At 68.6% G+C, this 57,252-nt stretch carries 46 protein-coding genes and 2 tRNA genes (1 of these 48 only partly in view); 27 read left to right on the forward strand and 21 right to left on the reverse strand.

Translation table 11 applies throughout. The annotated features are described in order from the left end of the window. Window positions 1-104: 104 nt before the first annotated feature. The 3 genes from V6M57_RS02230 to V6M57_RS02240 all read left to right on the forward strand — a co-directional run bounded on the left by V6M57_RS02230 (window position 105) and on the right by V6M57_RS02240 (window position 4,886). Window positions 105-181: transfer RNA gene (locus V6M57_RS02230), tRNA-Arg, on the forward strand. 227 nt (window positions 182-408) lie between these two features. Next, window positions 409-2,292: a putative bifunctional diguanylate cyclase/phosphodiesterase gene (locus tag V6M57_RS02235; protein WP_332813350.1), complete on the forward strand. Its 1,884-nt coding sequence runs from the start codon at window positions 409-411 to the stop codon at window positions 2,290-2,292. 146 nt (window positions 2,293-2,438) lie between these two features. Then, window positions 2,439-4,886, forward strand: a complete 2,448-nt coding sequence (locus V6M57_RS02240; protein ID WP_332813351.1) for a bifunctional diguanylate cyclase/phosphodiesterase — start codon at window positions 2,439-2,441, stop codon at window positions 4,884-4,886. A 64-nt stretch (window positions 4,887-4,950) separates the two neighbouring features. On the opposite strand, the gene V6M57_RS02245 is transcribed toward V6M57_RS02240, so the two are convergent. Then, window positions 4,951-5,694: a hypothetical protein gene (locus V6M57_RS02245; protein ID WP_332813352.1), complete on the reverse strand. Its 744-nt coding sequence runs from the start codon at window positions 5,692-5,694 to the stop codon at window positions 4,951-4,953. Between the two features lie 180 nt (window positions 5,695-5,874). Between V6M57_RS02245 and greB the strand changes: the two genes are divergently transcribed. Then, window positions 5,875-6,447: a transcription elongation factor GreB gene (greB, locus tag V6M57_RS02250; protein ID WP_332813353.1), complete on the forward strand. Its 573-nt coding sequence runs from the start codon at window positions 5,875-5,877 to the stop codon at window positions 6,445-6,447. On the opposite strand, the gene V6M57_RS02255 is transcribed toward greB, so the two are convergent. From V6M57_RS02255 to V6M57_RS02270, 4 genes are all read right to left on the reverse strand, one after another. Beyond that, window positions 6,436-8,703: a RelA/SpoT family protein gene (locus V6M57_RS02255; RefSeq protein WP_332813354.1), complete on the reverse strand. Its 2,268-nt coding sequence runs from the start codon at window positions 8,701-8,703 to the stop codon at window positions 6,436-6,438. The two genes, greB and V6M57_RS02255, sit on opposite strands and share 12 nt — an antisense overlap. Before the next feature lie 271 nt (window positions 8,704-8,974). Further along, window positions 8,975-9,178, reverse strand: coding sequence for a DNA-directed RNA polymerase subunit omega (gene rpoZ, locus V6M57_RS02260; RefSeq protein WP_135262476.1), 204 nt, complete (start codon window positions 9,176-9,178; stop codon window positions 8,975-8,977). A gap of 14 nt (window positions 9,179-9,192) precedes the next feature. Continuing rightward, entirely contained in the window at window positions 9,193-9,813 is a 621-nt protein-coding gene (gene gmk, locus V6M57_RS02265) for a guanylate kinase (RefSeq protein WP_332813538.1), read from the reverse strand. 15 nt (window positions 9,814-9,828) lie between these two features. Beyond that, window positions 9,829-10,746, reverse strand: a complete 918-nt coding sequence (locus tag V6M57_RS02270; protein WP_332813355.1) for a YicC/YloC family endoribonuclease — start codon at window positions 10,744-10,746, stop codon at window positions 9,829-9,831. A 68-nt stretch (window positions 10,747-10,814) separates the two neighbouring features. Here V6M57_RS02270 and V6M57_RS02275 point away from each other — a divergent pair, with 68 nt between their 5' ends. The 5 genes from V6M57_RS02275 to hemW all read left to right on the forward strand — a co-directional run bounded on the left by V6M57_RS02275 (window position 10,815) and on the right by hemW (window position 15,383). Next, on the forward strand, window positions 10,815-11,819 hold the full coding sequence (locus V6M57_RS02275) for a serine/threonine protein kinase (protein WP_332813356.1): 1,005 nt from the start codon (window positions 10,815-10,817) through the stop codon (window positions 11,817-11,819). 19 nt (window positions 11,820-11,838) lie between these two features. Further along, on the forward strand, window positions 11,839-12,741 hold the full coding sequence (locus V6M57_RS02280) for a PP2C family protein-serine/threonine phosphatase (protein WP_332813357.1): 903 nt from the start codon (window positions 11,839-11,841) through the stop codon (window positions 12,739-12,741). Between the two features lie 88 nt (window positions 12,742-12,829). Then, window positions 12,830-13,567 carry a ribonuclease PH gene (gene rph / locus V6M57_RS02285; RefSeq protein WP_332813358.1) on the forward strand — a complete coding sequence of 246 codons (738 nt, stop codon included), beginning with the start codon at window positions 12,830-12,832 and terminating at the stop codon, window positions 13,565-13,567. Window positions 13,568-13,584: 17 nt separating this feature from the next. Next, window positions 13,585-14,190, forward strand: a complete 606-nt coding sequence (gene rdgB, locus V6M57_RS02290; RefSeq protein ID WP_332813359.1) for an RdgB/HAM1 family non-canonical purine NTP pyrophosphatase — start codon at window positions 13,585-13,587, stop codon at window positions 14,188-14,190. A 5-nt stretch (window positions 14,191-14,195) separates the two neighbouring features. Further along, window positions 14,196-15,383 (forward strand): radical SAM family heme chaperone HemW, encoded by a 1,188-nt coding sequence (gene hemW, locus V6M57_RS02295; protein ID WP_332813539.1) that lies wholly within the window; start codon window positions 14,196-14,198, stop codon window positions 15,381-15,383. 15 nt (window positions 15,384-15,398) lie between these two features. On the opposite strand, the gene V6M57_RS02300 is transcribed toward hemW, so the two are convergent. From V6M57_RS02300 to V6M57_RS02315, 4 genes are all read right to left on the reverse strand, one after another. Next, window positions 15,399-15,486: transfer RNA gene (locus tag V6M57_RS02300), tRNA-Ser, on the reverse strand. Between the two features lie 30 nt (window positions 15,487-15,516). Continuing rightward, window positions 15,517-16,137: a hemerythrin domain-containing protein gene (locus V6M57_RS02305; RefSeq protein ID WP_332813360.1), complete on the reverse strand. Its 621-nt coding sequence runs from the start codon at window positions 16,135-16,137 to the stop codon at window positions 15,517-15,519. A gap of 330 nt (window positions 16,138-16,467) precedes the next feature. Next, window positions 16,468-16,740, reverse strand: a complete 273-nt coding sequence (locus tag V6M57_RS02310) for a hypothetical protein (protein WP_332813361.1) — start codon at window positions 16,738-16,740, stop codon at window positions 16,468-16,470. 148 nt (window positions 16,741-16,888) lie between these two features. Next, the gene (locus V6M57_RS02315; RefSeq protein ID WP_332813362.1) at window positions 16,889-17,389 is read right to left on the reverse strand and encodes a hypothetical protein; all 501 of its coding nucleotides are present in this window, start codon (window positions 17,387-17,389) and stop codon (window positions 16,889-16,891) included. A gap of 413 nt (window positions 17,390-17,802) precedes the next feature. Between V6M57_RS02315 and V6M57_RS02320 the strand changes: the two genes are divergently transcribed. Further along, window positions 17,803-18,069 carry a GlsB/YeaQ/YmgE family stress response membrane protein gene (locus V6M57_RS02320; RefSeq protein WP_324918003.1) on the forward strand — a complete coding sequence of 89 codons (267 nt, stop codon included), beginning with the start codon at window positions 17,803-17,805 and terminating at the stop codon, window positions 18,067-18,069. Window positions 18,070-18,120: 51 nt separating this feature from the next. On the opposite strand, the gene V6M57_RS02325 is transcribed toward V6M57_RS02320, so the two are convergent. Genes V6M57_RS02325 through V6M57_RS02340 form a run of 4 tightly spaced genes read right to left on the reverse strand, consistent with a single transcriptional unit; the run spans window position 18,121 to window position 22,848 of the window. Next, window positions 18,121-19,371 carry a M20 family metallopeptidase gene (locus V6M57_RS02325; RefSeq protein WP_332813363.1) on the reverse strand — a complete coding sequence of 417 codons (1,251 nt, stop codon included), beginning with the start codon at window positions 19,369-19,371 and terminating at the stop codon, window positions 18,121-18,123. A 6-nt stretch (window positions 19,372-19,377) separates the two neighbouring features. Beyond that, window positions 19,378-21,174: a 2-oxo-4-hydroxy-4-carboxy-5-ureidoimidazoline decarboxylase gene (gene uraD / locus V6M57_RS02330; protein ID WP_332813364.1), complete on the reverse strand. Its 1,797-nt coding sequence runs from the start codon at window positions 21,172-21,174 to the stop codon at window positions 19,378-19,380. Between the two features lie 6 nt (window positions 21,175-21,180). Further along, on the reverse strand, window positions 21,181-22,158 hold the full coding sequence (gene puuE, locus V6M57_RS02335; protein WP_332813365.1) for an allantoinase PuuE: 978 nt from the start codon (window positions 22,156-22,158) through the stop codon (window positions 21,181-21,183). Between the two features lie 21 nt (window positions 22,159-22,179). Further along, window positions 22,180-22,848 carry a GntR family transcriptional regulator gene (locus V6M57_RS02340; RefSeq protein ID WP_332813366.1) on the reverse strand — a complete coding sequence of 223 codons (669 nt, stop codon included), beginning with the start codon at window positions 22,846-22,848 and terminating at the stop codon, window positions 22,180-22,182. A gap of 62 nt (window positions 22,849-22,910) precedes the next feature. Between V6M57_RS02340 and uraH the strand changes: the two genes are divergently transcribed. Further along, window positions 22,911-23,264, forward strand: a complete 354-nt coding sequence (gene uraH, locus V6M57_RS02345) for a hydroxyisourate hydrolase (protein WP_332813367.1) — start codon at window positions 22,911-22,913, stop codon at window positions 23,262-23,264. A gap of 8 nt (window positions 23,265-23,272) precedes the next feature. Here uraH and V6M57_RS02350 read toward each other — a convergent pair whose 3' ends face one another. Continuing rightward, entirely contained in the window at window positions 23,273-23,785 is a 513-nt protein-coding gene (locus V6M57_RS02350) for a hypothetical protein (RefSeq protein ID WP_332813368.1), read from the reverse strand. 152 nt (window positions 23,786-23,937) lie between these two features. On the opposite strand from V6M57_RS02350, the gene xdhC reads away from it, so the two are divergent. From xdhC to V6M57_RS02365, 3 genes are read left to right on the forward strand one after another with little or no spacing between them, the layout of a single operon-like run. Next, window positions 23,938-24,741 (forward strand): xanthine dehydrogenase accessory protein XdhC, encoded by an 804-nt coding sequence (xdhC, locus tag V6M57_RS02355; RefSeq protein WP_332813369.1) that lies wholly within the window; start codon window positions 23,938-23,940, stop codon window positions 24,739-24,741. A gap of 10 nt (window positions 24,742-24,751) precedes the next feature. Continuing rightward, a complete protein-coding gene (locus V6M57_RS02360) occupies window positions 24,752-25,957 on the forward strand; it encodes a urate hydroxylase PuuD (protein WP_332813370.1) in 1,206 nt (401 codons plus the stop codon). A 19-nt stretch (window positions 25,958-25,976) separates the two neighbouring features. After that, on the forward strand, window positions 25,977-27,305 hold the full coding sequence (locus V6M57_RS02365; RefSeq protein ID WP_332813371.1) for a glycerate kinase type-2 family protein: 1,329 nt from the start codon (window positions 25,977-25,979) through the stop codon (window positions 27,303-27,305). 12 nt (window positions 27,306-27,317) lie between these two features. On the opposite strand, the gene V6M57_RS02370 is transcribed toward V6M57_RS02365, so the two are convergent. Next, window positions 27,318-27,593, reverse strand: coding sequence for a YkvA family protein (locus tag V6M57_RS02370; RefSeq protein WP_332813372.1), 276 nt, complete (start codon window positions 27,591-27,593; stop codon window positions 27,318-27,320). Between the two features lie 156 nt (window positions 27,594-27,749). Here V6M57_RS02370 and V6M57_RS02375 point away from each other — a divergent pair, with 156 nt between their 5' ends. Next, entirely contained in the window at window positions 27,750-29,072 is a 1,323-nt protein-coding gene (locus V6M57_RS02375) for a sialidase family protein (RefSeq protein ID WP_332813373.1), read from the forward strand. Between the two features lie 3 nt (window positions 29,073-29,075). Here V6M57_RS02375 and V6M57_RS02380 read toward each other — a convergent pair whose 3' ends face one another. Genes V6M57_RS02380 through V6M57_RS02390 form a run of 3 tightly spaced genes read right to left on the reverse strand, consistent with a single transcriptional unit; the run spans window position 29,076 to window position 33,254 of the window. Continuing rightward, a complete protein-coding gene (locus tag V6M57_RS02380; protein WP_332813374.1) occupies window positions 29,076-29,489 on the reverse strand; it encodes an acyl-CoA thioesterase in 414 nt (137 codons plus the stop codon). Between the two features lie 26 nt (window positions 29,490-29,515). Further along, window positions 29,516-31,114: an indolepyruvate oxidoreductase subunit beta family protein gene (locus V6M57_RS02385; RefSeq protein ID WP_332813375.1), complete on the reverse strand. Its 1,599-nt coding sequence runs from the start codon at window positions 31,112-31,114 to the stop codon at window positions 29,516-29,518. A gap of 4 nt (window positions 31,115-31,118) precedes the next feature. Continuing rightward, window positions 31,119-33,254: an indolepyruvate ferredoxin oxidoreductase subunit alpha gene (locus V6M57_RS02390; protein WP_332813376.1), complete on the reverse strand. Its 2,136-nt coding sequence runs from the start codon at window positions 33,252-33,254 to the stop codon at window positions 31,119-31,121. 87 nt (window positions 33,255-33,341) lie between these two features. Here V6M57_RS02390 and V6M57_RS02395 point away from each other — a divergent pair, with 87 nt between their 5' ends. The 6 genes from V6M57_RS02395 to V6M57_RS02420 all read left to right on the forward strand — a co-directional run bounded on the left by V6M57_RS02395 (window position 33,342) and on the right by V6M57_RS02420 (window position 48,954). Then, a complete protein-coding gene (locus tag V6M57_RS02395) occupies window positions 33,342-34,244 on the forward strand; it encodes a LysR family transcriptional regulator (RefSeq protein WP_332813377.1) in 903 nt (300 codons plus the stop codon). 135 nt (window positions 34,245-34,379) lie between these two features. Then, window positions 34,380-36,515 carry a peptidase domain-containing ABC transporter gene (locus V6M57_RS02400; protein ID WP_332813378.1) on the forward strand — a complete coding sequence of 712 codons (2,136 nt, stop codon included), beginning with the start codon at window positions 34,380-34,382 and terminating at the stop codon, window positions 36,513-36,515. A gap of 128 nt (window positions 36,516-36,643) precedes the next feature. Continuing rightward, window positions 36,644-36,907 (forward strand): hypothetical protein, encoded by a 264-nt coding sequence (locus V6M57_RS02405; protein WP_332813379.1) that lies wholly within the window; start codon window positions 36,644-36,646, stop codon window positions 36,905-36,907. A gap of 4 nt (window positions 36,908-36,911) precedes the next feature. After that, the gene (locus tag V6M57_RS02410) at window positions 36,912-37,592 is read left to right on the forward strand and encodes a hypothetical protein (protein ID WP_332813380.1); all 681 of its coding nucleotides are present in this window, start codon (window positions 36,912-36,914) and stop codon (window positions 37,590-37,592) included. A 24-nt stretch (window positions 37,593-37,616) separates the two neighbouring features. Continuing rightward, window positions 37,617-47,609, forward strand: a complete 9,993-nt coding sequence (locus V6M57_RS02415; protein ID WP_332813381.1) for a beta strand repeat-containing protein — start codon at window positions 37,617-37,619, stop codon at window positions 47,607-47,609. 4 nt (window positions 47,610-47,613) lie between these two features. Next, a complete protein-coding gene (locus V6M57_RS02420; RefSeq protein ID WP_332813382.1) occupies window positions 47,614-48,954 on the forward strand; it encodes an HlyD family type I secretion periplasmic adaptor subunit in 1,341 nt (446 codons plus the stop codon). A 68-nt stretch (window positions 48,955-49,022) separates the two neighbouring features. Here the strand turns inward: V6M57_RS02420 and lysA are convergent, their stop codons facing one another. Together lysA and lptM are read right to left on the reverse strand one after the other, a co-directional pair. Next, on the reverse strand, window positions 49,023-50,369 hold the full coding sequence (gene lysA / locus V6M57_RS02425; protein ID WP_332813383.1) for a diaminopimelate decarboxylase: 1,347 nt from the start codon (window positions 50,367-50,369) through the stop codon (window positions 49,023-49,025). Next, window positions 50,366-50,635 (reverse strand): LPS translocon maturation chaperone LptM, encoded by a 270-nt coding sequence (lptM, locus tag V6M57_RS02430; protein ID WP_332813384.1) that lies wholly within the window; start codon window positions 50,633-50,635, stop codon window positions 50,366-50,368. The genes lysA and lptM overlap by 4 nt, the downstream gene beginning before the upstream one ends. 13 nt (window positions 50,636-50,648) lie before the next feature. Between lptM and cyaY the strand changes: the two genes are divergently transcribed. Next, complete coding sequence (gene cyaY / locus V6M57_RS02435) at window positions 50,649-50,978, forward strand: iron donor protein CyaY (protein WP_332813385.1); 330 nt, start codon at window positions 50,649-50,651, stop codon at window positions 50,976-50,978. A 12-nt stretch (window positions 50,979-50,990) separates the two neighbouring features. Here cyaY and V6M57_RS02440 read toward each other — a convergent pair whose 3' ends face one another. Further along, complete coding sequence (locus tag V6M57_RS02440; RefSeq protein ID WP_332813386.1) at window positions 50,991-53,468, reverse strand: penicillin-binding protein 1A; 2,478 nt, start codon at window positions 53,466-53,468, stop codon at window positions 50,991-50,993. Between the two features lie 268 nt (window positions 53,469-53,736). Here V6M57_RS02440 and V6M57_RS02445 point away from each other — a divergent pair, with 268 nt between their 5' ends. The 5 genes in view from V6M57_RS02445 to pilQ are tightly spaced (at most 5 nt apart) and all read left to right on the forward strand, a layout consistent with a single transcriptional unit that may run on beyond the window. Continuing rightward, complete coding sequence (locus V6M57_RS02445) at window positions 53,737-54,816, forward strand: pilus assembly protein PilM (protein WP_332813387.1); 1,080 nt, start codon at window positions 53,737-53,739, stop codon at window positions 54,814-54,816. Continuing rightward, window positions 54,813-55,442, forward strand: a complete 630-nt coding sequence (locus V6M57_RS02450; RefSeq protein ID WP_332813388.1) for a PilN domain-containing protein — start codon at window positions 54,813-54,815, stop codon at window positions 55,440-55,442. Before V6M57_RS02445 ends, V6M57_RS02450 begins: the two co-directional genes overlap by 4 nt. A gap of 5 nt (window positions 55,443-55,447) precedes the next feature. After that, window positions 55,448-56,119 carry a type 4a pilus biogenesis protein PilO gene (locus tag V6M57_RS02455; protein WP_332813389.1) on the forward strand — a complete coding sequence of 224 codons (672 nt, stop codon included), beginning with the start codon at window positions 55,448-55,450 and terminating at the stop codon, window positions 56,117-56,119. Continuing rightward, window positions 56,116-56,658, forward strand: coding sequence for a pilus assembly protein PilP (locus tag V6M57_RS02460; RefSeq protein ID WP_332813390.1), 543 nt, complete (start codon window positions 56,116-56,118; stop codon window positions 56,656-56,658). Before V6M57_RS02455 ends, V6M57_RS02460 begins: the two co-directional genes overlap by 4 nt. Continuing rightward, window positions 56,655-57,252, forward strand: the 5' end (the start) of a protein-coding gene (gene pilQ, locus V6M57_RS02465) for a type IV pilus secretin PilQ (RefSeq protein ID WP_332813391.1). 1,502 nt of this gene lie beyond the right edge of the window; only the first 598 of its 2,100 coding nucleotides appear in the window; its start codon is at window positions 56,655-56,657; its stop codon lies off the right edge, out of view. Before V6M57_RS02460 ends, pilQ begins: the two co-directional genes overlap by 4 nt.

The raw sequence follows: 57,252 nt of genomic DNA on the forward strand, positions 1-57,252 counted from the left end.
GACTCATAATCCCTTGGTCGCTGGTTCGAGCCCAGCACGCCCTACCACCAGCGGGCCGAGGCCGGGGCGGCGCGTCCGCGCCACCTGCTATACTCGCCGGCTTCGCGGCTGTAGCTCAGTTGGATAGAGTACTTGGCTACGAACCAAGGGGTCGTGGGTTCGAATCCTGCCAGCCGCGCCATCCATGAAAGGCCAGTGCACCTGCACTGGCCTTTTTCATGGCCGTCGCGTAGCCGGCGTCCTACGCCATCAGCGCCCGCCGGCTGACACAGCCGTAACGGGGCGCCTCCCTACAGTGGGGCCGCCCATGAAAACTTTCCTTACGCCATGTAAGTGCGGCAGGCCCGGCGGTGCGGCCATGGCAGCTTCGTGGCGCGGCAGCCCGCAGGAGGGCGCTGGAGGCCGGCGGTGATCGAGCTGCTGTCGCGCGCCGAAGCGGCCGTGCGGCGGGTGCGGGCCGCGCAGCCCGCGAAGCCGAGGGAAGGAGGACAGCCCCTCACCCCCGAGCAGCTGGCCATGCTGCACTCGGCGCCGCTGCTGCCGACCGACGAGCCGCTGCGGCTGGCGGAGCTGCGCGACCTGGGCATCGTGGACACCGAAGCGGACGAGGTCTGCGAAAGCCTGGTGCAGCTGGCTGCCGATGTGTGCGGCACGCCCATGGCGGCGCTGTCCTTCGTCGACGCCTCGCGCCAGTGGTACAAGGCCCGGGTCGGCATCCCGGTCGCCGACGCCGATCGGGATGCCGGCTTCTGCGCGCGTGCGATCCTCGGCAGCGAGGACGTCGTGGAAGTGCCGGACGCCGCTGCCGCTCCCTGGTTCAACCCCTTCCTGCACGGTCCCGGCTCCCGGCCAGTGCGCTTCTACGCGGGCGTGCCGCTGCGCACGCGCGAGGGCAGCGCGATCGGCACGCTGTGCGTCATGGACGAGGTTCCCAGGCGCTTGACGCCGCCGCAACGGCAGGCCCTGGAGCGACTGGGCCGGGCCGTGTGCTCCCAGCTCGGGCTGCGCCGCCAGTTGCGCCTGGCCACTCAGACCGACCGGCTGACCGGCCTGCCCAACTGGCTGCATTTCGAGTCGCAGTTCGAATCGGCCCACCCGCGCCAGGGCGTGGTCTGCTTCGTGCGGCTGAAGGCGCTCAGCCAGATCAGTGCCGCGCACGGCTTCCGGGTCGCCGATGCGCTGGTGCAGCAGACCGCCGCCCGCCTGCGCACGCTGGCGGACCAGGGTGCCTTCCTCGGGCGGATCAAGCGCGGGCTGTTCCTGCTGTTCTTCCCCGACATGGAGCCGGGCACGTTCACGCAGGCGCCGCGGGTCTCGGCCCAGCTGCAGGCGCCCTACACGGTCAACGGGCTGACACTGGTCTGCCCCGTGCACCTGGGCTTTGCCGCCTACCCGCGCGACGGCGCGACGCTGGACGAAGTCGTCAACGCCGCGGACAACGCCCTGCAGCTGGCGATCGAGCGCGACGAGCCGGCGGCCTTCTTCGATCGCTACGTCGATACGGCAGCCAGCACGCACTACCGGCTGGAGCCGCAGCTGCGCGCAGCGCTGGACCGCGACGAGTTCGTCAACCACTACCAGCCCAAGGTCGAGCTGGCCAGCGGCCGCATCGTGGGCGTGGAGGCGCTGATCCGCTGGATCCACCCGCAGCGCGGCCTGGTGCCGCCGTCCGAGTTCGTGCCGGCGCTGGAGGCGACCGGGCTGATCCGCGAGGTCGGGCGCCGCATCCTCGAGCGCGCGGCCGCCGACTGGCAGCTCTGGCACGACGCCGGCCTGCCGGCGCCGCGCATCGCGGTGAACGTGGCGGCCGCCCAGCTGCGCGACGGCGAGTTCGTCCAGCACCTGCGCGCCGCGCTGGCGCGGGTCGCAGGCCATGGCGATGCCTTGGGCGTCGAGGTCACGGAAAGCGTGCTGATCAGCAACATGGCGCGCGCGGTCGACGTGCTCAGCCAGGTGCGGGCGCTGGGGCTGCCGGTGGCGATCGACGATTTCGGTACCGGCTACTCCTCGCTGGCCTACCTCGTCACCCTGCCGGTGGACGAGGTGAAGATCGACCGGTCGTTCGTCGCCAGGATCGCCACCGATGCGGCCTACCGCGGCCTGGTGGGCACCTGCATCAGCCTGGCGCGCAACCTCAGCCTGAAGGTGGTGGCCGAGGGCGTGGAAACCGAAGCCCAGGCGCGCGAGCTGCTGGCCCTCAAGTGCGACCAGGCCCAGGGCTTTTGGTACAGCCCGCCCGTGCCGGCCGGCGAACTCGCGCGCCTGCTGGCCTGCCGTGAGCGGCCGGCCTGAGCCGCCAGCGATTCGCGCTGGGAATGCGCGGCTGCCCTGCCGGCTCGAGCGGCAGTAGGACTGGGCCTACCGGACCGCGCACCGCGGCCGTCATACCATGGCAGTTGCCCCCCGGCACCTGCACTTCCAAGTTGCGACATTGATCCATGCATTCGATTGAACCGGCACTGGACGAGAGCGCCGTGCCCATGCTGGAGCGCGCCGCATCGATCGGCGTGTGGCGGCTGGCCCTGGCGGGCGGCGGCAAGCTGTCCTGGTCGAACCAGCTTGCGGCCATCCATGGGCAGCCGCCGGGCTATGCGCCACCGGCCCAGCATGCCTGCCGCCATTACGAGCCGGGCTTCCAAGCGCGGATGGAGCAGCTCCTGCGCGCCTGCTCGGTCGACGGAACCCCGTTCGACGAGGAGGCGCAGATCGTCCTGCCGGACGGCCGCCGGGCGTGGGTGCGATCTCTGGGCGAAGCCCTGCGCGACGAGCAGGGCCACATCGTCGCCGTGCAGGGCGCCGTCCAGGAGATCGCGCCCCGCGGCCTGCGCCCGGGCACCCTGCTGCGCATGGGAGCAGCCCTGGGCAGCGGCGAGGCTTTCGTCACCGTCGACGGCAACGGCCAGTACAGCTACCTCAACGAGCAGGCCGAGCGCCTGCTGGGCGCCGGCAGCCCGCAGCTGCTGGGCCGCCGCTTCTGGAACTCGTTCCAGAAGACCGTGCGCCTGCGGCTGGAAGAGCAGTTCCGCAGCGCGTGCTCGCGTGGCGTCAGGCTGGAGTTCGAGGAACTGGACGCACACCTGGCCAGCTGGCTGGAGGTGCGGGCGTTTCCATTCGCCGGCGGCATGGCGCTGCACCTGCGCGACGTGACCAGCCGGCGCAAGGCCCAGCAGCAGCTGCGGCTGCTGGAGGGCAGCATCGCGCGCCTGAACGACATCGTCATCATCACCGAGGCCGGCCCCTTCAGCGAGCCGGGGCCGCGCATCGTGTTCGTCAACGATGCGTTCGAGCGGCGCACCGGGTACACCCGCGACGAGGTGATCGGCCGCTCGCCGCGGCTGCTGCAGGGCCCCAACACGCAACGCGCCGCCCTGGACCGCATCCGTGCGGCCATGGAGGAGTGGCGGCCCGCCCGCGTGGACCTGGTCAACTACAAGAAGAACGGCGAGCCGTTCTGGGTCGACCTGGACGTCTCGCCCGTGTGGGACAAGGAGCGCAAGCTGACCCACTGGGTGGCGGTGGGCCGCGACGTCACCGAGCGCAAGCTGGCCGAGGAGAAGATCCAGCACCTGGCCTTCTACGACCCGCTGACCCGGCTGCCCAACCGGCAGCTGCTGATGGACCGGCTGCATGCCGCGCTGAACGATCCGGCGCGCCCGCGCGAGGGCGCCCTGATGTTCATCGACCTGGACAATTTCAAGGTGCTCAACGACACGCTGGGCCACCAGAAGGGCGACATGCTGCTGCAGCTGGTGGCCGAGCGCCTGCGCTCCTGCGTGGCCAAGGGCGACACGGTGGCGCGGCTCGGGGGCGACGAGTTCGTGATCCTGCTGGAGAACCGGGGCGACAAGCCGCTCGAGCCGGCCACCGGCGCGCGCGCCGTCGCCGACCGCATCCTGGCCGCCCTGGGCGAGCCCTACGTGCTGCCCGGCTACCTGCACCACAGCACCTGCAGCGTCGGCGTGACGCTGTTCAGCCGGAGCGACCGCACCGTCAGCGAGTTGCTCAAGCAGGCCGACCTTGCCATGTACCAGGCCAAGGGCTCGGGGCGCAACACCGTGTGCTTCTTCGATCCGGAGATGCAGGCCGTGGTCAGCGCCAACGCGGCGCTGGCCGCCGACATGCGCCAGGCCTGGCGCGAGAAACAGTTCCAGGTGGAGTACCAGCCGCAGGTCGACGTGGCCGGCCGCATGATCGGCGTGGAGGCGCTCCTGCGCTGGCAGCACCCGCAGCGCGGGGTGGTCTCTCCCGAGCAGTTCATCCCGGCGGCGGAGGAGACCTCCCTGATCATCCCGATCGGCCGCTGGGTGCTGGACCAGGCCTGCGCGCAGATCGCGGCCTGGGAGCACCGGCCCGACCGTGCGCACCTGAGCATCGCGGTGAACGTCAGCGTGCGCCAGTTCCGTCACCCCGAGTTCGTCGACGAGGTGATGCAGGCGATCGAGCAGTCCGGCATCCAGCCGCACAAGCTCAAGCTGGAGCTGACCGAAAGCCTGCTGGCCGACGGCATCGACGTGACCATCGCCAAGATGGGCAGCCTCAAGGAGATGGGCGTGGCGCTGTCGCTGGACGACTTCGGGATCGGCTACTCCTCCCTTTCCTACCTCAAGCGGCTGCCGCTGGACCAGCTCAAGATCGACCGCGAGTTCGTCAAGGACATCCTGACCGACGCCAACGACGCCGCCATCGCCCGCACCGTGATCGGGCTGGCGCACAGCCTGGACCTGGACGTGATCGCCGAAGGGGTGGAGACGCCGGAGCAGCGCGACTTCCTGGCCCGCCAGGGCTGCCTGTCCTACCAGGGCTACCTGTACTCGCCGCCGCTGCCGGTGGCGGAGCTGGAGGCATTCATGGACAGGCTGGCGGCGACCGAGGCGGCACCGGCCTGATCCTGATCGGTCGGGGACAGAGCGGTGCGCGCTCTGCGCTTGCTCCGGTCTGCCCCCCAGGCAGCTACAAGGGCGCGATCTGCAGCGGCGTGGTCGCCACCATGCGGGGCACGCGCATGACGATCTGGTCCTGCGTGCGGAACAACTCCACGCCTTCGGCCAGCGCCAGCGCCTGCACGTCGGCCCACTCCAGCGCACGGTAGTTGGGCTCCGACGCAATGGCGTCCGGCAACAGGGCTTCGTCCCGCGGCCGCGGCGTGCAGCGCACGGTGAGCACGGCGAAGCCGGGCGAGATTTCGGCGGACACGGACAGCGCGGCGGGGCCGGCGGCGGCATCGGCCAGCGACAGCAGCGAGGCGGCAACGAGGTGCCGCAGCGCCACGCGCGAGGCCTCGAAGTCGGCCTCGGGCACCTCGTTGGCCAGGGTGCAGCCGCGGAAATTGAAGCCGCTGCGCAGCAGGGCCACGCATTCCTCCACGCCCTCGTGCAGCCGCACGCTTTCGTCCTCCGACGGCGCGATCCAGGCGGCCACCTTCAGGCAGGTCATGACCGCATCGCGGGCCAGCCGGTTGACCCGCGACACGCTGCTCTCGAGTTCGACCGGCGGCGGCGTGCCCTTTTCGAGCCTCGCGTTCAGCACCTCGGCCATCATCGCGACCGCCTGCAGGTTGACCACCATGTCGTGCTTCAGCGCGGGCGCCAGCCGGCGCAGCACGCCGTAGCGGGCGGCCTCCGCACTGGTGCGGGGGCGCCGGCCGGATGGTGCGGGGGCCACCGGCGACGAGGAAAGCTGGGCGGCCATGCTCATCGGGCGGGTTCTGTCGCTGCGCGTGTCGGCGCCTGGACTGCGGGGTGATTCATCGGCACCGATTGTTGGCAGCGCAGCCGCTTTCTCCCGTCAGGAGAACACCGTGGCGCCTGTAGGAGGGGGCCTGCGTTGCGCCTGCGTGGCTTGGGCGCGAGCAAGGCGCGGGCTATCCTTGCCGGCATGAGCAAGGCGTTCACTCGCGAGAGCGAGGCCGCCGAGGGCGACGAGGACGACGCACTGCCGCCTCTGCCGCCCGGCGGCCGCAACTACATCACCCCGCAAGGCTACGCGCGGCTGCGCGCGGAACTGATGCACCTGATCGACCAGGAGCGGCCCCAGGTGGTGGAGGTGGTGCACTGGGCGGCCGGCAATGGCGACCGTTCGGAGAACGGCGACTACCTTTATGGCAAGAAGCGACTGCGCGAGATCGACCGGCGCATCCGCTTCCTCACCCGCCGGCTGGAGATCGCGGAAGTGACCGATCCGTCGCGGCACCATGGCGGCACGCAGGTCTTCTTCGGCGCCACCGTGACCTACGCCGATCCCGCCGGTGCAGAGCGCACGGTCACCATCCTCGGCATCGACGAGGCCGACAGCGCCAGGGGCCAGGTGAGCTGGATCTCCCCGATCGCGCGTGCGCTGCTCAAGGCCAATGAAGGCGACGTGGTGAAGCTGGTCACCCCCGCGGGTCCGCAGGAGATCGAGGTGCTGGAAGTGCGCTATCCCGCGCCGCCGCAGGCCTCAGGCGCCTGACTGGCCGGCGCGCATGCGCTGCGCGCGCATCACCGAGGGCGTGCGCTTGAGCGTGCGCATCACGGCTTCGAGGTGGGTGCGGTCGCGCACCGCCACCAGGAAGCGGAGGTCGGTGGCGTCCTGGTCGCGCTGGTCGTCCATGTCCACGTGGGTGATGTCGGCTTCCACGCTGGCCAGCGCGGAAGCGACTCGGGCCAGCACGCCCTTGCCGTTGGCCACGGTGACCAGGATCGCGGTCTCGAAGGCCCGCACCGGCTCCTCGGACCAGTCGACGCCGATGAAGCGCTCGGCGTCCTTGTGCTGCAGGCGGCGCGCCACGGCGCAGTCGTCCAGGTGCACCACCAGGCCTTCGCCGCGCCCCAGGTAGCCCACGATGGCGTCGCCGGGCACCGGCCGGCAGCAGGCAGCGAACTGCACCGAGGCGTTCTCGCTGCCATCGAGCACCACGCTGCCCTGCGAAACGTTCTCGTGGGCGGTGTAGCGCTCGCGCGTGATCAGCAGCGCATCGGGTTTCTCGCCCAGTTCGGCCATCAGCGTCATCAGCCGCTTGGCCACGATGCCCGCGATGCGCTTGCCCAGGCCCAGGTCCGTCAGCAATTCGGCCCGGCTCTTGCTGCCGGTGAAGCGCAGCAGCTTGTCCCAGATGGGGCGGTGCTCCTCGTCGTCGGCCGGCAGCCGCTCCATGCCCTCCGCGCGCAGCGCCTGGGTGAGCAGCTTTTCGCCCAGCTCCTGCGATTCGACCTGGGCCAGCGACTTCAGGTGGTGGCGGATCTTGGAGCGGGCGCGCCCGGTGCGCACGAAACCCAGCCAGGCCGGGTTGGGCGTGGAGACCGGCGCCGTCACCACCTCCACCACGTCACCGTTGTTCAGCTCGGTGCGCAACGGGACCTGGACTCCGTTGATCTTGGCCGCCACCGTGTGGTCGCCCACGTCGCTGTGGATGGCGTAGGCGAAATCCACCACCGTGGCGCCGCGTGGCATGGCCAGGATCTGGCTCTTGGGCGTGAACACGTAGACGGCGTCGGGGAACAGGTCGATCTTGACGTGGTCCCAGAATTCGGCCGCATCGCGCGTTTCGTGCTGGATGTCCAGCAGCGACTGCAGCCACTTGGTGCCCAGCCGGTCGGAGGCATCGCCGTCCGGGTGGCTGGCCTTGTACAGCCAGTGCGCCGCGACACCCGACTCGGCCACCACGTGCATGGCCTCGGTGCGCATCTGGAACTCCACGTTCACGCCGGAGGGGCCCACCAGCGTGGTGTGCAGGGACTGGTACCCGTTGACCTTGGGGATGGCGATGTGGTCCTTGAAGCGGCCCGGCACCGGCTTGTACATCTGGTGCAGGATGCCCAGCGCGGTATAGCAGTCGGTGACCGTCGGCACGACGACGCGGAAGCCGTAGATGTCGGTGACCTGCGCGAACGACAGGTGCTTCTCGTCCATCTTGCGGTAGATGGAGTAGATGGTCTTCTCGCGCCCGGCGATGCGCACCTGCATGCCGGCCTGCTCGAAGGCCGCCTCGACCTCGCGCTGGACCTTCTGGATCAGGTCGCGCCGGCGGCTGCGCGCCTTGGCCACGGCCTTGTCCAGCACGCCATGGCGCCAGGGCATCAGATAGCGGAAGGCCAGCTCCTGCAGCTCGCGGTAGGTCAGGTTCAGGCCCAGCCGGTGCGCGATGGGGGCGTAGATGTCCAGCGTCTCGCGCGAGATGCGCCCCCACTTCTCGCGCGGCACGTCTTCCAGCGTGCGCATGTTGTGGGTGCGGTCGGCCAGCTTGATCAGGATGACGCGCACGTCGCGCGCCATGGCCAGCAGCATCTTGCGGAACGACTCGGCCTGGCCTTCCTCGCGCGTGTTGAACTGCAGCTTGTCCAGCTTGGTCAGGCCGTCCACCAGCTCCGCGACGGCGACGCCGAAGCGTTCGACCAGCTGTGGCTTGGTGACGCCGCAGTCCTCGATCGAGTCGTGCAGCAGCGCGGCCATCAGGGCCTGGGCGTCGAGCTTCCATTCGGCGCACTTGGCCGCCACCGCGATCGGGTGGGTGATGTAGGGCTCGCCGCTGGCGCGGATCTGGCCCAGGTGGGCCTCGTCGGCGAAGCGGTAGGCCTGGCGGACCTGCTCGATGTCGGCCGGCTCCAGGTAGTCGAGCCGCGCCGTGAGCGCCGCGAAGCTGGCGGCCGCTGCATTGGCGGCCGCCGGGCTGGGCAGCGCCGCCCCGGCGCGCTGGCCTTGGCCGGCGGAGGAGAGCACGGCACTCATGCCGTGGATGTTAGCGTGAGCGGGTGCTCGCTGCGCCAGGAACGAAAAAGGCACCGCTGAGGCGGTGCCTTTGTGCCGAGTCCTCGGTCATTCCCGGCTGCGGCGGGTGCGAGGCTTCGATGTGGATCCGGGCTGGATCCCTGTCTTCGCCGAGATGCCTGGATTCTCGATGGATTCGGAACTGGATCCCGGCTTTCGCCGGGATGCCTGGCTTCGCTGCGGGGATCGGATTGGATCCCGGCTTTCGCCGGGATGCCTGGCTTCGCTGCGCTCAGCCAGGCACCTTCTTCAGCATCTCCAGGCCGATCTTGCCGTCGGCGATTTCGCGCAGGGCGGTGACGCCCGGCTTGTTCTTGCTCTCGATCTTGGGCGCGTGGCCCTGGCTCAGCATGCGGGCGCGGTAGGTGGCGGCCAGCACCAGCTGGAAGCGGTTGGGGATCTTCTCCAGGCAATCTTCGACGGTGATGCGGGCCATGGTCTCTCGCGGTGTCAGGGGATGTTGAGGGCCTTGAAGGTCTCGGCCCGGGCCCGGCGCTGGGCGGAATACTTCAGCCGCTGGGCGTGAACGATGGCTTTGAGGTCGAACAGCGCTCGTTCGAAAAGCTCATTGATTATAACGAAGTCGAATTCCGGCGCCTTGGCCATCTCCTCGGCCGCATTGCGCAGGCGCAGCTCGATGACCTCGGCCGAGTCCTCGCCGCGCCGCTCCAGGCGGGAGCGCAGTTCCTCCCAGCTGGGAGGCAGCACGAACACCAGCACCGCGTTGGCGAACATGCGCTTGATCTGCAGGGCGCCCTGGTAGTCGATCTCCAGGATCACGTCGGCGCCCTGCGAGATGCGGTCCTCGATCGCCTTCTTGGAGGTGCCGTAGCGGCGCCCATGCACGAATGCCCACTCGACGAAGCCGTCGCCGAGCACCATCGCGTCGAACTCCTGGTCGGAGACGAAGAAGTACTCGCGCCCGTGCTTTTCCTGCCCCCGCGGCGCGCGCGTGGTGTGCGACACCGAGGGCTGCACCTGCGAGTCCAGCTCCAGCAGGGCCTTGACCAGGCTGGACTTGCCGGCCCCGCTGGGGGCGGCCACGACGAACAGGTTGCCGGGGTAGTCCATGGGCATCGGCCGCACCTACTCGATGTTCTGCACCTGCTCGCGCATCTGCTCGACCAGCACCTTCATGTCCACCGAGATGCGGGTCAGCTCCAGCGCCGCCGACTTGGAGCCCAGGGTGTTGGCCTCGCGGTGCAGCTCCTGGATCAGGAAGTCCAGCCGCTTGCCGATCTCGCCCCCCTTCCTGATCAGGCGCTCGATCTCGTCCAGGTGGGCGGCCAGGCGGGTGAGCTCCTCGGCCACGTCGATCCGGATGGCGAAGGCGGTGGCCTCGGTCAGGGCGCGGTCCTGGGCTGCCTCCGGGGTGGCGGCGCCGTCGGCCAGGCCCATGGCTTCGTTCCAGCGCTCCAGGAAGCGGGCGCGCTGCTGTTCCACCAGTTGCGGCACCAGCGGCGCCGCCTGTTCGGCCAGGGCGCGCAGCTGCTCGAGGTGGCCGAGCAGCATGGTCGCCAGGCGGGCGCCCTCGCGCTCGCGCGCGGCCACCAGGTCGTCGGCTGCCTGTCGGGCCAGCTGCAGCAGCGCGGGGCCGGGGTCGGCATGCGGCGCTTCTTCACCGGCACCCAGCCGCAGCACGTCGGCCACGCTCAGCGCGCGCGCGTCGGGCAACCAGCCGCGCACGGTGTCCTGCATCGCGGCCAGCCGCTGCAGCAGGCGGGCGGTCGGCTCGCGCACGGCCTCGGCCTGCGCCGATTCCAGGCCCGCACGCAGTTCGACCTTGCCCCGCTTCAGGCGGGCTTGCAGCAGCTCGCGCAGCGCGGGCTCGTGCTGGCGCAGGTCCTCGGACAGCCGCAACGACAGGTCGAGGAAGCGGCTGTTGACGGAGCGGATCTCCAGCCCGAGGCGGCCCTGGGCCGGTGCCCTGGCGTCGTGACCGGGCGCAGCGGCGGCCAGGCTTTGCTGCCCGCTGGCGTAACCGGTCATGCTGTAAACTGGCATCGACTCTCTGGGGGGTTGCGGGATAGCGAGGATAACGGGGCCGCGCCGGCGGCCCTAGACTGGAAATTATGTCAAAGGTCAAGCCGGCGCCCTTGCCACCGGATACCGTCATAGGCGGCTATCGCGTGGTGCGCAAGCTCTCCGCCGGCGGATTCGGCGTCGTCTACCTCGCCGTCGACAGCGAAGGCCAGCAGGTCGCGATCAAGGAATACCTCCCCGCTTCGCTCGCCACCCGTGCGCCCGGCGAGCTGCTGCCGCAGGTGCAGCCCGAGAAGCTGTCCCTCTATCGCCTGGGCCTCAAGAGCTTCTTCGAGGAAGGCCGCTCGCTCGCCCAGATCTCGCACGCGTCGGTCGTCAGCGTGCTCAACTTCTTCCGCGAGAACGAGACCGTCTACATGGTGATGAACTACCTGGAGGGCGCGACCCTGCAGGACTTCATCATCACGGCGCGCGAACTGAAGAAGCAGAAGGTGTTCCGCGAGTCGACCATCCGCTCGCTGTTCGACGAGATCCTGCGCGGCCTTCGCATCGTGCACCAGCACAAGATGCTGCACCTGGACATCAAGCCGGCCAACATCTTCATCACCGACGACAACAAGGCGGTGATGATCGATTTCGGCGCCGCGCGCGAGGTGCTGTCCAAGGAAGGCAACTTCATCCGGCCCATGTACACGCCCGGCTTCGCCGCGCCCGAGATGTACCGGCGCGATTCGTCCATGGGCCCGTGGACCGACATCTACGCGATCGGCGCCTGCATCTACGCCTGCATGCAGGGCTACCCGCCCAACGACGCGCCCCAGCGCCTGGAGAAGGATCGCCTCGCGCTGGCGCTCTCGCGCCTGCGCGGCGTCTACTCCGACAACCTGATCGAGGTGGTGGAATGGTGCATGTCGCTGGACCCGCTGTCCCGCCCGCAGTCGGTGTTCGCGCTGCAGAAGGAATTGAGCCGCGAAGGCGAGCGGCGCTACACCAAGCTCACGGTGGGCGAGAAGATGCGCCTGCAGTTCGACAACATGGTGTCCGACTCCCGCAAGGGCCTGCGCCGCGCCACCGGCGCCGCCCGGCTGAAGTGAACCCGCCACGGGACTCGCCATGAAATTTTCCGTCTTCCAGATCAGCCGCCGCGGCGGCCGCGAGAAGAACGAGGACCGCATGGGCTACTGCTACACGCGCGAGTCCGGCCTGTTCGTGCTGGCCGACGGCATGGGCGGGCACCCGGAGGGCGAAGTGGCCGCCCAGCTGGCCTTGCAGACCATCTCGGCGCTGTACCAGAAGGAGGCGCGCCCCACGGTGCGCGAGCCGGAGGAGTTCCTCTCCGGCGCACTGATGGCCGCGCACCACCAGATCATCCGCTACGCCAGCGAGAAGGGCATGCTCGACACGCCGCGCACCACGCTGGTGGCGGCGCTGCTGCAGGGCACCTCGGCGTACTGGGTGCATTGCGGCGATTCGCGGCTGTACGTGGTGCGCGACGGCGAGCTCCTCACGCGCACCCGCGACCACTCCTACCTGGAGCAGCACAGCTCGGGCGTGATCAAGCTCGAGCGCATCAACCGCAACATCCTGTTCACCTGCCTGGGCTCGCCCACCCGGCCGGTGTTCGACATCACGGGCCCCGTGGTGCTGCAGCAGGGCGACAAGATCCTGCTGTGCTCCGACGGGCTGTGGAGTTCCGTGCCCGACGCCGACATCGTCAGGCAGCTGAGCAGCAGGGCGGTATCGGAGGCCGCACCCGAACTGGTGGAGCTGGCGCTGCGCAATGGCGGCCCCGGCTGCGACAACACCACGGTCATCGCGCTGGAATGGGAGACCCCGGACGTCTTCGAGTCCACCCATGGCGTATCGACCGACAGCATCTCCGACGGCGTGTTCGCCTCCACCATCCAGGCCGGGGTGATGGACACGCTGATCGACGATCTCGACGATGCCGCCATCGAGCGGTCCATCGCCGAGATCAACGAGGCGATCCGGCGTTCGGCGGCGCGCAAGAGCTGAGGGAAGGAACGGGGGGCCAGGGACCGGGAATAGGAAACAGCCGACAATCGCTGGCCCCTAGCCCCTAGCCCCTAGCCCCTAGCCCCTCATGTCCTCCACCCGCCCCAACGGCCGCGCCCCCGACCAGCTCCGCCCCGTGCGCCTCACGCGCGGCTACACCATCCACGCCGAGGGATCCGTGCTGGTCGAATTCGGGCAGACCCGGGTGCTGTGCACCGCTTCCGTGGAGGAGAAGGTGCCGCTGCACAAGCGCGGCAGCGGCGAGGGCTGGGTGACGGCCGAATATGGCATGCTGCCGCGCGCCACCCACACCCGCGGCGACCGGGAGGCCGCCCGTGGCAAGCAAAGCGGCCGCACGCAGGAGATCCAGCGCCTGATCGGGCGCTCGCTGCGCGCCGTGTTCGACCTCAGGACCCTGGGGGAGCGCACGATCCAGATCGACTGCGACGTGCTGCAGGCCGACGGCGGCACCCGCACCGCCGCCATCACCGGCGCCTTCGTCGCCGCGCAGGATGCCGTGGGCAAGCTGATGCAGCAGGGCAAGCTCGCTGCGTCGCCGATCACCGGCCCGGTGGCGGCCGTATCGGTGGGCATCGTGCAGGGCGTCCCGGTGCTCGACCTCGAGTACGTGGAAGACGTGGCCTGCGACACCGACATGAACGTGGTGATGACCGGTGCCGGCCATTACGTGGAGGTGCAGGGCACCGCGGAGGGCGTGGCCTTCACCCGCGCCGAGATGGACCACCTGCTGCGCCTGGCCGAAAAGGGCATCGCCGAGCTGGTGCTGATGCAGCAGCAGGCGCTGGAAGCGCCGCTGCCGGCCTGAGTTCGGGGGCGCGACCGATGGTGAGCCGCATCGTCCTGGCCTCCAACAACCGCGGCAAGCTGGCCGAACTGCAGGCCATGCTGGCGCCGCTGGGCGTGCAGCTGGTGCGGCAGGCCGACCTCGGCATACCCGAAGCGGAGGAGCCCTTCCGCACCTTCGTCGAGAACGCGCTGGCCAAGGCGCGGCATGCCGCGCGCCACAGCGGCTTGCCGGCGCTGGCCGACGACGCCGGCCTGTGCGTGGATGCCTTCGGTGGCCGGCCCGGCGTCGACACGGCCTATTACGCGACGCAGTTTGGCTACGACAAGGGCGACGACAACAACGTGCGCGCCCTGCTGGAGCAGATGCGCGGTGTCGACAGCCGCCGCGCCGCACTGGTCAGCACGCTGGTGGCGGTGCGCTCCCCGGAAGACCCGGAGCCCCTCATTGCCGTGGGCCGCGCGGTGGGCGAGATCGCGCGCGAGCCGGCCGGCGGCAACGGCTTCGGCTTCGATCCGGTGATGTTCATCCCTTCCATCGGCAAGACCTTCGCCCAGTTGTCCCCGGAGGTGAAGAACGACCACAGCCACCGCGGCCAGGCAGCGCGCCAGATGGTGGCCCTGATGCGGGAGCGCTGGCTGTGACCACGATCCTGGACGCCGCCCACTACCTGCGCCCCGGCCCGCTGCAGCTGCGGGCACTGCCGCCGCTGTCCGTCTACGTGCACCTGCCCTGGTGCCTGCGCAAGTGCCCCTATTGCGACTTCAATTCGCACGAGGCCCAGGGCGGCGCCGTGCCCGAGCAGCGCTACGTCGACGCGCTGATGGCCGACCTGGAAGCGGCGCTGCCGCTGGTCTGGGGCCGCCCCGTGCACAGCGTGTTCATCGGCGGCGGCACGCCCAGCCTGTTCTCGCCGCAGGCCATCGAGGCGCTCATTGGCGGCGTGCGCGCGCGCCTGAACCTGGATCCCGGCTGCGAGATCACGCTGGAGGCCAACCCCGGCACCTTCGAGAAGGACCGCTTCCGCGCATTCCGCGACGCCGGCGTCACGCGCCTGTCGATCGGCGTGCAGAGCTTCAACGACCAGCACCTGCGTGCCCTGGGCCGCGTGCACGATCGCCGCCAGGCGATCGCGGCGGCGGAAGAGGCAGCGCTGGCCTTCGAGACCTTCAACCTGGACCTGATGTACGCCCTGCCGGGCCAGGACCTGGCGATGCTGGAGCAGGACCTCGCGCAGGCACTGGCGCTGGTGCCGCCGCACCTGTCCGTCTACCACCTCACGATCGAGCCGAACACCTTCTTCGCCAAGCACCCGCCGGCGCTGCCGGAGGACGATGTCGCCTGGTCGATGCTGGACCGCATCACGGAGATGACTTCGGCAGCGGGCCTGGACCGCTACGAGGTATCCGCCTATGCCAAGCCGGGCCACGCGTGCAAGCACAACCTGAACTACTGGCAGTTCGGCGACTACCTCGGACTCGGGGCCGGCGCCCACGGCAAGCTGAGTTTCCCCAGCCGCATCGTGCGGCAGGTCCGCTTTCGCGAACCGCGGCTGTACATGGACAAGGCGCTGGCCGGCAACGCGGTCACGCAGGAGCAGGAAGTCCCGCGCGGACAGTTGCCGTTCGAGTTCATGCTCAACGCGCTGCGGCTGCGCGGCGGCTTCACGCTGAAGACCTTCTTCGAGCGGACCGGGCTGCCGCTGTCCGCCATCGAACCGCAACTCGCGCAGGCGCGCGCGCAGGGCTTGCTGGAGGTGAAGGCCGCCCGCGTGCGCCCCACGGACCGCGGATTCGATTTCCTCAGCGACCTGCAGGCGTTGTTCCTGGCAGAGTGAGATCGCACGCCCTCGTGGCGGAAGCGATGAGATTCGAACTCATGAAGGGTTGCCCCTTGCCGGTTTTCAAGACCGGTGCAATCGACCGCTCTGCCACGCTTCCGGGTGGGGCATTCTAGGGCCGGTGGGGCACTCAGTGGCCGGCGCGCGGCTTGTGCATCCAGCCTTCGCGCGATGAAGCGTCGGTCCTGCGCGCCAGCAGCAGCCCGCCGGCCGCGGCCAGCGCACCGGCGGCCGCCAGCAAGGTGCCGCTGCTCATGGAACGCGCCATGCTGCCGGCCAGCTCGCCGCTGCGCGGGCCCAGCAACTGCAGGCGGCGGCGCGTCATGCGTGAGCCCATCTCCGACAACTGCCCGGAGAGCAGGCGCTCGGCCTTGGGCAGGAGTTGCGTTTCCTCCTCGGCCACGTGGTGCAGCACGGCGCGCATCAGGTCGAACACGGTCTGGTCGAAGCCGGCGTCCTGCGGTTGCAGTGCGCGCAGCCGCGCGATCAGGCTGCGCATCTCGTCGTGAGCGGGCTTGGACTGTTCCAGCACGTCGTCGGGCGCCACCTCGCGCATGGCCGGGTAGAAGATTTCCTCTTCGAGCTGCGCGTGCACCTCGAGGGCCAGGCAGATGTTGTCCGCCAGGCCCTTCTTCACGCGCGCCGGCGTGTCCAGCTGGTACTGGTGGAAAGCCGAGACCAGGTGCGTGTGGTCCATCCGGATCATGTTGGTGATGGTGGGGGACATCCGGCTCAGGAGGGAGGCGGTCATTTGCAGGCTCCTTTTCTCATGCGGCGGTCTCCGGCACGGACCTCGCCGCGCGCGCCGGGGCATGATGCCGGGCGCCGCAGCCGCCCCCTGTAGGAGCAAGCCCCTTTGCCGGCCGCCGTGGGCCGTCGCCTTCCGACGACACCGCGCCGGGCCTGCCGCCTACCTCGTGTGTAGCCCGTGCCCCGCAACGCGCGGACGCACCGCCGGCTACCTTGGCGCCGAACACACATCCCCAGGGAGATGCGAATGCCGGTGATCCTTTGGCTGCTGGGCGTGCCGCTCGTGGTGATCGTCGTCCTGATGCTGCTGGGCGTCCTCTGAGCCACCTCTTCAGGGTGGCGTTCCCTTGGCCTGGTCGAGCTGCTCCAGCGTCCGGCCGGAGCGCTCGCGCCGGTTGCCGCCGGCGTACTCCTCGCCGCGGCTGGGCGTCTCCACCGGCCCCTGGTTGCCGTAGGGCTGCCGCCCGCTGAGGCGGGCCGGGCTCCCGCTGGGCATGTCGCCCCGCACCGAGCCGCCTTCCCAGTTCAGTTCGTTCCGGTACCCGTGTCGCGCTCGCGCCGGCTCGGACTGCTGCCGCGCACCCGGGGATTTCTGCTCTGCCATGGAGTTGCGTCCTCGTCCTCGCGCCCACCGCCGGGCGCTGCATGAACGCAACAAGGCTAGCCGCAGGCCTGGCTTGCGGTGTAGGACGCAGCCTCTGCTGCGGGTTGTTACCACTCGCTGCGGCCGGCCGACCTGCAGCGCAGCCGCATCACTGCCGGGTGGCGGGCACCGGCACCAGCAACACCGGATCGGAAGTCCGGGGCTCGATGGTGACCGAGTCCTGGCCGGGCGGCAGCACCACCGTCTCGACTTCGCGCAGCAGGCCGCCGCCGGCCACGCTGCCGGTGACGGTGCCGTAGCCCATCACCCGCGCCTCGCACGCCGCCTTGTTCTCCGCGTCCTTGAACACGTCGCAACGCGCCTTGGCATTCGCTTCGTACTGCGCCTCGCTCGCACCCTTGTAGAGGGTGCCGCGCTGCCTGGCCGCATTGGCGTTGCGCGCTTCCTCCATGCAGGTCGCGCGGTCCTGCTGGGTGTCGCCCGACTTGCACGCCTGCACCTCCAGCCGGTAATTGCCGCTGGTGTCGGCGGGCGTGCTGCCGGATGCGGCCGGGGCCACCTGGGCCATCGCGCTGCCCATGGCCAGCAGCGACACGGCGGCAAACGAAGCGAGGGGCATGCAAGGGTGCAGCCGGGAGGGATTTCTCATGGATGGGACTCCTGGTCTCGAATGGCCCCCAATCTAGGAGCCGATCCGCACGCCGCATGCCGGAGCACGCTGGCGGGGTGGGGCGGCAAGCTGCCGCTGCCGCCGTAGGACCATGCCGTCAGGAAGGGGCTGCGGGCGAGGCCTGCGCGGCCGTCGCCCGGTGCGACCACCGCCCTTTTAGCGCCTCTGAAACCGGCCTCTCGCAGCCATTCCGAATGGCCGGGCTGAGGTAGGGGTTGTCTGACGTTTCCACGCGAACCCCGCGCACGGTCAGCCTGTGCGCCCGACTACGCCTGCGCTAGGGGCACGCAACCATATTGCCATCACCGGCTGCCCTGAGAGGCGGCAGGGGGTCGAGGCCAGGGGTCCGGCCGCTATCAACAAATCGCCGTGCGCGGCATAAGGAGTGCATCATGGGCTTTCTCATCTGGTTGATCGTGGGTGGCATCGTGGGCTGGCTGGCCAGCCTGATCATGCGCACCGACGGGCAGCAGGGCATCCTGCTGAACGTGATCGTGGGCATCATCGGGGCCTTCCTCGGCGGCTGGATCATCTCGCCGATGGTGGGCGTGGGCACCATCAACGAGGGCATCAGCATCGGCTCCGTCCTGGTGTCGCTGGTCGGCGCCATCATCCTGCTGGCGATCGTCAACCTGTTCCGCCGCGGCCGGGTGAGGTAAGCCGCCTCCTGGCTCGGCAAGGACTCGAAGGGCCGCCGGAGCGGCCCTTTTTCATGGCTGGGCCAGCAGGTCCCGCAAAGTGCGGGCGATCACCTTGGTGGCGCGGCGCAGGTCCTCCAGGTCCAGGCGCTCGTCGGCGCGCTTGGCGTTCGACTCGCGCACCGTGCGCGGACCGGCGCCGTAGGTCACGCCTGGGATGCCGGCCTCGGTGTACAGGCGCACGTCGGTGTACAGCGGCGTGCCGACGGCCGGAATCGCTTCGCCGAACACCGCCAGCGCGTTGCGCTGCAGCGCCTCGACCAGCGGCCGATTGCCGGGCAGCGGCACCATCGCCCGCGCCAGCAGGATGCGCCGGATCTCGACCCGGATGCCCTTGCCCCCGCGCGGCGGATCGAAGGTGCCGGCGGCGGCTTCGATGGTGGCGCGGATCGCCTGCTCGACCTGTTCCGGATCCTCTTCGGGGACCATGCGCCGGTCCAGCTTGAACGCCACCTTGCCCGGCACGACGTTGGTGTTGGTGCCGCCGGCGATCCAACCGACGTTCAGGTAGGGATGGGTGATACCCGGGACGCTGGAGTTCACCTCCAGGTACTGCCGGTTCAGCCGGTACAGCGCCTGCAGGATGTGGGCGGCGCCCTGCAGCGCATCCGTGCCACTGTCGGGAATGGCGGCATGGCTCATGTCGCCATGCACGGTCACCTCCAGCTGCAGGCAGCCGTTGTGCGCCACCACCACCTCGTAGCTGAAGCCGGCGGCGACCAGCAGGTCCGGGCGCGTGATGCCGTTCCTGAGCAGCCAGCCGGGCCCCATCTCGCCACCGAACTCCTCGTCGTAGGTGAAGTGCAGTTCGATGCCGCCAGCCAGCGGTGCCTGCAGCGATTCGAGCGCGCGCACCGCGAAGCTGAAGCTGGCGAAGTCGCCCTTGCTCACCGCCGCGGCGCGGCCGTAGAGGAAGCCGTCCTCGATCTGCGCACCGTAGGGATCGTGCCGCCAGCCCTCGCCCGGGGGGACCACGTCGCCGTGGGCATTGAGCGCGATCGTGCGGCCACCCTCGCCGTAGCGGCGCCGCACCACCAGGTTGGTGATCGACTGCAGTCCGTGCGCCTGCACCTCGGCGGCGGGCACCGGGTGCTTCTCGGCCTCGAAGCCGAAGGCGCGCAGCAGCTCGGCCGTGCGGTCGGCGTGCGGGGCGTTGTGGCCGGGCGGCGTGTCGGTGGGCACGCGCACCAGCTCCTGCAGGAAGCGCACCTGCTCGTCGAAGTGGGCGTCGATCCAGGCGTCGAGCTTGTCGTGGTCGGTCATGGGTCCTCAGGGCTCGTTGGCCAGTTGTTCGAGCAGGTGGCGCATCGCGTGCACGGCCAGCCCGATGTCGTCGGCGGTGGTGCTCTCCAGCGGGTTGTGGCTGATGCCGGCGTTCTGGCCGCGCACGAACAGCATGGCCTGCGGCATCACCTCGTGCAGCTTCATCGCGTCGTGGCCGGCGCCGCTGGGCATGTGGTGCACCGGCAGGCCGAGCGACTGGATCGCGCGTTCCCAGCGCGACTGCCACTGCGCCGCGCAGGGCGCCGCGGCGGCGCGCATGGTCTGCTCGCAACTGAACTGCAGGCCGCGGCGCTCGCAGATCGCCTCCAATCGGGCCAGCACGTCGGCCACCAGCGCGTCGCGCTGCGGGTCGTTGGGCGCGCGCAGGTCCAGCGTGAACTGGCAGCGGCCGGGGATCACGTTGGTCGAGCCGCCCGGAACGTTGAGGATGCCGATGGTTCCGACCGAGTCGCCGTCGCGCGCGGCGCGTTCCTCGACGTAGAGCGCCAGTTCGGCCACCCCCACGGCGGCATCGCGCCGGCGGTCCATCGGCGTGGTCCCGGCGTGGCTGGCCATGCCGGCGACCTCGCACAGGTAGCGCACGCCGCCGTTGATGGAGGTGACCACGCCCAGCGGAAGATTCATCTCGTTGAGCACCGGGCCCTGCTCGATGTGCACTTCGACAAAACCCAGGTACAGGGCCGGATCGCGCCGCAGGGCCGCGATCGCCTCCAGCGTGGCCGGCAGGCCCGCGTTCCGCATGGCCTCGCGCATGGTGATGCCGTCGGCATCGGCCTGGTCCAGCCAGGCCGGATCGAAGGCCCCGATCAGCGCCCCCGACCCCAGGAAGGTCGCCTTGTAGCGCTGACCCTCTTCTTCCGCGAAGGCGACGACCTCGATGGCGCAGGGCAGCCGGCGCTGCTCACGCGCCAGCTGGCGCACGCAGGCGATCGGCACGTAGATGCCCAGCCGCCCGTCGTACTTGCCGCCGTTGCGGACCGTGTCGTAGTGCGAGCCCGTGAGCAGCCGTTGGGCTCCCGTTCGCGCGCCGGGACCGGGGCTCCCGGCCCGATAGACCCCCACCACGTTCCCGACCGCATCGATCGACACCTCGTCGAACCCGGCCTCCTTCATGTCCTGCACGATCCGGGCCGCTGCCGAGCGGTGCGCGTCGGTGAGGTAAGTGACCGTGAGCTGCCCCTGTTCCTTGAACCCGGGATCGCTGAACTGGGCGAGCTGCTCCAGCTGGTCCCAGACCTGCTCGCCTTGCACGGGTGCGGCGCCGAACTTGTCGTTCAGCCGGATCTCGGCAATGCGGTGCACGTTGCGCAGGGCCTCGGCCCGCTCCACGTCCACCGGGTTGCCCAGGCGGCGCTCGAAGGTCCCGATGATCTCGGCCCGCGTCAGCCCGGCGCCGCGTGGCCCGCGCACGGCCAGGATGAAGGGGAAGCCGAACTTCGCGTTGTAGTCGGCGTTGAGCCGCTGGATCGTTGCGAACTCGCCGGGCGTGCAGTCGGCCAGGCCCGCCCGGCCCTGCTCATGGCTGGATTCGGCCGTGAGAGTCTTGCTGACCATGGCCTTGCCGGCCAGTTCCGGGTGCGCGCGCAGCAGTGCCAGCTGCGGCTCGGGCCCGGCGCCCTCCACGGCCTGCGCCATCGCGTGCTTGAGGTGGGCGAGCGAGCGGAACGGCCGCACCGCCAGCGCCGCCTGTGCGATCCAGGGCGAGTGCTCGTACACGCCTTCGAGCAGGCGAGCGGCCTCCTCGGCGGGCGCGGCATTGAGATGTTCGAGAGTGGGGGCCATGGCGTTTCAACCGGCAAAGGGATGGGTCCGCTTCCAGTGGCGGGCGAGATCGATGCGCCGGCACACCCACACGTGCTCGTGCTTCTCGACGTGGTCCAGGAACTTCTGCAGCGCGACGATCCGCCCTGGCCTGCCGAGCAGGCGGCAGTGCATGCCGACGCTCATCATCTTGGGGCGGTCCAGGCCATCGGGGTCGCCTTCGGCATAGAGCGCGTCGAAGCTGTCGCGCAGGTAGGTGAAGAAGTCCCCGGCCTGCGAGAAGCCCTGCGGCAGCGAGAAGCGCATGTCGTTCGTGTCCAGCGTGTAGGGCACCACCAAGTGGGGCACCACCTGCCCGTCGGAGCGGCACACCTTCATCCAGAACGGCAGGTCGTCGCCGTAGTAGTCGCTGTCGTATTCGAAGCCGCCCTCGTCCACCACCAGCTGGCGGGTGTTCGGGCTGTCGCGGCCGGTGTACCAGCCGGCGCCGTGGATCGCGCCCGGCGTGCCGTGGCGCACGCCAGTGAGCTGCTCGATGGCACGGATCGCCAGCTGCATGTGCTCGCGTTCGACATCGCGGTCCACGTCCTGGTAGTGGATCCAGCGCCAGCCGTGGCTGGCGATCTCGTGGCCGAGCTCGGCGAAGGCGGCCGCCGCCTCCGGATGGCGTTGCAGGGCCATGCCGACGCCGAACACGGTCAGCGGCAGCCTGCGCCGCTCGAACTCGCGCAGGATGCGCCACACGCCGGCGCGCGAACCGTACTCGTAGATGCCCTCCATGCTCAGGTGCCGGGCCGGGTAGGCGGCCGGATTGAACATCTCGGAGAGGAACTGCTCGGAGCCGGCATCGCCGTGCAGCACCGCGTTCTCGCCGCCTTCCTCGTAGTTCAGCACGAACTGCAGGGCGATGCGGGCCTTGCCGGGCCAGCGGGCGTGCGGCGGGTTGCGGCCGTAGCCGGCCAGGTCGCGCGGATAGTCGGCGGTGCAGTCGTAGGTGGCGCTCACGGGGTGTTCCTTGCAGTCCGTTCAGGCGGCCAGCGCCTGGGCGATGTCGTGGGTGGGGGGCGGGCGGTCGAAGGCCAGGCTGGCCTCGACGTTGTCCAGGTGCTGCTGCATCAGGGCCACGGCCCTCGCGGGGTCGCGGGCGGCCAGCGCGCGCACGATCTGCACGTGCTCCTGCTGCGAGTGCTGCGCGGCGCCGGCACGCTGGTACATGAGGGTGATCAGCGAACTGCGCGAGATCAGGTCGCGCAGCATCTGGGCCAGCACCTCGTTGCCGATCAGCTCGGCGATGCGCACGTGGAAGTCGCCCAGCAGGCCGATGCCGGCGGCCGTGTCGTCGCCGTCCAGCGCCGCCTTCTCGCTGGCGATGTGCTCGCGCAGCGCGCGGATCTGCGCGGGCGTGGCCTCGCGCGCGAACGCGCGGGTCATCTCCAGTTCCAGCATGCGGCGCACGGCGAAGACCTGGCGCGCTTCCTCGACGGTGGGCGCCGCCACGAAGGCGCCGCGCGCCGGCTCCAGGCGCACCAGGCGCCGTTGCGCCAGCTGGTGCAGCGCCTGCCGCACCAGGGTGCGCGAGACCCCGAAGTGGTCGGCCAGCTTCTGCTCGGCCAGCTTGGTGCCGGGCTGCAGCCGGTGCCCGGCGATGGCCCGGGTCAGCTCGCGCGCGATGAGGCTGGTGGTGGAAGTCTGCACGGCGGGATGATAGCGGCGACCGTGAAAGTGTATACACTTCTGTCCACCATCAGGAGCTGAACATGGGCCTGAGCACCCACGTGCTGGACACGATGCATGGAACGCCGGCTGCCGGCATGGCGGCGGCCCTCTACACCACGCGGGGCGGCCAGGCCACCCTGGTGCGCCGCTTCACGCTGAACGCGGACGGGCGCAACCCGGACGGGCCGCTGTACCGCAACGACGAACTGAAGGCCGGCACCTACCGGCTGGTGTTCGACGTGGCCGGCTACTTCCGCTCGCGCGGCGTCACGCTGCCGGACCCGCCCTTCCTCGACCAGGTGGCGCTCGACTTCGGCATCGCGAGGAGCCAGGAGCACTACCACGTGCCCCTGCTGGTCAGCCCCTGGAGCTACTCGACCTACCGGGGCTCATGAGAGGCCGCTCAGTCCTGCCCCTCGGTGAGCGTGTCCAGCTGGAACTGGCCGCTCATGTGCCACAACCAGGTGTCGGTGTAGACCACCTTGCCCATGCGGGCCGGCACCGGATAGGGCGCCGCGGCACGCACCATGCGCTCGATCTCGGCGATCACCTCGGGAGCATGGCGGGGTGCGCGCATCCAGTCGACGTTGCGGACGTGGCCTTCCCGGTCCACCTCGACCTGGAGCACGCCGATCGCGTACAGCAGGGGCGGCATGCGGCCCTTCCAGATGCGGTCGCGGTGCAATGCGTACAGATGGCCGGCGGCATCGCGGCGGTAGGCGCGCGGCGTGCTGGCGGAAGAGACGGCGGTCTTGGACGCTTCCTCGACGACCGGCGGCGGCTCGGCCGGCGGCGGGACCACCACCACGGGTGGCGGCTCGGGCGGCTGCGGCGTGGACGTGCAGGCGGCCAGCAAGGCGGCGGTGCCGCCGGCCACCAGCCAGCCGGCGCCGCGCAGCGACAACTTCTTCTTCATCTCATCTCTCCTCGGGCTCGGCAAGCGCGGTGCTGCCGGGCGCGATCATCCCGGCCGCGCAGAGCAACCGCCAGCAGGAAATTCCTGATGCCCCCGTTTACTGCTGAGATCGCCTGTTGCCGGTGGACACAGACAAGCGGGGCCTTCCTGTGATGGACGCTTTCGCCGGACTCGCTGCGCAGGGGCGGGGGGTGCTGGTCACCGTGGCCGCCGTCGAGGGCTCGGGGCCGCGCGAGCCCGGCGCCTGGATGCTGGTGCTGCCGCAGGGCGTGGCCGGCACCATCGGCGGAGGCCGCCTCGAATTCGATGCCATCGCGCTGGCGCGCGAAGTCCTGGGCGGCAGCCGGCCGGCGCCGCTGCGGCACCGCTATGCGCTGGGTCCCAGTCTGGGCCAGTGCTGCGGCGGCGTGGTGCACCTGGACTTCGAACCGGTGGGCGCCGCCGACGTGCCCGCGCTGCGGCGGCGGCTGGAGCGCCCCCTCGCGCCGGTGGCGCTGTTCGGCGGCGGCCACGTGGGCAGCGCCATCGCGCGCCTGTTCGAAGGCCTGCCGCTGCAACTGAGCTGGATCGACAGCCGCGACGGCATCTTCCCGGCGCAGCTGCCTGCCAACGTGCAGTGCGAGCACTCCGATCCCGTGCAGCGTGCGGTGCCGCTGCTCGCGCCCGGCAGCCTGGTGCTGATCATGAGCTTCAGCCACGCCGAGGACCTGGACATCCTGGCGGCCTGCCTGCAGCGCCACCGCCAGCGCGCCGACCTGCCCTTCATCGGGCTGATCGGCAGCAAGACCAAATGGGCGACCTTCCGCCACCGGCTGGAGCACCGCGGCTTCGGCGCGGCGGAGCTGGACGCCGTGCACTGCCCGATCGGCATCGCAGGCATCGCCGGCAAGCAGCCGGCGGTGATCGCGGTGGCGGCGGTGGCCCAACTCCTGCAAGCGGCGAGCGCGCCGGCCTGAACACCCGAACATGGAAAGCTACCTCCTCGACTGGTCCAACCTGCTGCTGCGCTGGCTGCACGTGATCACCGCCATCGCGTGGATCGGCTCCTCCTTCTATTTCGTCTTCCTCGACTCCAGCCTCACCCCGCCCGAGGACGAGGACCTCAAGCGCCAGGGAGTCGCGGGCGAGATGTGGGCCGTGCACGGCGGCGGCTTCTACCACCCGGTCAAGTTCGCGGTCTCGCCGCCGAAGCTGCCCGGGCACCTGCACTGGTTCTACTGGGAGGCCTACACCACCTGGCTGTCCGGCTTTGCGCTGTTCTCGGTGTCCTACCTGTGGAACGCCGGCAGCTACCTGGTCGACCGGTCGCTGGTGGACTGGTCGCCGGCGGCCGCCGGTGCCGTGGCCCTGGCCTTCCTGGCCGTGTTCTGGATCGCCTACGACCTGATCTGCCGCGTCTTCGGCGGCCGCGCCAACGGTGACCGCCTCGTCGGCGCGTTGGTGGCCGTGCTGGTGGCGCTGGCCTCGTGGCTGGCCTGCCAGTGGTTCCCCGGCCGCGCCGCCTTCCTGCTGGTGGGCGCCATGATCGCCACCGCCATGAGCGCCAACGTGCTGTTCTGGATCATTCCCGGCCAGCGCAAGATGGTGGCCTCGATCCGCGCCGGCCAGCCGGTGGACCCGATCCACGGCATTCGCGGCAAGCAGCGCAGCGTGCACAACACCTACTTCACGCTGCCGGTGCTGCTGGCCATGCTGTCCAACCACTACAGCTTCCTGTGGAGCCACCCGCGCAACTGGGTGGTGCTGGTGCTGCTGATGGCCGCCGGCGCCGCCATCCGGCAGTTCTTCGTGCTGCGGCACGGCTGGAAGCTCGGGCGCAACCGCCACCCGCTGCCCTATGCGCTGGCGGGCGTTGCCGTCATCGTCGCGACGGCGGCGTGGATGGCGCCTGCAGCCGGCGGCGCAGCGGCTGTGCCTGCGCTGCCGGACAAGGTCGGCTACGCGCAGGTGCAGGCGGTGCTGGCGCAGCGCTGCTACCTCTGCCACGGCGAGCAGGTGCAGATGAAGAGCGTGCGGCTGGACAGCCCCGCAGCGCTGAATCAGCATGCCGCCGCGGTCTACCAGCAGGCGGTGGTTGCGCGGCTGATGCCGCTGAACAACTCGACCGGCATGACCGACACCGAGCGCGCCCTGCTGGGCCGCTGGTTCGAGCAGGGCGCCCGGATCGATTGAGGCGGCACAATCGCGCGCTGTGCAGCACTCCGCCACACCCCCCGATCCGCGCCGCGAGCCGCGCGCGTTCCTCGAACACCTGTACCGCGCAGCCGTGCACCGCGCGCTCCCGCTGCACAACACGGCGCCGTTCCTGCCGCCTCCCCCCAAGGGCCGCACGCTGGTGCTGGGCGCCGGCAAGGCTGGCGGTGCGATGGCGCAGGCGGTGGAAGCCCTGTGGCCTGCCGGCGCGCCCTTGTCCGGCCTGGTGGTCACGCGCTATGGCCACGTACCGCCCAGGCCGCCCGGGCTGGCCGGGCGCATCGAGGTGGTGGAGGCGGCGCATCCGGTGCCCGACGCCGCCGGGCTGGCCGCGGCCCGACGCATCCTCTCGCTGGCACATGGCCTCACGCCCGACGACCTGGTGCTGTGCCTGATCTCCGGCGGCGGCTCGGCCCTGCTGACCTTGCCGGCCGAGGGCCTGGAACTGGCGGACAAGCAGCGCATCAACCGCGACCTGCTGGCCAGCGGCGCCAACATCGCCGAGATGAACTGCGTGCGCAAGCACCTCTCGCGCATCAAGGGCGGGCGGCTGGCCGCCGCCTGCGCCCCGGCGCGCGTGGTCACGCTGGCGATCAGCGACGTGCCGGGCGACGATCCTTCCACCATCGCCAGCGGCCCCACCGTGCCGGACGCGACCTCGTGTGCGGACGCGGTCGCGATCCTGCAGCGCTACGCCATCGACGTGCCCGGCGCGATCATGAGCCTGCTGGAGCAGGGCGCGATGGAAACGCCCAAGCCGGACGATGCCGTGTTCGCCGGGCACGCGGTCCACCTGATCGCCACGCCGCAGCAGTCGCTGGAAGCGGCCGCGGCCGCCGCCCGCGCGGCGGGGCTGGCGGCGCACGTCCTCAGCGACGAGATCGAGGGCGAGTCGCGCGAAGTGGGCAAGGTGCACGCGGCGCTGGCGCGCGCGGTGGCTCGCCATGGGCAGCCGTTCGCCCGGCCGTGCGTGATCCTCTCGGGCGGCGAAACGACGGTGACGGTGCGCCGGCCGCCGGCCGGTTCGGCACCCGGCCGGGGTGGCCGGGCCGGCGAGTTCTGCCTGGGCCTGGCGCAGGCGCTGCAGGGCCAGCCGGGCGTGTGGGCGCTGGCCGCCGACACCGACGGCATCGACGGCATGGAAGACAACGCCGGAGCGTTCGTGGGGCCCGACACGCTGGCGCGGGCAGCGGCAGCCGGCATGAAGGTCGACGCGCACCTGCAGCGCAACGACGCCTACGGTTATTTTGGTGCGCTCGGCGACCTCGTCGTCACCGGGCCGACGCACACCAACGTCAACGATTTCCGGGCGCTGCTGGTGCTCTGAACGCCAGCAGCCCTAGCGTGCCCGCCGGGCCGCGCTGGCCCGCGCCAGCTCGGGCGGCAGCCGCTTGAGCATCCAGCGGATCGCCAGCGGCACCAGCACCAGGTCGTCGACCACGCCGATGAACGGGATCGCGTCGGGCAGCAGGTCGACCGGCGACAGCAGGTAGAGCGCGACCAGCGCCGTGCCGAGCTTGAGCCAGCCCGGCGCGGCCGGGTGCCGCAGCGCGAACCAGAGCTGGCGCGCATCGCCGCGCACCAGGGTCCACAGCAAGGTGAGGCGTTTGAACATCGGGGGCTCCGGTTGCACGCGCCATGTGGCGCATGGCGCAACAGGTGGCGGCGGTTGGGCCGGGCGCAAGGGGCTGGAACGCGGGGTTACACGGCCGCCGGCCCGCAGGCTTGCTGCTGGGCCGAACGGCACGTGCCGGCACGCATCCAAGCGCGAATGCACAGGCGCGCCGCGCTCTTTCTCCTGCCGTCGATCGGATCGATCGCCCGGGCAGGCCCGTCGGCCGGCGGGCCGCCGCGGATGGAGTGGGGCGCAGCGGTCGACCTGGCGCGCGGCAAGGGCGTGCGCGGCCCCTGGCGGCAGAACGAGTCGCGCTACGACTTCGTCGACGACCCGGCCGTGGCGATGGCTCCGGACGGCACTGCGCTGGTCGCATGGGTGGACCAGGCGCGCAAGGCGGTGCGGGTGCAGCGGCGCGGCGCCGGCGGCGGCACTGCGTCCGATCCGGTGGAGTTGGCGGGCGAGCCGGACGCCTTCTCCTGGCTGCCGCGATTGGCGATCGCGCCGGACGACCCCGGATCGGTCTGCGCACTCTGGCAGGAGATCGTCTTTTCCGGCGGCTCGCACGGCGGCGAGATGATGCTGGCACGGTCCGGCGACGGTGGCCGCAGCTTCGCGGCGCCGCTCAACCTGTCCTCCTCGCGAGGCGGCGACGGCAAGGGCCGCGTCACCCCGGAGATCTGGCACAACGGCAGCTACGACCTGCTGGCGGCACCGCAGGGCCGCGTGCACGCGGCCTGGACCGAGTACGGGGGTTCCTTGTGGCTGGCGCACTCGACCGATGGCGGGCGATCGTTCGGGTCGCCGCGGCGGGTGGCGGGCGGGCCGGGCGAGCAGCCGGCCCGGGCGCCGGCACTGGCGCTTGCGGACGACGGAGCGCTGTTGCTGGCCTGGACGCACGGTGACGACCCCGGCGCCGACATCCAGGTGGCGCGCGCCGGCGACGGAGCGGCTTTCGCCGCGCCCATCCGGATCGGGCCCAGCCCCGCCTACTCCGATGCACCCCGGCTGGCGGTGGATGGACAGGGCGTGGTCCACCTCGTATGGGGGGAAAGCGAGGGCGCGCCGTTCCAGACCCAGCGCATCCTGTATGCCCGTTCGGGCGACGGCGGCCGCAGCTTCGAGGCGCCGCGCACGCTCACCGCCACGCTGCCGCCGCCTTCCGTCAGCGCCGGCTACCCGTCGCTCGGCGTGGATGCGCGCGGCAGGGTGTACGTGCTGGCCGAACTGCAGCACGACCCGCGGCAGCCTCCGCGCGGGCTGGGCCTTTGCGTGTCGGCCGATGGCGGCGGGCAGTTCCAGCCGATGGCGCTGGTGCCGCACAGCGCCGATCCGCAGGGCGGCTTCAACGGCAGCTCGCAAGGGCTGCTGGTCCCCAAGCTGGCGGTGAATGCGAAGGGCGATATCGCCGTGGTCAACAGCGCCTTGCGCCCGGGGTCGCACAGCCGGGTGTGGCTGGTGCGCGGGCGGCTGCGCTAGTGGCTACCCGCACAGGCGGCGAATGCTCTCCGGCGCCGGCAGCGCGTGGATGCTGCCGTCCTCGCGCCGGCCGGCGAAGATGCGCACTTCCTCGCACTCCATCAGAAGCTCTTCCCCGCGCAGCACCCGGTAGCACTGCACGAAGCTCTTGCGGCGCCACTCGCCGATGCGGGTGTGGATCTGCAGCGTGTCGCCGTAGGTGGCGGTCTTGATGAAGCGCGCGTGCGTGTCCACCAGCGGGGTGCCGATCACGCCCAGGCTCTGCTCGGTCTCGGCCCAGGGCGGCACGCCGCAGGCGACGAAGAAGTGGCGCGAGGCGGCATCGATCCAGCGGAAGAAGTTGGGGAACCAGACGATGCGGGCCGGGTCGCAGTCGCCGAATTCGACGTGCTGCGTGTAGACGATCTCCTTGCTCATGCCGCCATTGTCGGTCGGCGCGGCGTTCAGCCCGCGGGCCGCTTGCGCACGAAGCGGATCGGCTGCGGCTTGATCTCGCGCGGCGGCGCGCCGTGTCGCACCAGGGCCGCATCCAGCGCCTTGCCGGCATCGTCGGCCAGGGCCGCCTCGCGCGCCTCGGCGACGGCGCGGGCGGCGGCCGGTGCATCGGGCAGCACCGCCAGGTGCTCCAGAACGTGCAGCAGGGCCTGCTTGCCGCGCTCGTTGGTGGCGCCGTACCCCTTGATCAGGCGTCCGCACAGGGCCATCTCGTGACCCAGCGTCCAATCGCGCCGCGCACCCCGCAGCACGCCGTCCAGCCAGCGGCCGATCATCCCCTGCTCGAACGCGAAGCGGCTGCCGCGCCGGCGCAGGCCCTTGAGGCCGGCCAGCGTGCGCAGCGCCAGCATGCCCAGCACCGTGTGCGTGCCCACCTTGAGCGGCAGCGCCCAGGGTTCGCGGCCGGCGGCGGCGCGGCGGCGGTCCCAGGCCACCAGCCGCTGTGCCCATGCCGGCGGCAGCAGGGCGGCGAACTCCGGCACGCCCGGTTTGAAGTGGTCGTAGACCTTGAGCACGTCGCCTTCGGCGGCCTTGACCTCGCCTTGCACGCGCCGGGCGCGGCTGGCGCGGCTCTTGAGGTCGGCCACCCGCACGATGTCGTCGAAGGCCATCCAGAGTGCGAGCCAGCGCGCCATCTCGCGCGAGGTGGCGAAACCGTGCGCGCCCGGCGGATCGGCTTCGCGCTCGGCGGCGACCACCTGGCGCAATCGCTCCAGGTAGAGCCCGGCATAGCCGCGATCCTGGTACTCGAGCAGGCGCGCGAAGCCAAGCCCCGCCATTTCCCGCACCGGTTCGGGAAGCTCCTGGATCCCCGCCTCCGCGGGAGTCGCGGGAGCTGCCCGGCGGGGGTCCGATGCGTCCGCCCCCATGACTTGCGCGAGGAAGTCCGCCTGCTGCCGGCCCTGGCCGACGAGGTCGAACGCCTTGTCGAAGCCGCGCAGGCTGGCCAGCGCGGTCGCACCGGCCTTGTCCCGGGCCACGCCGCCGCACACGGCTTCCTCGTAGAAGCGCCGCTCGAACGGGAACAGCCCGCTGCCCGCGATGGCGCCCAGCAGCACCGCGCTGACGACGGTGCCGCATTCCCGGGCCACCGCGTTCATGTCGAACACCTGGTGACTGTGGCTGAAGGCCTTCACCAGCTGGAGCAGGTCGGCGGGATCGGCGCGACCGTCACCCAGTTGCATGCGCTCCTGCACGGTCAGCAGCCGCGAGGTCGAGGTGATGACCCGCGTGCGTTCCGGCGAGGCCATGCCGGCGCCGACCTGGCGCGCGGTTTCCAGCAGTTCCGAGGACACCAGCGCGTCCAGCGCTCCCGGCACCGGACTGAGGCTGAACACCGGCTCGCGGCCGCCCAGCTGCGGGAGGGGCAGCGGGAACACCTCGATGTAGTAGGTCGTCGCCCCGGTGCGCTGCGCGACGCCGGGGATGGAGGTGGCCTGGGCCGGATAGCCGGCGCGCCGCGCCGTGTCGACCAGCCATTCGGTCAGCACGCCGCCGCCTTCGCCGCCGAGCGCGCAGACGAGGAGGGTGATCGGGGAAGCGTTCATCGCATCAGGCCGGTTGCAGGGCGCGCACGACCGCGCTGCGAAGGGAGTGGACCAGCCGCTCGTGCCACTTCGGGTTCTGCACCACCTCGGCCCGGTAGAAGCTGGGGCACAGGGTGGCGGCATGGGCGTTGGCGCCGCACAGGCCGCAGCCCACGCAGCCGTCGATCACGGTGGCGACCGGGTCGACCTTGAGCGGATCGGGGTTGTCCTTGAGCGTCAGCGTCGGGCAACCCGACAGGCGGATGCAGGCGTGGTCGCCGTTGCACACGTCCTCGTCCACCCCGTACTTCACCCGCACCACCCGCTTCCCCTTCTTCAGCAGGCCGGCGATCCAGGGCTTGATGCGGCGCTGGCGCTCCAGCTGGCACTCGCCCTCGGCCACGATCACCTTCAGGCCGTCGAAGTCGGTGCCGAAGGCCTCGAGGATGGTGCGCCGCATCGCCTCGACCTCGTAGGTGTGAACCGTGCGCATCCACTTCACGCCCAGCCCCTGCAGCGTGGACTCGATGGTGCGGTTGGTGTGCACCAGGCTCTGGGCCTTGTCGCTGCTGGCGAACTTCGCGTCTTCCTGCGGCGTGGAGATGATCTCCTGCGTGCCGGTGGCGGAGGTGTAGCCGTTCTTGAAGATCAGCAGCACCGCGTCGTCGCCGTTGAACAGGGCGCTCTGCACGCCGGTGAGCAGGCCGTTGTGCCAGAAACCGCCGTCGCCCATGATGGCCAGCGTGCGTTTCTGCATCATGGGCGACACACCGGCGCGCGACGCGAGCGACATGCCATAGCCCAGGATCGAGTGGCCCGTGGAGAAGGGCTCGAAGGTGCCGAAGGCGTGGCAGCCGATGTCGGCCGCCACGTGCACCGGCCCCATCTGCTGCTGCGCCAGCTTGAGCGCGGAAAAGACCGGCCGCTCGGGGCAACCGATGCAGAAGCTCGGCGGCCGCGCGGGCAGGGGCTTGGCGAGCATCGCGGCGGCCTGGCTGCGGCGGCCCTGGTTGGCCGCCAGCCAGTCGCTGGCGGCGGGCGGCGCCCCGGTGAACGCCAGCAGGCCCTGCACCAGCACCTCCACCCCGAGCTCACCGCCCATGGGCAGCAGGTCCTTGCCGTGCAGCCGGGTCTGGATGTCGCGCCGGCGCAGGTGGGTGGCGATCTCCTGCTCGATGTATTCGGGCTGGCCTTCCTCCACCACCAGCACCGCCTGCTTGCCGGCACAGAACTCGGCGACCTGCTCCGGCACCAGTGGATAGGTGACGTTGAGCACCAGCAGCGGGATCTCGCTGTGGCCGAAGGCATCGGCCAGCCCCAGCTGCTGCAGCGAGCGCACCAGCGCGTTGTACAGGCCGCCCTGCACGACGATGCCGATGTCCTGGCGCTTGCCGGGCATCATCTCGTTCAGCCCGTTCTCGACGATGTAGCGCCGCGCCGCCGGGATGCGCTCTTCCGACTTGAGCTTCTCGTGCCGGAAGGTCACCGGCGGATGCGCCAGCCGCATGTAGTCGAAGGCAGCCGGGTTCTCCATCAGCTGCCGGGTGGACACCGGCGGCGGCCGGTTGTCGGCGGCGACGAAGCTGCCGCGCACGTGGCAGGCGCGGATGCGCAGCTCCAGGATGGCCGGCATGTTCGACGCTTCCGACAGGCGAAAGCCGTGCTCGACCATCTTGACCATCTGCGGCAGGTGCGGGCGCGGATCCAGCAGGCACATCGTGGACTTGAGCGCATAGGCGTGGGTGCGCTCCTGGATCACGGAGGCACCCTCGCCGTAGTCCTCGCCCACCACGATCAGCGCGCCGCCCGCCACGCCGGGCGAGGACAGGTTGGACAGCGCGTCCGACGCGACGTTGGTGCCGACGATGGACTTCCAGGTCACCGCGCCGCGCAGCGGGTAGTGGATGGACGCGCCCAGCATCGCCGCGGCCGAGGCCTCGTTGGAGCAGGCCTCCACGTGCACGCCCAGCTCGTCCAGGTAGGGCCGGGCCTGCACCATCACGTCGAGCAGGTGCGACACCGGCGCGCCCTGGTAGCCGCCGATGTAGGCCACGCCGGACTGCAGCAGCGCCTTGGTGATGGCGAGGATGCCTTCGCCGTGGAACACCTCGCCGCGCCCCAGGCGCAGTAGTTCGATTTCCTTGCTGAACGAAACTTCCAAGGGCTTGGGCCTCCGCGGTGAAACGCCAGTGTCGGCGCTGCAGTGACATCGATCAATACAATGAGCCGACTAAGCGACATAAGCAGGATGCATCTCAAGGACGTCGACCTGAATCTGCTGCGCCTGTTCGACGCCGTCTACCGCGCCCGCAGCGTCAGCCGCGCGGCCGAGCGGCTGGGCCTGACCCAGCCCGCAGCCAGCCAGGGCCTGACCCGCCTGCGCACACTGATCCGCGACCCGCTCTTCATGCGCGCGCCCGGGGGCGTCAAGCCCACACCCAAGTCCGACCGGCTGGCGCCCCTGGTGGCGGCCGCGCTCACGATGCTGGAAGGCGCCCTGGGCGAGTCGGTGGAATTCGACCCCGCCACCTCGCAGCGCACCTTCCGCCTGCACCTGAGCGACATCGGCGAGGGCCGCTTCCTGCCGCATCTGATGGTGGCGCTGCGCGAGCGCGCCCCCGGCGTGCGGCTGGCCAGCCAGCCGCTGCCGCCCGACGAGATCGCCGACGCGCTGGACAGCGGCCGCATCGACTTCGCCATCGGCATCCTGCCCCAGGTGCGCGACGCCCAGCGGATGGAGCTGTTCCGCGACCGCTACGTCGTGCTGCTGCGCGAGGGCCACCCCTTCACCCGCAAGCGCCGCACCGGCGCCGCGCTGCTGCAGGCCCTGCGCGAGCTGGAGTTCGTCAACGTGCGCACCCATGCCGACACCCTGCGCATCCTGCAGCGGCTGCGGGTGGAGGACCGGCTGCGGCTGACGGCCGAACATTTCATGGCGCTACCTTCCATCGTGCGCGCCACCGACCTGGCGGTGCTGATTCCGATGGACACGGCGCGCGGCTTCGCCAAGGCCGGTGGCTTCGCGATCGTGGAGCCGCCGGTGACCGGGCGCGACTTCACCGTGTCGCTGTACTGGAGCCGGAGGTTCGAGGGGGATACGGGGAATGGGTGGTTGCGCGACCTGATTCGTGAACTGTTCTCCGGCGCGTAGTTCTTCTTGGGGAGGCGGTGTCCCCAAGTGAGGCGTTCCCCGCCCATTGGCTCTTGTAAGCGACGGTGACTGCCCCGTAGAGTTTCGTCCTCGCGAGTGGATGGGACACGCACCCGGCGTGGACAGGGGAGGCACATGCAAGCGAGAGAGCTGGTCTGGGCCATGGGCTCCTGCTGCGCGCTCCATGGCAGGCCCTTCGACGCGCCGTTGCTGCTGCAGCAGCACGCCCCGCCGTACGCCGCCGGGACGCTGGTCAACGCGGCACGCAGCCTGGGTTTCCGCGCGGTCCTGGTGGATCTGCCGCCAGACCAACTGGCGAAGCTGTCCGGCACAGTCTTCCTGCTGCTGCTCGCGGCCCAGGGCGAGCCGACGCTCGGCCTGCTGGTCAAGTGCGATGGCGCGGCTATCCACTGGATTCCAGCCGGCAGCAATGAGCCAACCACGCAAGCGCTGCACGAATTCGCGAGCCGTTACGCGAACCAGGCCTTGCTTGTGCAGCTGCAGCCCGAAGCCATCGAGGACCCCGACCGGCGGCAAGCGCCCAACAGGTTCGGCTTCGGCTGGTTCGCCCCGGAGTTGCTGAAGCACCGCAAGGTCTGGCGCGACGTGCTTGGGGCCAGCCTGGTCCTGCAACTGCTCGCGTTGGGTCTGCCGCTGTTCACCCAAGTGATCATCGACAAGGTGGTCGTGCACCAGACCCAGAGCACCCTCATCGCCATCGCGATCGGCATGGCGATCTTCATGGCTGCAACGGCGATCCTGACCTGGGTGCGCCAGTACCTGGTGCTGCACACCGGCAATCGGGTCGATGCCGTGCTTGCGGCCGCTGTGTTCGAGCATCTTTTCAAGCTGCCGACCCGGTACTTCCAGCATCGCCCGACCGGCGTCGTGGCGGCGCGGCTGCAGGGCGTGGAAACCATCCGCGAGTTCGTCAGTTCCGCGGCCGTGACCCTGATCCTCGACATACCGTTCCTGGTGATCGCGGTCGGTGTGATGCTGTACTACTCGGTGCCGCTGACCTTGATCGCGCTGGCGATCCTGGCTGTGATCGGCGCGCTTTCCGCGCTGGTGGCGCCGGTGTTCCAGAGGCGCCTGAACGAGCAGTTCCTCCTGGGCGCGCGAAACCAGGCCTTCCTGACCGAGTACATCGCAGGCTTCGAGACCGTCAAGAGTCTGCAGTTCGAGCCGCAGCTGGGGGCCCGATATGCGGGGTACCTTGCCGCATTCCTGCACTCGGGCTTTCGCACCCGGCAGATTGCGAACACCTACAACGTGATCGCATCCACGCTGGAGCAGCTGATGACGCTGCTGATCCTGGTCATGGGCGCATGGATCGTGATGCACCCACCCGCAGGCGGAAATGGCGTGTTCACCATCGGCATGCTGGTCGCGTTCCAGATGTTCGCCGGCAAGCTCAGCCAGCCCATGATGCGGCTGGTAGGGCTGTGGCAGCAATTCCAGCAGGCCAGGCTGGCCGTCGAGCGCCTGGGCGACCTGATGAATGCACCGGCGGAGCCGTACAGTCTGGTTCCTTCCCGTCAGCGCAAGGGCGACGGCCGCATCGAAATCGAAGGCTTGTCATTCCGGTACGCCGACGACCGCCCTTGGCTGTTCCAGGACCTTACCCTCACCATCGAGCCGGGGCAGGTCGTTGCGCTGATGGGGCCCAGCGGCAGCGGCAAGAGCACATTGGCCAAGCTGCTGCAAGGCTTCTACTGGCCGGGTACCGGGCAGATCCGCGTCGACGGAATCGACGCGAGGCAACTGAGCGCCAACGAATTGCGCGCCAATTTCGGCGTAGTGCCGCAAGAGACGGTGCTCTTTTCAGGGACCGTCTACGACAACCTGCTGATGGCCAATGCGCACGCCAGCTTCGAGCAGATGGTACAGGCCTGCAAGCTGGCGGAGATCCACGCCGTGATCGAGTCACTGCCACAAGGCTACCAGACGGCGATCGGCGAGCGCGGCGCCGGCCTGTCTGGTGGGCAGAAGCAGAGGCTCGCCATCGCCAGGGCGCTGCTCAAGCAGCCGAAAGTGCTGATCTTCGATGAAGCCACCAGCGCGCTGGATCCTGAAACGGCGGAGCACTTCGCCAGGACCATCAACAGCCTGAAGGGGAAGGTGACGATGCTGTTCATCACGCACGCGCTGCCTCGGAACCTGCGCGTCGATCAAGCCATTTACATCAACAAGGCGGGGGGAAGGCGTTTGCACTCGATTGCTCCTGAGAGCATCGATGCCTCGAATCCAGCCGTGTATGCGTCAGCTTGACGAGACGAGCATGCCGTCCGACTGAGCCATGAGCATCCGCTGCGCCGATACAGAAGACGTTCCCGCCTCGGCCTCATCAGCTCCGGTGCTTCGACTACAGAAGAGGTGTCGCCGGGTCGCCCTCGGCTTTGGAGAAGGGTTCCGGTCGCTTCATCAGCTTCGTTGCCGAGGGCGACAGCAAACGATTGACGCCTGTTCGTGATGCGAGTTGCCGATCTGTTGACCGCAAGCTCGTGCGCCTCGTCGGACCGGAGAAGCGGATGGGCGTATGGGCGCGGTTGCTGATGGCTTTTGAGCAGTGGACGGTGCATCGCAAGATGGTGAATATTGCGTTTGAAATTAACGGCGGAAGCGCCACGGGGCAGGATCGAATTTCAAAAAGCCGGAGTTAACTTCATGAGAATAATTTACCGAGATCAATTGAAATTGGGAGGGGCGCTAAAAAACGTTTTCCAATTCAGAAATTCGGTAGGTGAACACAAGCTCGGCGGCTTGAGTTGCGTGCTTGTTCTCGCACTCTTCTCGATTGGGTGCTCAGTACAGCCAGAGCGCACAGTGATCGGGGGTCCGGTGCCGCGGATAGCGCTGCCTGAGGAATATCCCGCAAAGAATGATTCACGTGAAGAACTCATGCGAAGGCTTCTTCGCTTGGCAGAGAGCAGCCATCCGCAGTTGAAAGATGTGGAGAGGGATTTCGGAGTTCGTTTCATTGATGGCTGGGCGCAGGGGCGCCCTCCACTTGGCAGTAAAAGATCAAGGTCGTCCGGAGACAAAGAATTGCGGACCCTACTTCTGTCCTTTGAAAACGCTCAGACTCAACTTGAAATTCGGCAGCTTCGCCAGCCTTCGGTGAATATTTGCATCGATGCCAACGCGATTGCCCGCGCTTTCCTGACAAGCGACTGGCGGGTTCGGCCCCGAATCAGGGGGGGGCATAGTGATGGTGCGGAGCAGACATTTGCGAAGAAGATTGGGGGGCATTTCCGCGAGGTCACTCTCGCACCTGTGCGATCAGGGTTCGCGAGCGAAGGTGTCGGCGACTGCCTCGTCCTAGCTCACTTTTTCTTCACGCAGTAAGGGCAGGAATACCAGGAGGGAGAGATGACTACACCGAACTTTACCGCGAGGGCGCCGGTATTTGATGGAATCAACTTGTTGATACGGCGCGGGATCAATCCTTTGGATTCGGTGACTTTTAATTCGCGCTTCAAGCTTCTCTTGGATGCAATTAATTCGAGTGAGGAAATGCGTATTGAATTCGATCGATTCCAAGCCGCAGGCGGGGTTTTCACGAGCACTTCTGACTATAGTCAGGGCGTTGACACGATGGGGATCTTTTTCGATCCGAAGTCTAACGTAATCAGTGTTACTGAAGATTACTTCAATGTTTTGGGCGGGAATACGGTCGCTAGTAATCGGACGGAGCGGCAGTTGCTCGCGGAGCAAATTCGTGTGCTCGGTCATGAAGTTTCACACGCGAATAGAGCGGGGACGGTTAGGCTCGCGAACCAGCGGGCGTTCGATTTGTTTCATTCGAGCGCCCGAACCGCTGCCGACATGAACGCGTACGTTAACGAGAGACTCCGGGTCGGACTAAGCGATGAAGCAAGGGCCTACATCGACAACTGGAACCGGCTCGTCGTAGCTGGATTTACCAAAGATGAGATTGAGAGAACGATTGGATCCAGAGAATTTAGTGCGCTTTCATCATTTGGTATTTCGGGGGACGTGGCAAAAACTATCGACACCTCCGATCCAGCCGCGCTCGCAGCGGCCGTTCAGTTTACTGCTCGCTCGGTTCCTTCAACATCTGCGGGTACATACATAGCTTTCTACGCGAAGAATGATATTGAGTATCTGATTAGGACCGGCTATCTCGCACCCGATGTACCACTTTCCATTACCGGGCTAGTTCCCAGAGAGCTGGCTCAGGCTGGATTTCAAGGATCTGTCCGGTTATCCGACCCGGTGATTGCTGGTGCCTATACAGAGGTGACTGGCGGACGCGTTCAAGAATCCGTTCTGGTGGATGCGCCGAGCGACTACACGGTGACTTGGCGTAATGGTGAGGAAGTCGTCACACATCGGCGAGTGTTTGTTTCTGATGCTTTTAATCCGAGTGGATTTCGCCCGAGAGATGAACTCATTGTGCAGCGAAATGGCGTTTTGCTTTACGCTCCTGATGCGAGCGCAGTCGGATTATCAGGGGAGGAGTTGTCTGCTATTTCGCTTGGTACATCCGATGTGCTTGCGAAGATTACAGGTGCTGAGAGCGGTGTGTATGTTGCAACTCGCATCCAGGATGGTGGGCTGAGCTACAGCACGGAAACGGGAGTTCAGATTGAGGTTCCTCCGATAACTGTTGTCGCCGGTGTAGCAGGGGTGGCAGCGAAGCCGAGCATTGCTATAAGGGATTTCGGTGCGCTGAATGGGGATATGTTGGGTCAGCTAACCACTTGGGAGTTGCTCCTACCGCCCTTTCCCGCGGGATCGTGGCTGCGAGCGGATGCAGACGGAGGGATACGGCTTGTCGGCCCCGACGATCAAGTCTTGGGAATGATCGAGCGACATCCGGACAGCACTATTCTAAGGACGACAACTGCGACGTTTGAGGTGGCGGCGGATGGCTCGTCGACGACGATGCTTGATCGTGGCGACGGAAGAACGACGCTCATCCAGCGTGATGCTTCGCGCTCGATAGTTTACGCTGAGATCTCGGCGGACGGCCCGTCGGGAAGCCGCATCGTAGAACGTTACGACTCCTCGGGACTCGTAATATCTCGAGCGACAGTCGAGTTCTTTTTTGACGAGAACGGGGTCAGCCGCATGGAGACTGCCGTTCGTCGAGACGGTGTGTACCGGACTGCTTATGACTCGGAAGGGCATTCGACTGGTACGAACAAAATCTCTTCCATAGGCTTGGATGCCATTCGAGCCGCTACGGTGTTCAGTGATGTCAATGCTCTTATTTCCGCTATCAAGTCAGGTGAGCCAATCCCGATCATTGCAGGCGGCGTGCGCCTGCTCGCAACACTAAACCCGACTACCGCGTCATTAGGTGTGGCGAGCACAGTTGCTGGAGGTATTGCTAGCTTCTACAATTTGTACAACGCGTTCAACAGCGGGAACGACTTTGCGAAGGTCAACGCCTCCTTGTCAACGCTGAGTTTTGTCAATCAAGAATTCATTGGAAATGCATCGATCGGAACATTTCTGAACGGCAGCCCTGGAGGTCTATCGGCGGCAGGCGGCACTGTCGGTGTATTGCCTCTGCTGGGTCTCATCGGATCAATCAAAGCAAAAGATCCAATCGGCGCCGCGATGAGTGTTGGCGTCATTTGGGAAGGATCCGCTTTCCTTACTTCGAACCCGGTCGGCTGGGTCCTAATGGGCGCCAGCATTCTGAGGACATTCTTCGACGACGGCCCCCCCGACGCCTGGGGCGTCGCCAAGGTCACCTATGGCGAGGGCTTCACCAACTACAACCCGCAGGTTCACGCCAGCGGCGAGAACTTCGGGCCGGAGCGTGCCCGCGCGCAGTTGCAGAGCACCGTCGATACGCTCATGCAAATCACCAGTGCGAACAACGCAGCCAAAGCTGATAGCACCCAGCACCTGGGCATCATTCCGCAACGCATGCCGTCTCTAACATTCCGCGCCGCGGAGTTTGCTGACAAGGGCTACGCCGTGGTGGACATCGACCCGCTCACTGGCACCCAGCGTGCGCCGAGCCTGCGGTTTGACGACAAGGGACGGGTTCTTGGCGCCGATCCATCCATGCTGACGGCCGACGAGCGGGCGATGCTGGCGCTGCCGGGGCAAGGGGCCGTGCCGCCGCTTGTCGCCTACATGCTCAATAGCGCCTTGCAGAGGGGCGCAATCGCACCGACATGGGAAGTCCGGACCGCCAAGATGCAGGACGAGGCCGGCGATCCGAACGCCGGCCTGAGCGAAGAAGAGCGGGCCGCCAAGATCGGGTTGGCGGCGCCGCTGGATGCCCACTACGCCGCCACGCATCCGAACGATCCACAGGCGCGAACCAGGCGCCAAGGCCAGTTCATGGTCGTCGGCCTGGACATGAGTGGCGACGGCCGGATCGACAGCCGCACCGTCGCCCAGAACCAGGCGGCCGGCCACGACATTACCTTTGACTGGGATGGGCAGGGTTTCCAGAAGAAGACCGGGTGGATCAGTGCCGCAGACGGTTTTCTGGTGCTCGACCACAATTTCAACCAGAGCACCGATGGCGCCAAGGAACTGTTGTCCAACCCGCTGGTGGCCGACGCCGGCAAGGGGCTGCGCCTGTTGTCGGCGTACGACGCCAACGGGGACGGTCGGATCGATGGCAGCGATCCGGTGTTCGAGCACCTGAAGGTGTGGCAGGACCTGAACCAAGACGGCGACAACACGAACGCGATCACGATCGGCGCCGTACAGCGCCTGGTGCAGGATGAGTCCGGTGGCGTCATGGAGCTCCGGAGCCTGTCTGGGGCCGGCATCACGGCCATCGATTACGCCAACAGCCGGTTCGAACTCGGCGCCGGAAACTTCCGCCAGATTGCCACCCAGGTGCTGGAGGCCGAGCAGGAAGGCGTGCGTTACTCGCCCGTGGGTGCGGGCATCCAGATCGAGATGACCAATGGCGAACCGCAGGTCTTGATCACGCAAGTTCAGAGCGAAGCTGCGGTCTACGACGGACTGCAGATCGCGGCGGGTGGGGAAGCCATCGGCACGCCCGGTGCCGAGTTGTATGAAGACGGCTTGCCGGTGGCCTACGACCCTGTTGTCGACGGCGGGCCACGTGAAATCATCATCTCCGCGGCGCACCTGCTGGAGAACGACACCTGGGCCGGATTGACGGGGGTGAGCGCCGGCCTGGCCATCACGAGCGTGCGGGCCGGCGACCACACGGCGGTCGGCTTGCGACCCGACGGCGACGTCAGCCTTCTCCTCGAAGCGAACTACCAGGGTGCTGCCGAGTTCTTCTACACGGTCGCGCTTCCCGGACAGGAGGCGCTGATCGCGCCCCGGGAAGCCCGCGTGGTGCTGGACATCACATCGGTCAACGATGCGCCCGTGGTCCGGTACGAGTACTCACCCGAACGGCCCATCTATGGGTACCAGCCCACCGCATGGTCGGCCCAGTTGACTCCTGAAACGGATCAATCAGTGGGCACTTACGCGTCGGGTACTGAGCGCGGCCGGCCGTTTTACCAGCCTTACGTCGAATCCATCCCGCCGCAGCCGATCTACGGAACGGTGTGGAACGGCGACACGCAGGAATCGGTGATCATTGGCTACACGCCGGCGCAGGATATTCCCCACACGACTGTCATTGCCACGGACAAGCCCAATACCGGGCGGGTGCTCGCAGGCGATCCGGATGGAGGCTCGTTCTCCTTCAAGGTGCTGAGCCAGCCTCTCTACGGCAAGGCCTCTGTCGACCCAGCAGGCAACTGGAACTACGTGGGCCGCCGGCCGGGTGGCCTGACGATGCCGGACAAGACCGGTGACGGACTGACTGACTGGACGAGTTTCGATCCACCCCACACACCGCTATTCGGATGGATGGTCACCCATCCGGGGAACGTGTGTTCCAACGACTACGGCCCGGACGAACCCGGATCCAACTTTCTCGACTATTTCTGGGTTCGCGTCTTCGACGACTCCGACCCGAGCGGGCAGACGTTCCGTGACATTGAGGTTGCAGCCACGCACTACGGCCCTCAGCCGATCCCCGAGGTCAGCGACTCGGGCGGCAGTCCCATCGCCATCGACCTGGACGGCGACGGCTTCCACTTCACCGACGTCGACGACTCCAACGTCTTCTTCGACGTCAACGGTGATGGCTGGAAGCGACGCATCGCCTGGCCGTCGCCCGGTGACGGGCTGCTGGCATCCGACCGCGACGGCAACGGCAAGATCGAGCGGCTGGACGAGATCAGCTTCGTGCCCTACGCGCCGGACCAGCAAACCGACATGTCGGCGCTGCGCGAGGCTTTCGACACGAATGGGGATGGCCGCTTCGACGCCAATGACGCCAGGTGGAATGAGTTCGGCATCTGGCGGGATGCCGACTCCAACGGAGTTACCGATCCGGGCGAGTTCCGCAGCCTGGCCGACCTGGGCGTTACGGGCATCGACCTGGCCACCGACGGCCAGTTCCGCGTGATCGATGGGCAGACCGTTCACGGCATCGGGACAGCGACCAAGGCCGACGGCACCCAGCTGGCCGTGGCCGACGTGACTCTGCGCTACAGCAACGAAACGCAGGTGACGACCGCCAATCCCGACGGGACGACGGCCACGTCCACCACCACGGTCCCGGCGTTCACCAAAGGGCAGGAGTTCACCGGCACCTCCGACAAGGATCTGGTCTTCGGCACCCGAGGCAGCGACGCCTTCGTCATGGCCGGTGGCGACGACGTTGTGGTGGACGACGGCGGCGACGACTTGGTGGATGGCGGAGCTGGAGATGACCAGATCTACACCGGTAGCGGCAACGACGTCATCTACGGCGGTGCCGGCAGCGATGCGATCTTCTCGGGCGTGGGCAATGACCTGGTCTTCGGCGACGGGCTGGACGGCTGGGGCGACGACCTCCTGATGCTCGAGGACGGTAACGACGTCGCCTTTGGCGGGGAAGGCAACGACTTCATTTCCGGCGGCAGCGGCAACGACATCCTCAGCGGCAACCTTGGCAACGACAGGCTGTTCGGCGAGGCCGGCTGGGATGCCCTGTTCGGTGAGGAGGGCGACGACGAACTCTGGGGCATGGACGGCAACGACCTGCTGTACGGCGACGTCGGCAACGATCTGCTGTCCGGCGCGGCCGGTGACGACACCATGGAAGGCGGCCAGGGCGACGATACGTACGAAGTGGACGCGGTGGGTGACACCGTCCTCGAAGCTGCGGGTGAAGGCATCGACACGGTGCACGCTTCCATCGCCTACACGCTGGGTGGCCACGTGGAGAACCTCCGGCTCACGGGCACGGATTCACTGGCTGGCACGGGCAACGAACTCGACAACGTACTCGTCGGCAACGACGGCGACAACGCCCTCACAGGCCTGGCCGGCAACGACTCGCTGGACGGCGGGCTCGGCGTCGACATCCTGGCCGGTGGCGCGGGTGACGACACCTACCACGTGGACAACGCGGGCGACCTGGTTGTCGAGGCGGCTGGCGCCGGCACCGATTCCGTGCGCGGCCGCATCAGCACGCAGCTGGCCGCCAACGTCGAGAACCTGACGCTGGTTGGCGTGAACGCGATCGACGGCACGGGCAATGCGCTGGACAACGTGCTGGTCGGCAACGTTGCTTCCAACGTGCTCGATGGCCAAGCGGGCGCCGACACGATGCGCGGTGGGCGCGGCGACGACATGTATGTCGTAGACGATCGGGGTGACCAGGTCGTGGAGGCTGCTGGCGAGGGGACCGACACGGTCGAATCCAGTGTCGGCTACGGCCTGAGCGCCAACGTCGAGAACCTGCACTTGACGGGTGCTGCAGACACGGATGCCACGGGCAACGACCTGGACAACCAGCTGGTGGGCAATAGCGGCAGCAACGAGCTGGACGGCGGCTCCGGCGCCGATACGATGGCTGGCGGCGCCGGGGACGACAGCTATGTCGTCGACAGCCTGGATGACCAGGTCGTCGAGCAGGAAGGGGCCGGCATCGACACCGTGTTCTCGGCGGTTTCGCGCGAGCTTTCTGCGAACGTGGAGAACCTCGCGCTCATGGGTGACGCCGACCTGGCGGGCACGGGCAACCTGCTGGACAACAGGCTTGCGGGCAATGCCGGCCACAACATACTGGACGGCCGCGCAGGTGCGGACACGATGGCCGGCGCACGAGGCGACGACCTGTACCTGGTGGACGATGCGCTGGACACCGTGGTCGAGAGGGCGGACGAGGGCAACGACGAAGTGCGAAGCAGTGTCTCGTACACGCTCAGCGCGCATGTGGAGACCCTCACGCTCACGGGAAGCGCGCACCTGGGCGGCACCGGCAACGAGACCGACAACCTCCTCACGGGCAACTCCGGTGCCAATCGGCTCGACGGCGCCGGCGGCGCCGACCGGATGGCAGGCGGGGCAGGCGACGACGTGTACATCGTGGACAACGTATCGGACACGGTGCAGGAGGGCGCTGCCGAAGGCACGGACACCCTCTACGCGAGCGTGAGCTACACGCTTTCCGGCCAGGTTGAGAACCTGGTGCTCACGGGCACTGATGACATCGCGGGAATCGGCAACGAGCTGGACAACCGGCTTGCCGGGAACCAGGCGAACAACCTTCTCGATGGCGCCAGAGGCGCCGACGCGATGGCTGGCGCACAGGGCCACGATACGTATGTCGTGGACGACATCGGCGACAGCATCGTGGAGCTCGAAGGCCAAGGCACGGATTCCGTTCTGGCTGGCGTGAGCCACGGCCTGGCCGCCAACGTGGAGAACCTCACGTTGACCGGCACCAGCGACATCGATGCGACCGGCAATGACCTGGACAACGAGTTGATCGGCAATTCCGGCAGCAACACGCTGGATGGGGCAGGCGGCGCCGACCGCATGGCCGGCGGCGCGGCCGACGACCTGTATGTGGTGGATCACGCGGCTGACCAGGTGCTGGAGCTTGCCGGCGACGGCACGGATACGGTGCTGGCGGGCGTGGGCTACGGCTTGAGCGCCGATGTCGAGAACCTGACGTTGACCGGAACGGGCAACACCAACGCCACGGGCAACGGACTGGACAACCGCCTCGCCGGCAACAGCGGCAACAACCTGCTGGATGGCGGTGCCGGCGCCGACTGGATGGCAGGCGGGCAAGGCAACGACACCTACCTCGTGGACAGCGCGGCCGACATCACGGCGGAAGGCGTGGGAGAGGGCACGGACCAGGTCCTGTCGTCCGTCAGCCATGCGCTGGCCGAGAACGTGGAAAACCTCGCGCTCGCGGGCTCGGCCGGCATCGATGCGACGGGCAACGGCCTGGACAACGTCCTGCTTGGCAATGCCGGTGCGAACGTCCTGGACGGACGCGCCGGGGCGGACCAGATGTCAGCCGGAGCGGGCGACGACAGCTATGTCGTCGATGACGCCGGCGACGCCGTGATCGAGTGGTTCGGCCTCGGCACGGACACCGTGTTCTCCGGCATCGACTACGTGCTGCCCGAGCACGTGGAGAACCTGCGCCTGATCGGCAGCGCGGCCCGCGGCGGCGGCAACGCCCAGGACAACGTTCTGTTCGGCAATGGGCTCGGCAACCGCCTGGATGGCGCAGGGGGCGCCGACGCAATGCGCGGCGGGGCAGGCGACGACACCTATGTCGTGGACAGCGCGGGCGACGATGTCATCGAAGCCGTTGCGCAGGGCGACGACAGGGTCGAGGCCGGCATCGACTACGCGCTGACGGCCAACGTCGAGCGCCTCCTCCTGGCCGGCAACGCGGTCACGGGCGTCGGCAACGAGCTGGACAATGAGCTGCGGGGGAACGCGCAAGCCAACCGGCTCGACGGCGCTCTCGGAGCGGATCACATGGCCGGCGCTACGGGCGACGACACCTACTTCGTCGACAACGCCGGCGACACGATCGAGGAGCATGCAGGAGAGGGCCATGACACCGTGGTCGCCAGCGTCACTCATGCACTTTCCGCTGGCGTGGACGACCTGCGCCTGGCCGGTGCCGACAGCATCGACGGCACGGGAAACGAACTGGCCAACCTCCTCGCTGGCAACCTGGGCAACAACCGCTTGGCGGGCGGCGCTGGGGACGACATCTACGAGTACGCGCTGGGAGGGGGGCTCGACACCATCGTGGAGACCAGCGGTGTCGAGACGCTTCGCTTTGGCCCGGGCCTGTCCCTGGACAACGTGGCCTTGCGCATTGCCACGGTCGATGGCCGGAAAGTTGCGCAAATCCGGGTGCTGAACGCCGAAGGCAACGAAATGTCCGATCAGGGCGTGGACTTCGAGATGGGCATCGACGCGCAGAACCGCCTTGCTTCGCCCATCGAAACCTTCCGGATGGACGACGGCACCACGTACGTGTGGAGCGACCTGCTCATCCAGTCCACCTCGCTGGCGGGTGGCCGGAGTTCCGACCTCCTCATTGCCGGGCGCAACGACGACTTCATTGAGGGCGGCTTCGGGAATGACGCGATCTATGGCGGCTCTGGGCACGACAGCCTGCTGGGTGGGCACGGTGACGACATCCTGTTCGGCGGCGGCGGGCAAGACGAGCTGCGCGGTGGCAACGACGCCGACGAGCTCTACGGAGAAGCCGGCGACGACAAGCTCTGGGGCGAAAACGGCAATGACGTGCTGATCGACCTGAAGGGCAACAACAACCTGTCGGGCGGAAATCAGTCGGACATCCTGCAGGGCGGGGCAGGCGACGATGTTATCGATGGGGGCGTCGATGCCGACCTGGCCACGGGTGGTGCGGGTAGCGACCGCCTGGTCATGGGGGTAGGCGATGACTGGGTAGCCGGCGGTGCCGGCAACGACATGATCGAAGCGGGTGGCGGCCGGAACCTGATTGCCTTCCATCGCGGCGACGGGGCCGACACCCTCTACGGCTGTGGAAAGGACATCCTCAGCCTGGGCGCCATCGCCTATGCCGACATGGTCATGTCCAGGAGCGGCAGCGACCTCTTGCTGGGCCTGGGCCAGGGCGACAGCATGACCCTGAAGGACTGGTACGCCGGCAACAAATACCGGTCGGTCGAGAAGCTTCAGGTGGCCACCTCCGACACCGACTACACACCCGGTTCCGCGGACGAGATCGGCAACCAGCGGGTCGAGGTGTTCGATTTCGCCAGACTGGTGCAGAGATTCGATGCAGCCCGGGCCGCGGATGCGAGCCAGTCGGCCGGTTGGTCCGTGATGAACGGCCTGCTCGACGCCCACCTGCAAGGCAGCGACACCGCCGCGCTGGGTGGGGACCTGAGCTTCCAGTACGCCACCGCGGGCAGCTTGGCGGGCATCGGCATCGCCGCTGCCCAAGCCAGCCTGGCCGCCGGTAGCGCCGACTGGCAGGTGCTCAAGCCGCGGGCCGAACTCGATCAGGGCTCGGTCAGGCTCGTGTGAAGCAATGCGCGTCTTTGCCACGCAGGCGGCGGATTTCGCGCCGGACCTGCTGACGATCCAGGAGCAACCGCCTTCGCGGTTGCCCCGCACCGTTGCCTACGTCACCGCCGGCCTGTTCGTGGTGCTGTTTGCCTGGGCCGCTTTCGGGCGATTGGACATCGTTGCGTCGGCCGAGGGGCGGCTGGTTCCGCGCAACTACAGCCGCCTGGTCCAGCCGGCTGAAGCGGGCATCGTGCGCGCAGTGCTGGTTCGCGACGGCGAAACGGTCAAGGCGGGTCAGTTGCTGTTGCGCATGGATGCCACTGCGGCCAGCGCTGACCTGGGCACGCTGCAGGCCGATGCAGCGCTGAAGGCGTTGACCCTGCGCCGCATCGACGCCGAACTGCGTGGGCAACCGTTCATGGTGCAGTCCAATGATCCGCCGGACCTGGCGACGCAGGTACTGGCACAGTTCCGCGCGCGCCGGCAAAGCTACCTGGACGCGCTGGCCCAGGAGCAGGCCACCCTGGAGCGGGCGCAACACGATCTCGCGGCGGCCCGCCAGCAGCTGGCCAAGCTGCAAGCGACCGTTCCTCTCTACCAGCAGGCCGCCCGTTCCTACGAGCAACTCGTCAAGGATGGCTTCGTTTCCGAGCTCGGCGCCAACGAGAAGCTCCGCGACAGGATCGAGAAGGAGCAGGAGCTCAAGTCGCAGCAGGCGGCCCTCGCGGGGCTCGCTTCGGCCGTGGAGCAGTCGCGCAGAAGGCTGGCGCAGATCACTTCGGACTACGAAAGCCAGCTGCGCAACGAGCGGGTGGAACTGCAAGGCCAGCAAGAGCGCACCCGGGGCGAGTTGCGCAAGCAGGTCTATCGGGCCGGCCTGCTGGAGTTGCGCGCGCCGGAAGACGGCATCGTCAAGGACCTGGCGACCTCCACGCCGGGCGCAGTCGTCCAGCCCGGAAGCGTCCTGCTGAACCTGGTGCCCGTCCGTGAACCTCTGTTCGCCGAAGTGGCGATCCGGAACGAGGACGTCGGGTTCGTGGTGCCCGGCCAGGCCGTCAAGGTCAAGCTGCAGGCCTATCCCTTCCAGAAGTACGGCATGGTCGAGGGCGAGGTGGAGCTGGTCAGCGCCGATTCGCTCGCCAACGACCCGCAGAAAGCGGCCTCCCAGGGGCAGAGCCCGCAGAGCTACAAGGCGCTCGTTCGACTGGGCCGGCAAGACCTGCAGGCTCCCGGCGGCGAAGTCCTGAAGCTCGCGCCGGGCATGGTCGTGCAGGCCGAGATCCACCAGGGCCGGCGCACGGTGCTGGAGTACCTGCTCTCGCCGGTGCAGAAGGTCGCGCAGGAAGCCGCCCGGGAGCGGTGAGCAAGCCCCGGGCGGCGGCCTGCCGGGGCCAAGCCCGGCATGACAACGACTCCCTGCCGCGCGGGCTCCTAGACGACCAGCCGTTCGCCGCGCATCAGGTCGGCCGCCTGTTCGCGCTCGCGGATCACGTGCGCCTGGCCGCCGTCGACCAGCACCTCGGCGGCGCGCGGCCGGGTGTTGTAGTTGCTGGCCATGCTCATGCAGTACGCGCCGGCCGACATCACGGCCAGCAGGTCGCCCGGCTGCACCGCCAGCGAGCGGTTGCGCCCCAGCCAGTCGCCGCTTTCGCACACCGGTCCGACCACGTCGTAGGCGGTCTGCGCACTTTCGCGCGGCGCCACCGGCAGGATCGCGTGGTAGGCCTCGTACATGGCGGGCCGCGGCAGGTCGTTCATGGCGGCATCGACGATGCAGAAGTTCTTCTGCTCGCCGGGCTTGAGGTACAGCACCTCGGTCAGGCAGATGCCGGCGTTGCCGACCAGCGAGCGGCCCGGCTCGATCATCAGCTCGCGGTCGCCATAGCCGCGCGCGTCGAGCTTGCGCAGCAGCAGCGTCCACAGCTGGTCGGCCGCGGGAGGCAGCACGCCCTGGTAGTCGATGCCCAGCCCGCCGCCGAAATCGATGTGCCGCAGGCGGATGCCGGCGGCCTCGATGGTCGCGACCAGGTCGAGGACGCGGTCCATCGCGTCGAGGTAGGGGCTGCTGTCGGTGATCTGGGAGCCGATGTGGCAGTCGATGCCGGCGACGCGCAAGCCAGGCAGGTCGGCCGCGCGCTGGTACGCAGCCAGCGTGCGCTCGTGCGCGATGCCGAACTTGTTGCCCTTCAGGCCGGTGGAGATGTAGGGGTGCGTCTTCGGGTCCACGTTCGGATTGACGCGGATGCTCACCGGCGCCGTGCAGCCGTGCGCCCGCGCCACCTCGCTGAGGACCTCCAGCTCCGGCTCGCTCTCCACGTTGAAGCAGCCGATGCCGGCCTCCAGGGCGTGCGCCATTTCCACCCGGGTCTTGCCGACGCCGGAGAAGATCACGTCGGCGGCCCTGGCCCCGATGGCCAGCACCCGTTCGAGCTCGCCGCCCGAGACGATGTCGAAGCCGCAACCCGCCTGCGCGAACACCTGCAGCACGCCGAGCGACGAGTTGGCCTTCATCGCGTAGCAGATCTTCGAGCGGCGGCCGGCGAATCCACGCTGGTAGGCGGCCAGCGCGGCGAGCATCGCAGCCTTGGAATAGACGAACAGCGGGGTGCCGTAACGGCGCGCGAGATCGGCGACCGGCAGGCCCTCGGCGTGCAGTTCGCCTTGCCGCCAGGCAAAGAAGGGATGGCCTGGCGTCGTGAGGTCCGCGGTTCCCACGCCCGGCACCGGCGTGGCTGCCGAAGGGGTCTTCGCACCCCGGATCGGGCCGGCGGCGCTCATGGCTGTCGCACCGGGGCGGCGGTGCCGGTGCCGAGTCCGCCCGGCCGGGCCTGGGAGGCGCCTGGGGCCGGCGCGGGCGCCGGTGCGGTGGGCGGCCCGCCCGGCGTGAGCACCTGTGGCAGCGTGGCGCGGTTGGCGGCGGCCGGTTCGGTCGGGAGGTAGAGCGGCCCACGCTGGCCGCAGCCCGCCAGGACGAGCACGGCGCCGGCCGCGCAGAGCCAGCCGGCGCGCGGCCCGCTGCCTAGAATTCGCTGCAGATTCGACATTGCCAAAATTGTAATGACCGACCCCGAGTACATGGACCAGGCGGAGGCACTGCTGCGGCAGGTGGAGAGCGACTGCGACCGCATCAACGAGGAAACCGACGCGGACATCGACAGCCAGCGGGTCGGCGGCATGCTGACGCTCGTTTTCCGCAACGGCAGCCAGATCGTGGTCAACCTGCAGAAGCCCCTGCATGAAGTCTGGCTGGCGGCGCGCGCCGGCGGCTTCCACTACCGGTTCGACGGCGGGCGCTGGGTGGATGCCCGGGGCCGGGGCGAGTTCTTCCGGGATCTCTCGCGGCAGGCCAGCGAGCAGGCCGGCCGGCCGCTGGAGTTCGGCGGCTGAACGCGGCGCCGCCTAGTTGCGGAACAAGTCGAGGATGCTGCGGCGTTCCTCGGTCGCGCCGCGGTTCGGCGGCAGGCCGTCGGCGTTGAGCAGGCTCCTGTCGCCGGGCACCCACGGCGTGCCTTCCCCCGAACTGCCGCGCGGCGCGGCGCCGCTGATGGGGACCGGCTCGCCCGGCACCGCGGCCGGCAGCCCCAGGCTGCTGACGCCGGCGCCGTGCGCGTACTCTTCGTAGTACCACTCGCCGCCCACGTTCACCACGCCGGGCGGGGCCGTGAGCACGGTCTCGGGCACGCCCTTGAGCGCGGTTTCCATGAAGTTGATCCACACCGGCAGGCTGAGGCTGCCGCCGGTTTCCCGGTCGCCCAGCGGGCGCGGGTTGTCGTATCCCATCCAGACCACGGCCGCCACCGAAGGATGGAAGCCGGCGAACCAGGTGTCGATCGAATCGTTGGTGGTGCCGGTCTTGCCGTACACGTCGGGGCGCTTGAGTTCCCGCTGCGCGCGCGCCGCGGTGCCCGAACGCGTGATCTCCTGCAGCAGGCGGTCCATGACGAAGGCGTTGCGTGCGTCGATGGCGCGCATGGCCTCGGTGGGCAGCGGCGGCTGCGTCTCCACCAGCACCTTGCCGCGGTGGTCCGTGACCTTGCTGATCAGCCAGGGGTTGACGCGGTATCCGCCGTTGGCGAAGACCGCATAGCCCACCGCCATCTGCATCGGCGTGACCGAGCCGGCGCCCAGCGCCATGGTCAGGTAGGGCGGGTGCTTGTCGGCGTCGAAGCCGAAGCGGGTGACCCAGTCCTGCGCGTTCTGGGTGCCCACCGCCTGCAGGACGCGGATGGACACCATGTTCTTGGACTTGGCCAGCCCGGTGTGCAGCGGCATCGGGCCTTCGAACTTGCCGTCGTAGTTCTTCGGCTCCCACGGCTGGCCGCCCGTGACCCCGGCATCGAAGAACAGCGGCGCGTCATTGACGATGGTGGTGGGCGTGAAGCCTTTTTCGAGGGCCGCCGAATAGATGAAGGGCTTGAAGCCCGAGCCGGGCTGGCGCCAGGCCTGGGTCGCGTGGTTGAACTTGTTCTTGTGGAAATCGAAGCCGCCCACCATGGCCAGGATGGCGCCGTCCCTGGGGTTGAGCGCGATGAAGGCGCCTTCCACTTCCGGCAGCTGGGTGATCTCCCAGGCGTTCTTGGGCGTGCGGGCCACGCGGATGACCGCGCCGGGGCGGATCCTGATCTTGGGCGGCGCCTTCTCGGACAGGCCCGACTGCGCCGGCCGCAGGCCCTCGCCCGTGATCTCGAACGGGTCGCCGATGGCGCGCACGGCCACCACCTTCCTGGGGCCGGCTTCCAGCACCACCGCGGCCATCACGTCGCCGTTGTCCGGGTGCTCGGACAGCACGTCGTCGATGGCTTCCTCCCGGTCCTTGGGGTCGCGTGGGAGGTCGATGAACTCCTCGGGCCCGCGGTAGTACTGCCGGCGCTCGTAGTCCATGATGCCCTTGCGCAGGGCCAGGTAGGCCGTCTCCTGCTGGGCCGACTTCACCGTGGTGATCACGTTCAGGCCGCGGGTGTAGGTGTCGGCGCCGTACTGCGCGAACACCAGCTGGCGGGCCGTCTCGGCGACCCAGGCGGCGTAGGTCGCCGTTTCGGTGCCGCCGGTGCGCAGCTTCAGTTCCTGGCGCCTGGCCGCGTCGGCCTGGGCGGCGGTGATGAAGCCGTTCTCTTCCATGCGCTCGATGATGTACTGCTGGCGCACGCGGGCCCGCTTGGGGTTGCTGATCGGGTTGTTGGCCGAGGGCGCCTGCGGCAGGCCGGCCAGCATCGCCGCCTCGGCGATGGTCAGGTCCTTCATCGGCTTGCCGTAGTAGATCTCCGAGGCGGCTGCGAACCCGTAGGCCCGGTTGCCCAGGTAGATCTGGTTCATGTAGATCTCCAGGATCTGGTCCTTGCTCAGCAGGTGTTCCAGCTTGAAGGTCAGCAGCACCTCGTACAGCTTGCGGGTGAAGGTCTTCTCGGACGAGAGATAGACGTTGCGCGCCACCTGCATGGTGATGGTGGAGGCGCCCTGGCTCTTGACCCGGCCGAGGTTGGCGATCGCCGCGCGCAACAGGCCGCGGTAGTCGACGCCGTTGTGCGAATAGAAGCGGGCGTCCTCGATCGCCAGCACCGCGTTCTTCATCACGGCCGGGATCTGGCCGATCGGCGTCAGGTTGCGCCGCTCCTCGCCGAACTCGCCCAGCAGCACGCCATCGGCGGAATACACGCGCATCGGCAGCTTGGGGCGGTAGTCGGACATCTCCGAGATGTCGGGCAGGTTGGGATAGGCGACCGCCAGCGCCACGCCCACGACGATCACCAGCGATACCGCGGCCGCCGCGCCCAGGCCGAGCGCCCACAGGCCGAGCCTCAGCAGGCCGGCGGTCCAGCCGGAGGGGGTCTTGGCGCGCGGGCGGGGCGCCTTGCGTCCTTCTCTTGAATCGTTGGGCATAGGGGCGGGAAGGTGGGGTGCGCGCAGTATAGGAAGGCGCTACAGGACGTCCTGCCGGGCTTGCGCCGACGCAACGCCCGGGCTTCGCGAACAGCCCGCGCCGGTCTGCCGTCGGGCTGGGGACGAGGTCTCGACCGCGTCGGTTTTTGGCAACGCTTGCCGATGGGCTGGCCGGGAAAATCCTTTGGCTGACAAGGATGTTACTGCTAGCATTGAAGTGGAATCTTAAGTTTTTTACGCCTTGAGAGGGGCGGATCGGGAGACTGAGTTGATCGCTCTGGGATCGTTGTTCAGCCGGGGGCCGGCGCCGCTGCTGGGCTTGGACATCAGCTCCTCGAGCGTCAAGCTGGTGGAGCTCGGCCGCGACAAGTCGGGCCTGCTCGTGCTGGAGCGCTGCGCCATGGAGCCGCTCGAGCGCGGCTGGATCAGCGACGGCAACGTGGAGAAGTTCGACGAGGTCGCCGAGGCGATGCGCCGGCTGGTCAAGAAGAGCGGGACCAAGACCCGCAACGTGGCCATGGCGCTGCCGCCATCGGCCGTGATCACCAAGAAGATCATCCTGCCGGGCGGCATGACCGAGCAGGAACTGGAAGTCCAGGTCGAAACCGAAGCCAACCAGTACATCCCCTTCTCGCTCGACGAAGTGAGCCTGGACTTCTGTGTCGTGGGTCCGAGTCCCACCTCGGCCGGCGACATCGAGGTGCTGATCGCCGCCTCGCGCAAGGAAAAGGTGCAGGACCGCCAGGGCCTGGCCGAGGCGGCCGGGCTCAAGCCGGTGATCATCGACGTCGAGTCCTATTCCTCGCGCCTGGCGGCCGGGCGCCTGATCCAGGCGCTGCCCAATGGCGGCACCGACAGGCTGGTGGCGCTGTTCGAGGTCGGAGCGTTCACCACCAGCATGCAGGTGATCCGCAACGACGAGGTGCTGTACGACCGCGACCAGGCTTTCGGCGGCGCCCAGCTCACCCAGCTGATCGTGCGCCAGTACGGCTTCTCGCCCGAGGAGGCCGAGGCCAAGAAGCGCAACGGCGACCTGCCCGACGACTACGAGGCCGCGGTGCTGCGGCCTTTCGTCGACAGCATGGCGCAGGAAGTGGCGCGCGCGCTCCAGTTCTTCTTCACCAGCACGCCGCACAACAAGATCGACCAGATCATGCTGGCCGGCGGCTCGGCGGCGCTGCCCGGGCTCAACGAAGCCGTCACCGCGCAGACTTCCTTCCCCTGCGCGCTGGCCAACCCGTTCGAAGGCATGCACATCGGCGAGGGCGTGCGCGAGAAGCGGATGCGGCGCGAAGCGCCGTCCTACCTGACTTCCTGCGGCCTGGCCATGCGGAGGTTCCTGCAGTGATCCTGATCAACCTGCTGCCGCACCGCGAAGCGGCACGCAAGCGCAAGCGCGAGGCCTTCTTCGCCTCGCTGGCCGTGGCCGCCCTGTTCGGCGTCCTGATCGCCGGCGGCGTCTTCGCCTGGTACCAGGCGCAGATCTCCAGCCAGCAGGACAGGAACATGGTCCTGCAGAACGAGATCAAGAGGCTGGAGGGCGAGATCAAGGAGATCTCCACCCTGCAGCAGGAGATCGCCGCGCTGCGCGCCCGCCAGCAGGCGGTGGAGGACCTGCAGGCCGATCGCAACATGCCGGTGCACCTGCTCAACGAGCTGGTCGGCCAGTTGCCCGACGGCGTGTACATCAGCAGCGTCAAGCAGACCGACCAGGTGGTTGCCATCGCCGGGGTCGCCCAGTCCAACGAGCGCGTCTCCGAGCTGCTGCGCAACCTGGCCAACAGCAGCCCCTACCTGACCAAGCCCGAGCTGGTCGAGATCGTCGCCGGCAGCGTCGCGCTGGGCCCGCGCGACCAGCGCCGCGTCGCCAACTTCAACATGCGCGTGCGCCTGTTGCGCTCCAGCGAGGTGCAGAAGGCGGCGGCCGCCGCCTCTGCCGCTCCTGCCGCATCGGCGCCCGCGTCCAAGTCCTGATCCGCATGGCTACCGTCGCTGCTCCCAAGTTCGACCTGGCTGCGCTGCAGTACAAGGTCACCTCACAGTTCCGCGGGCTCGATCCCAACGACCCGGCCACCTGGCCCCTGCTGCCGCGCCTGCTGGCCTGCGTCGCGCTGGTCGCGTTGATCCTGGCCGCGCTGTGGTTCGCCTGGCTGTCCGGCGTCGACGCCGAGCTGGAGGCCGCGCGCGCCCAGGAGAGGACGCTCAAGGCCGACTACAGCAAGAAGCTCGCCCAGGCCATCAACCTGCAGGCACTCAAGCAGCAGCGCGAGCAGGTGCAGCAGTACGTGACCCAGCTGGAAAAGCAGCTGCCCAGCAAGGCCGAGATGGACGCCCTGCTGTCCGACATCAACCAGGCCGGACTGGGTCGCAGCCTGAACTTCGAACTGTTCCGTCCGGGCCAGGTGAACGTGAAGGAGTACTACGCCGAGCTGCCGATCGCCTTGCGCGTGACCGGCCGCTACCACGACGTGGGCTCCTTCGCCGCCGACATCGCCCACCTCTCGCGCATCGTGACCCTGAACAACATCGGCGTGACGCCGGCCCGCGACGGCATGCTGGTGCTGGAGGCCACCGCCAAGACCTTCCGCTACCTCGATGCCGACGAGGTCCAGCAGCAGCGCAAGGCGGCGCCCAAGGGGGGCAAGAAATGAGCACACTGCGCATCGCCGCGCCGCTGGCGGCCGCCCTGCTGCTGGCGGCGTGCGGCTCCGCCGACGAGGGCGAGATCCAGCAGTGGATGGCCGCGCAGCGCGCCCAGACGCGCCCCAAGGTGCAGCCCATCCCCGAGCCCAAGAAATTCACCCCTCAGGCCTATACCCAGGCCAATGCCTTCGACCCGTTCAGCAACCAGAAGCTGACCCAGGCGCTCAAGCACGAGTCGGCGCAGTCGACCACCAGCGCCGCGCTGCTGGCGCCCGAGCTGACGCGCCGCAAGGAGCCGCTGGAGAGCTACCCGCTGGACACCATGTCCATGGTCGGTACCCTGTTCAAGAAGGGCCAGCCGGTCGCCCTGGTGCGGGTCGACAACCTGCTCTACCAGGTTCGCCCGGGCATGTACCTGGGACAGAACTACGGAAAGATCGTCAAGGTCGGCGAGAGCGAGGTCGTGCTGCGCGAGATCGTGCAGGACGCCGCGGGCGAGTGGATCGAGCGCGCCGCGACGCTGCAACTGCAAGAGAGGGCTCAATGAAGCAAGAACAATCCATGGCGTGGCGGCTGCTCCTTGCCGGCGTGGGCTGCGTGCTGGCGCTGGCCAGCCTGTCCGCCCGCGCGCAGAACGCGGTCGAGAACGTGACCAGCTCGGTCCAGGGCGGGGTGGAGGTCGTCCGCATCGACTTCGCGCAACCGCTGGCCGGCGTGCCCAACGGCTTCACCATCCAGACGCCCGCGCGCATCGCGCTCGACGTGCCCGGCGCCACCAACGCCATGGGCCGGTCCTCCGTGGAACTGAACCAGGGCAACCTGCGCTCGGTCAACGTGGTCACCGTCGGCAACCGCACGCGCCTCGTGCTCAACCTGAAGTCGCCCACCGGCTACAAGGCGCAGGTGCAGGGCAAGTCGCTGCTGGTCTCGCTCGAGCCGGCGGCCGCCGCCAGCGGACCGTCGGCGGCGCAGACGGCCTTCGCGGAGAGCCGCAACGCCGACACCCAGCCGATCAAGGACCTGGACTTCCGCCGCGGCCCCGACGCTGCCGGCCGCGTGGTGGTCGAACTGCCCAGCAACCAGGTGGGCGTCGACATCAAGCAGCAGGGCCAGCAGCTGGTCGTCGAGTTCCTCAAGTCCT

This window comes from Ramlibacter sp., from assembly GCF_036676645.1.
Taxonomy (GTDB): Bacteria; Pseudomonadota; Gammaproteobacteria; order Burkholderiales; family Burkholderiaceae_C; genus Ramlibacter.

What these genes read in the sequence shown, in the direction of transcription:
- V6M57_RS02420 (WP_332813382.1), top strand. Translation starts at nt 47,614, where the DNA reads ATGCGCGTCTTTGCCACGCAGGCGGCGGATTTCGCGCCGGACCTGCTG.
- lysA (WP_332813383.1), bottom strand. Translation starts at nt 50,369, where the DNA reads ATGAGCGCCGCCGGCCCGATCCGGGGTGCGAAGACCCCTTCGGCAGCC.
- V6M57_RS02360 (WP_332813370.1), top strand. Translation starts at nt 24,752, where the DNA reads ATGGAAAGCTACCTCCTCGACTGGTCCAACCTGCTGCTGCGCTGGCTG.
- V6M57_RS02305 (WP_332813360.1), bottom strand. Translation starts at nt 16,137, where the DNA reads ATGACCGCCTCCCTCCTGAGCCGGATGTCCCCCACCATCACCAACATG.
- uraH (WP_332813367.1), top strand. Translation starts at nt 22,911, where the DNA reads ATGGGCCTGAGCACCCACGTGCTGGACACGATGCATGGAACGCCGGCT.
- V6M57_RS02350 (WP_332813368.1), bottom strand. Translation starts at nt 23,785, where the DNA reads ATGAAGAAGAAGTTGTCGCTGCGCGGCGCCGGCTGGCTGGTGGCCGGC.
- V6M57_RS02385 (WP_332813375.1), bottom strand. Translation starts at nt 31,114, where the DNA reads ATGAACGCTTCCCCGATCACCCTCCTCGTCTGCGCGCTCGGCGGCGAA.
- rpoZ (WP_135262476.1), bottom strand. Translation starts at nt 9,178, where the DNA reads ATGGCCCGCATCACCGTCGAAGATTGCCTGGAGAAGATCCCCAACCGC.
- greB (WP_332813353.1), top strand. Translation starts at nt 5,875, where the DNA reads ATGAGCAAGGCGTTCACTCGCGAGAGCGAGGCCGCCGAGGGCGACGAG.
- V6M57_RS02460 (WP_332813390.1), top strand. Translation starts at nt 56,116, where the DNA reads ATGAGCACACTGCGCATCGCCGCGCCGCTGGCGGCCGCCCTGCTGCTG.
- V6M57_RS02410 (WP_332813380.1), top strand. Translation starts at nt 36,912, where the DNA reads ATGAGAATAATTTACCGAGATCAATTGAAATTGGGAGGGGCGCTAAAA.
- V6M57_RS02440 (WP_332813386.1), bottom strand. Translation starts at nt 53,468, where the DNA reads ATGCCCAACGATTCAAGAGAAGGACGCAAGGCGCCCCGCCCGCGCGCC.
- V6M57_RS02380 (WP_332813374.1), bottom strand. Translation starts at nt 29,489, where the DNA reads ATGAGCAAGGAGATCGTCTACACGCAGCACGTCGAATTCGGCGACTGC.
- lptM (WP_332813384.1), bottom strand. Translation starts at nt 50,635, where the DNA reads ATGTCGAATCTGCAGCGAATTCTAGGCAGCGGGCCGCGCGCCGGCTGG.
- V6M57_RS02375 (WP_332813373.1), top strand. Translation starts at nt 27,750, where the DNA reads ATGCACAGGCGCGCCGCGCTCTTTCTCCTGCCGTCGATCGGATCGATC.
- cyaY (WP_332813385.1), top strand. Translation starts at nt 50,649, where the DNA reads ATGACCGACCCCGAGTACATGGACCAGGCGGAGGCACTGCTGCGGCAG.
- V6M57_RS02240 (WP_332813351.1), top strand. Translation starts at nt 2,439, where the DNA reads ATGCATTCGATTGAACCGGCACTGGACGAGAGCGCCGTGCCCATGCTG.
- V6M57_RS02270 (WP_332813355.1), bottom strand. Translation starts at nt 10,746, where the DNA reads ATGCCAGTTTACAGCATGACCGGTTACGCCAGCGGGCAGCAAAGCCTG.
- V6M57_RS02315 (WP_332813362.1), bottom strand. Translation starts at nt 17,389, where the DNA reads ATGAGAAATCCCTCCCGGCTGCACCCTTGCATGCCCCTCGCTTCGTTT.
- V6M57_RS02415 (WP_332813381.1), top strand. Translation starts at nt 37,617, where the DNA reads ATGACTACACCGAACTTTACCGCGAGGGCGCCGGTATTTGATGGAATC.
- V6M57_RS02325 (WP_332813363.1), bottom strand. Translation starts at nt 19,371, where the DNA reads ATGACCGACCACGACAAGCTCGACGCCTGGATCGACGCCCACTTCGAC.
- rph (WP_332813358.1), top strand. Translation starts at nt 12,830, where the DNA reads ATGTCCTCCACCCGCCCCAACGGCCGCGCCCCCGACCAGCTCCGCCCC.
- V6M57_RS02310 (WP_332813361.1), bottom strand. Translation starts at nt 16,740, where the DNA reads ATGGCAGAGCAGAAATCCCCGGGTGCGCGGCAGCAGTCCGAGCCGGCG.
- V6M57_RS02255 (WP_332813354.1), bottom strand. Translation starts at nt 8,703, where the DNA reads ATGAGTGCCGTGCTCTCCTCCGCCGGCCAAGGCCAGCGCGCCGGGGCG.
- V6M57_RS02395 (WP_332813377.1), top strand. Translation starts at nt 33,342, where the DNA reads ATGCATCTCAAGGACGTCGACCTGAATCTGCTGCGCCTGTTCGACGCC.
- V6M57_RS02275 (WP_332813356.1), top strand. Translation starts at nt 10,815, where the DNA reads ATGTCAAAGGTCAAGCCGGCGCCCTTGCCACCGGATACCGTCATAGGC.
- xdhC (WP_332813369.1), top strand. Translation starts at nt 23,938, where the DNA reads ATGGACGCTTTCGCCGGACTCGCTGCGCAGGGGCGGGGGGTGCTGGTC.
- V6M57_RS02320 (WP_324918003.1), top strand. Translation starts at nt 17,803, where the DNA reads ATGGGCTTTCTCATCTGGTTGATCGTGGGTGGCATCGTGGGCTGGCTG.
- V6M57_RS02245 (WP_332813352.1), bottom strand. Translation starts at nt 5,694, where the DNA reads ATGAGCATGGCCGCCCAGCTTTCCTCGTCGCCGGTGGCCCCCGCACCA.
- V6M57_RS02370 (WP_332813372.1), bottom strand. Translation starts at nt 27,593, where the DNA reads ATGTTCAAACGCCTCACCTTGCTGTGGACCCTGGTGCGCGGCGATGCG.
- rdgB (WP_332813359.1), top strand. Translation starts at nt 13,585, where the DNA reads ATGGTGAGCCGCATCGTCCTGGCCTCCAACAACCGCGGCAAGCTGGCC.
- V6M57_RS02455 (WP_332813389.1), top strand. Translation starts at nt 55,448, where the DNA reads ATGGCTACCGTCGCTGCTCCCAAGTTCGACCTGGCTGCGCTGCAGTAC.
- V6M57_RS02400 (WP_332813378.1), top strand. Translation starts at nt 34,380, where the DNA reads ATGCAAGCGAGAGAGCTGGTCTGGGCCATGGGCTCCTGCTGCGCGCTC.
- gmk (WP_332813538.1), bottom strand. Translation starts at nt 9,813, where the DNA reads ATGGACTACCCCGGCAACCTGTTCGTCGTGGCCGCCCCCAGCGGGGCC.
- uraD (WP_332813364.1), bottom strand. Translation starts at nt 21,174, where the DNA reads ATGGCCCCCACTCTCGAACATCTCAATGCCGCGCCCGCCGAGGAGGCC.
- V6M57_RS02280 (WP_332813357.1), top strand. Translation starts at nt 11,839, where the DNA reads ATGAAATTTTCCGTCTTCCAGATCAGCCGCCGCGGCGGCCGCGAGAAG.